Here is a 55,583-nt window from a genome sequence, read left to right as displayed (position 1 = left end):
CGGTGGCCTCGGCGACCTGCTCGACGGTGACGCCGGGGTGCACCGAACGCAGCCGCATCGTGCGGTCCGGGGTGGCGAAGTCGAGGACGCCCAGGTCGCTGATGACCTCGGGGATGCGGTGGTAGCGGCTCGCGGCCGGGCCGGCCGCCGCGGCGCGGTCGTAGCCGACGCCCGACACCATGTCGACCCGCTCGACGAAGACGCGCCGGGAGTGCCGAGGAACCCAGTAACTGGTCGGATTGTTCAGGGTGTTGATCGGCGCGCCGCGCACACCGAGCAGCTGGCGCTTGGGCCGGGCCCAGTCGCCGATGCAGGAGATGTTCTGGTTGCCGTACCGGTCCAGCTGGCTGGCGCCCATCATCACGTGCCGCCGCCCGGTGGCCACCAGCGCCAGGTGCTGGCGGTACGGCAGCCAGCCCTCGACCACCTCGGCCTGGGCGCCGACCGCCGGTACGTCGCCGATGAGCAGTGCCTCGCCGTCCGTCAGCAGCAGGTCGGGGGAGAAGGTGAGCTTCGCCAACCGGGCCCCGGCCATCGGGATCGTGCCCATGGGGCTGGCCAGTACCTCGCCCGCATCCCGCCAGGCCTCGGCGCAGGCCACCACGCAGTACTCGGCCCGCGTCGCCGGCACCGTGCCGGTCCCGCTCATGCTTCCTCCTCGTGGAACGCCGCCACCGCGGCCTGGTACGCGTCCTCGTCCCCGGACAGGAACCGCCCGGTGAAGGCCCGCCAGGCCTCCGGATCGCGGGCGGCCCGGGCGTAGGCGCGTTGGAACGTCTCGTCGCGGTCGTAGTCGGGGGCGCAGGAGGTGAAGTGCGCGCCGTTCGGGGTCTCCACCACGCCGTTCACGAACGCGCGCTTGACCAAAAGTGACTGCGGGCCGTGCTCCTTGAGCAGGTCCGGGGTGTCCACGATCCGCTCGCAGGAGAGGTACGCCCGGTCGGCGGCCTGGCAGAACAGGTCGTCGAAGTACGGGTCCGGGCCCAGGTACTGGCCGTTGCCGTGCGCATCCGCCCGGTTGAGGTGGACCAGCGCGGCGTCCAGCCGCAGGGCCGGTACGGCGACGAGCTCCTCCCCGTCCTCGTAGGGGGACCTGACCGTCCGCAGCTGCGGATTGACGGTCATCACGTCCGAGGCGAGGCCGGCCCGAATCGGCATGAACGGCAGGCGGTGCGAGGCCGCGGTCAGCCCCCACAGGAACATGGCCTCGTCCAGCTCCACCATCTCGAACGCGGCGCGCTGCCGGGCCGCCCCGAAGTTCGGCTCCAGCGGGATGGAGTCCAGGGTGGCGAAGGCGGCGACCAACTTGCGGATCTTCCCGGCGGCGGCGAGCAGCCCGACGTCCGGGCCGCCGTAACTCACCACCGTCAGATCGGTGAGGCCGGACCGCAACAGCGCGCGGACCAGCGCCATCGGCTTGCGGCGCGAGCCCCAGCCGCCGATGCCGAGCGTCATGCCGCTCTCCAGCCGGCCGACCACCTCCTCGGCGGTCATCGTCTTGTCCCGGCTCATGAGTGCTGCTCCTCTCCGTTGACGGTGGCGGCGCCGACGCCTGCGCCGAAGGTGTCGCGGACCCGGTCGGCGACGCCGCTGAGGTTGGCCTCGAAGGTGAAGCCCTGCTCGAAGCGGTAGCTGCGGCGGACGTCCACCGGGTCGATGCCGTTGATGGCGGCCTTGGCGAGGCGGATCAGACAGCCGTCCTTCGCCGCGATCTCGCGGGCCAACTGCAGGGCCGCGTCGGGCAGTTGCTCGCGCGGGACCACCCGCCACACCGAGCCGTGCTGAAGGAGCTCCTGGGCGGTGGCGGTGCGGGAGGTGTAGTACAGCGCCCGCATCAGGTGCTGGGGGACCAGCCGGGCCAGGTGGGTGGCCGCGCCGAGCGCGCCCCGGTCCAGCTCGGGCAGCCCGAAGGTCGCGTCCTCGCTCGCCACGATCGCGTCCGCGTTGCCGACCAGCCCGATCCCGCCGCCCAGGCAGAAGCCCTGCACGGCGGCGACCACCGGCACCTCGCAGTCGTAGACGGCGGCGAACGCGTCGTAGCAGCCGCGGTTGGCGCCGATCAGGGCCTGGTGGCCCTCGGTGCGCTGCATTTCCTTGATGTCGACCCCGGCGTTGAAGCCGCGGCCGGCGGCGGTGAGCACCACACAGCGCACCTTCGGGTCGGTCCCGGCGGCACGTACCGAGGCGGCCAGGTCGTACCAGCCCTGTACCGGAAGGGCGTTGACCGGCGGGAAGTCCACGGTGACGACGGCGATGCCCGCTTCGGGGGCGGAGGTGGAGACACCCATGAGCAGATCAGCTACCTTTCCACCAAACATTTGTTAGGCGGAAGATAGCAGCGGTCCGCGCGCTGCGGGAGGTGTGCCTTGCCAGCGATCACCGATCTGTCCGGACACGTCGCCGTCGTCACCGGGGGGACCCGGGGCGTCGGCGCGGGAATCACCCGCGCCCTGCTCGCCGCCGGCGCCGACGTGGTGACCTGCGCACGACGCCCCCCGGACCAGCCCGTCGAAGCCGCCGGGCGCACCGCCCGTTTCGTTCCGCTCGACGTTCGCGATCCGGACGCGGTCGGCGCGTTCTTCGACCGGGTCCGTGCCGACCACGGACGGCTGGACACCCTGGTCAACAACGCCGGCGGCACCCCCTTCCGGCTGCTCGCCGACTGCGACACCCACCACGCCGCCCGGCTCGTCGAACTCAACCTCGTCGCCCCGCTCACCGCCTCGCTCGCCGCGTACCGGATGATGCGCGATCAGGAGCGCGGCGGGGCGATCCTCATGATCGGCAGCGTCAGCGGCACCCGGCCGTCACCGGGCACGGCGGTCTACGGCGCCGCCAAGGCGGGTCTGGACAACCTGGCCCGCTCCATGGCCGTGGAATGGGCACCCCGCGTGCGCGTCAACACCCTCGTCCTCGGCATGGTCCGCACCGAACTGTCCGCTCTGCACTACGGCGACGAGGACGGCATCGCCTCCGTCGGCCGCACCGTCCCGCTCGGCCGGCTCGCCGAGCCGACGGAGATCGGCGACGCCTGCGTCTTCCTCGCCTCGGACCGGGCCGCGTACATCAGCGGCGCGAGTCTCCACGTCCACGGCGGCGGCGAGCGGCCGGCGTTCCTCGACGCCGCGACCGTGAACCACTGACCTTCACCGAGAGGACTCCACCATGACCGGAATCTGCACCGGACGCGTCGCCGTCGTCACCGGCGCGGGCCGCGGACTCGGCCGCGCACACGCCCTCGCCTTCGCCGCCGAGGGCGCCCAGGTCGTCGTCAACGACCTCGGCGTCGGCCTCGACGGCAGCGGCGGGACCGCCGGCCCCGCCCAACAGGTCGTCGACGAGATCCGGGCACTCGGCGGCGAGGCCGTCGCGCACTGCGGCGACATCGCCACTACCGAGGGCGCCGCCTCGCTCGTCACCACCGCCCTGGACGCCTTCGGCCGCCTCGACACCCTCGTCAACAACGCCGGATTCCTGCGCGACCGCATGCTGGTCAACCTCGACGAGGACGACTGGGACGCGGTCATGCGCGTCCACCTCAAGGGCCACTTCCTGCCGCTCAGGCACGCCGCCGCGCACTGGCGCGCCGAGGCGAAGGCCGGCCGCACGCCCGAGGCCCGAGTGATCAACACCGGCTCCGGGGCCGGTCTGCTCGGCAGCGTCGGCCAGGGCACCTACTCCGCCGCCAAGGCCGGCATCATCGGCCTGACCCTGGTCGCAGCCGCCGAGTTGGGCCGCTACGGCATCCAGGTCAACGCGATCGCGCCGGCCGCCCGCACCCGGATGACCGAGCAGACCTTCGCCGACACCATGGCCGCCCCCGAGGGCGACGACTTCGACGCGATGGCCCCTGAGAACGTCTCACCGCTCGTCGTCTGGCTGGGGTCCGGCACCTGCGTCGGGGTGACCGGCCGGGTCTTCGAGGCGGAGGGCGGGCGGATCACCGTCATGGAGGGCTGGCGGCCAGGCCCCACCGCCGACAAGGGTGCCCGCTGGACCCCCGCCGAGGCGGGCGAGACCGCCCGCAGGCTCCTCGCCGACGCCGAGCCCCCGCAGCCGGTGTACGGAGCGCGCTAGCGGGCGCGGGACCCCGTACGACCGTCAGCCCAACCGGTCGGCCCGCCCGAGCCGCACGACGGGGCCGCTTCCGTACGGGCCCGCCACCGCTGCTACGTTCGAGCCCGTGCATCCCGATGTAGAGAAATTCCGCGAACGCAGCGTACGCACAAGGGACATGGGGTTCGGTCTCGCCGTCATCGCGGCCCTCTTGTGGGTGTGGTGCGGCGTGCTGCTCCTCATGCCCTACGAAGTGCGGCACGGGCCCGAGGGCTACTCCCAGAAGTGCGCGGCCCGTCTGTTCACCGACGAGGGCACCGCCAACGGAGGATGGTTGGAGGATGCCTGCGCGGAGGAGCGGGACTGGCCCGAAGTGATTGCCGTGTTGGGCGTTTCCCTCCCCATCTCCGTGGTGGGAAGCGCGCTCATCACCTATGGCAGCCTCAGCATCCGAATGAGCAAGTACGCGGCCGCCCTGGACGGCTTCCGTGAATCGGCAGTCCGCGAGAAGGAGCAGGAAGAGCAGGAAGAGCAGGAAGAGCGGGAGGAGGAGAAGGAGAAGGGCGGAGAATAGCCCTGCACAAGCGGAAGGGTTTGTACCGGTTGCCTGGGTGATCTTGCCTTGCGTAGTGTCCCCTGGAATATCGGGCAACCGTTCGCGTTGTCCCTCGATTCCGACTCCGCAGGTGGGAAGACAGATGCAGCCGACGTTCGTACTGGTTCACGGAGCCTTCGCGAACTCCTTTTCCTTCGCACCGCTCCAGGCCGAACTGGGCCTCCTCGGGCACCGTTCGGTCGCTGTCGACCTCCCCGGCCACGGTTTCGGAGCAGGCTACCCGCGCGCCTATCAGGCGCCGCAGGACCTCGAAGGCCTCGCCGCCGTGCCCGGCTCGCTCAAGGGGGTCACGCTCGCCGACAACGCCGCGCACCTGATCGGGATCCTGGAACGGGCCAAGGAGAACGGGCCGGTGATCCTGGTCTCGCACAGCCGTGGCGGTATCACGGCCACCGCTGCGGCCAACGCGCGGCCGGACCTGATCGACCGCATCGTTTACGTCGCAGCCTGGTGCCCGGTCGATCTGGACGTCAACGACTACTACGCCGAGCCGGAGATGGCCACCGTCGACGCCGCTTCGCTGGGTCTGGCGATGGCCGGGAACCCGGCCGAACTCGGTCTGCTGCGCGTCAACTTCCGCACCGCGGATCCGGACGCCCTCGCGGCGTTCAAGGCGGCCTTCCTCGCCGACGGCACCGACGACGAGTTCTTCACCTTCCTGAACACCTTCCAGCCCGACGAGAACCTGGACGTCGGCACGTCCGCCGACCGGGCCCAGGCGGCGACCTGGGGCCGCATCCCCAAGGCGTTCGTGCGTCTGGCCGACGACGCGAGTCTGCCGCCCGTCATGCAGGACCGGCTGATCCGCGAGGGCAACGCCCTGACGCCGGACAACCCGTACGAGGTCCGCACCCTCGAAGGCAGCCATCTGAAGTGGCTGATCGACCCGGCACCGGCGGCCCGGGTTCTGGGCGAACTCGCGGAGCTCACGGCCGGATCCGCCTGATTCGGTGCGGCAGTGGCCGTGAGCCGGTCCTAGCAGGAAGAGCGGGCCGGGGAGGAAGGGCGGCCGCCGCGCGGGTGCAACGCACCGCCCTCCTCCACGTCAGCGACCGGGTTCGCCTCGGCGCCCCGGGACCCGCCGCCGGTCCGGCTCCGCTCGTGAGGGACGGGACAGACCTCAGGCGCCGGCCAATTCGGCGTTCGACCGCTCCGTGAGCAGCGCCAACACACGGCCGGCGACCGCCAGGTCCTTGGCCGGAATGCCGGCGTACAGCCGGGCGGAGATCTCTGCGGTCTCGGCGGCGGTGCTCTCGCACAGCTCCCGTCCGGCGTCGGTGAGCCGCAACCGGGAGGCCTCCGCCGGATCCGCTTCCAGCAGCTTCGCAGCCGTCAGCTCGTCGATGACGCCGTGCACGACCGACTCGTCGATCTTCAGTGAGCCGGTGACGTCGCCGACGAGCTCGTCCCGACCGAGGGACCCGCCCGCGGTCACGGCGGCGCGGAGGGTCACGCTCTGGTGGAACGTGGCACCGCGGCGGGCCATGACGCCTTCCACGAGGGCGCGCCCGGCGTAGTGCGCCAGGGCTATGACCCGGCCATTGACAGTGGGGGCGGTGGGGGTCATGACTGCTCCTTGTCGTTCGCGGTGTGCGGATCAAGAGGTGCGTCGAGCAGGGTCGCCAGCTCGCGGGTGAACTGCCGGCTGCGCGGGCCGTCCTGTCCCCCGAGCGGTTCCAGCAACTGGTCCAGCAGGCCCTGGACCACCGTGATCGCGCGGCGTGTGACGTCGCGCCCTTGCTCGGTGAGTGACAGCTGCATGGCGCGCGGGTCGTTCGGGTCCCGGGTGCGGGCGACGAGTCCGGCGGCCTCCAGGGCGCGGGCGAGCTTGGAAACGTACAGCGGTTCCAGCGGCACCCCGAAGCGGCACCGGTCAGCAGCCGCGTCATCAGGCCGTACCGCGTGAGCATCGTCACAACTGCCCTTTCTCAAGGGTGTGTTGCCCACTCCGGGCTAGGCGTTGCTGCATGACAGGGGCTGGAGTTGACGTGATCGCCCGTGGGGCGAGTGTGCACGGTCCGAGAGGGCCGGTGTTCGAGGGCGTGGACCTGGACGTGCCGGCGGGCGGACTGCTGGCCGCACACGGGCCGGCAGGTTGCGGGCGTACGACGCTGCTGCTCGCGCTCGCCGGGCGCATGCGATTGTCCGGCGGCGCCATCCGGGTCGGGGGGCACGTCCTGCCCGCGGACGGCCGGCGGGTGCGGGCCGCGGTGGCCGTCGCCCGGGCGGCACCCGGCGTCGCCCTCGAAGGACGGCTGCGGGTGAAGGAGGTGATGGCGGAACGTCGCCTGACGGGAGCGGAAGTGACCGAACGACGCATCCACGAGGCGTTCGAGGTCGTGGACATCGCCCCACGCGGGACGGATCTGGTCGAGGACCTCGACCCGGTCGAGGCGTTCTTGCTGGCGACCGCGCTGGCGCTCGCCGAGCACCCCGGCGCCCTTGTCGTCGATGACGTCGACCAAGGACTGCCGCCCGATGCGCACGGCAGCGTATGGCAGGCGCTGGACCGGGTCAGGAACAGCGGACCCGGCCCCACCGTACTGGCCGGGTGCCTCCGCACACCGCCGCCCACCCCCGGCCTCGTCGCGCTGTCACTGCCGCGGCGGAGCCGGGACCGCCTCCCGGCCGGGACGGCCGTCGCCCGAGAGGACACCGAGACATGAAAGCCGTCAAGCTGGCACTGCTGGAACTCCGGCGCTTCCGAGGCCCGGTGCGCCGCCTGGTTCCCGTACTGCTCTGCCTGGTGCCGTTGCTGTACGGCGCGATGTACCTCTGGGCGAACTGGGACCCGTACGGCAAGACCGACCGGATGCCGGTGGCCGTCGTCAACCAGGACCACCTGGCGCACGCCAAGCAGGGCCGCCGGGTGGACGCCGGTGATCAACTGGTGAAACAGCTCAAGGCGTCCGGCACCTTCGACTGGCACTTCGTCGGCCGGGACGAGGCGCGCGAAGGGCTGGAACACGGCCGCTACTTCTTCACCATCGACATCCCGCCCGACTTCAGCCGCAAGATCGCCACCGGCGCCGACACCCGTCCCCAACAGGCCGGCATCCGGATCGAACTCAACGACGCCAACAACTACATCGCCGGCATCATGACCGAGGTCGTCCAGACCAAGCTGCAGGACCAGATCAACTCCGCCACCCACGCCGCCTATGTGCGCAGCATCTACGGCGAACTCTCGGACGTACGCGGCAAGTTGACCACCGCCTCCGACAGCGCACACCGGCTGGTGGGAGCCACCCGCGTCGCCCAGCAGGGCACGTCGACGATTGCCTCGGCCACCGCCACCCTTCACGACGGGGCCACCGGAGTCGCCACCGGGGCGCGGCAGATCGCCAGGGCCACAGGACAGATCGACGACCTCGCGGGCCGTCTGGACCAGGCAGCCGCCGACCGGCTTCCCGGGGCCGCCTCCGCCCTGGTGAGCACCGCCCGGCTCACCACCGAAGGCCTGGACGCCGTGCACACCGCCACCACCGCCACCCGCAAGGGCACCTCCCGGGCCGTGAACGACCTCACCGCTCTCGCCGACTCCCACCCCGAACTCCACGACGACCCCGCCTATCGCAGGACCCTGAGCCACGCCCGCAGCCTGGACTCCACCGCCACCGCCCTCGACGGGCGGGCCGCCGCCGCGGAGAACAACGCCCGCCGGGCCCTCCACGAAGCCGAACGCCTCCAAGCCGACGTCGGCTCGCTCCGAGGCGACGTGCTCGCCCTGCACACCCCGCTCCGCCTCGTCGACACCGGTTCCCACAGCGCGGCCGACGGCGCGCACGGCCTCGTCGAAGGGCTCGCCACCCTGGAGAAGGGCTCCGGCGCCCTGCACACCGCCGCCGAACAGGCGCACGGCGGCGCCTCGGACGTCTCCCGCACCGTGGACGACGGACTGCACAAGATCCCCCGCACCAGCCCCGACCAGGTCGCCCACGCCGCCGCGGTGCTGGGCACACCCGTACACATCGACCGGACGAACCTGCACCCGGCCGGGGTCTACGGACGAGGCCTCGCACCGTTCTTCTTCGGCATCGCCCTATGGGTGTTCGGCCTCTTCGCCTACCTCCTGCTGCGCCCCCTCAACACCCGTGCCCTGACCGGCCGGGTCAGCGCCTTCACCACCGCCGTCGCGGGATGGCTGCCGGCCGCCCTGCTCGGCGCCGTGGGCGCCCTGGTGCTCTACGGCGTCGTCGACCTGGCCCTCGGACTGAACCCCGTCCACGCCTTCTGGACGCTCGCGCTCCTGGTCACCGCGGCGGCGGCGTTCGTGGCCGTCGACCACTGTCTGCGCACCGTGTTCGGCGTGCCCGGCGACGTCCTGTCCCTGGTCCTGCTCATCCTGCAGCTCACCGCCTCCGGCGGCCTCTACCCGCTGCCCACCGAGCCGGCCTTCTTCCAGTTCCTGAACCCGCTCCTCCCCATGACCTACCTCGTCGACGGGATGCGCGTCACCGTCTCGGGCGGCCTCACCGGCAATCTCCTGCGGGATTTCGCGGTCCTTCTCGCCTGCACCGCCGGCTTCCTGGCCGTGACCACCTGGGCCGTCCGACGGCAACGGGTGTGGACGGTCGGACGGCTCCACCCCGATGTCTCGCTGTAGGGGAAGGCCGACCGTCGCGCCGGGCTCCTGAGCGGCGGCCTTTCCAGAAGCCGCTGCGGAGCCGGTGCGGCGCCATCGGGTCAGCGACCGTGCGGTGGTGCCGCCGGCCACCTGTCCGCCTACGACATGGCCGTCGGCGTCGCCCTCCCCGTCGACGGCGGCTACGTCGCCCGCCGACACCGCCACCTCGCCCGGTGGAGCCGCTGCCGCCCGCGTGGAAGACGCACCCGCTCGCTGGCACGATGGACCTCCATGACCGACCGGAAATCCGCTGAGACCCAAGCTCTGCACCTGGTGACGGCCCACTTCCCCCATGCTCTGGGTGCCGTACTCGGTGGCTCGGCCGCCCAAGGCCGCGCCACCTCGACCAGTGACCTGGACGTGGCCGTCCTCCTGCCGGACCCGGACAGCAGCCGCCGCGAGGTCATCCGGCATGAGGGCCGGCTGGCCGAGTTGTTCTTGAACAGCGTCGCGGACATGCCCGCGTTCTTCGAGTGGGACCGGGCCCGTCGCCGCGGGACCGTCCTGTTCCTCTACGCCGAAGGCCTGCCGCTGACCGATCCGCACGGCCATATCGCCCGGACCCGTGACCAGGCGCGGGCAATGGTCGCTGCCGGCCCTGCCCCGCTGACCCCGACGGAGTGGCAGCACGGCCGTTACGTACTCACCTGCTACCTGGATGACCTGCTCGATACCTCGCCCGCTGAGCGGTACGAACAGCTGTCCCTGGCCGACCACACCCTCCGCGAGGCAACACATCTGCTCACTGCCCACCACGGGGCGTGGACGGGTATCGGTAAATGGCTTCCGCGCAGACTGCTGACTGCGGACCCGGCTCTCGGCAAGGCCCTGTTGGACGGCCATCAGACGGTTGCCGAACGCGCCGATCCCGGGCCCTTGGCAACGGCGGTGGGGCAGGTGCTCGACCTGCTCGGCGGGCCCCTGCGGGAGGGATACGCACAGCGCTGGCGCCCTTGACCCGCCCGACGCGTCAACGGCCCTGTCTCCATGCGCTGACATGCGGAAACGTGCCCCGCTTCGGGTGGACTTCTCCTTGGGCGCAGGGCCGTCGAGGTGGGGAACGCCCGTCCGCGCAGCCCTGGAGACGTTGTGCCCACCACCTTTCCATTCGAAGACAGACGCTCATGTCAGGAAAGTGATGGTCATGCGGGTGTTCGTGGCTGGCGGGGCCGGGGGCCCGGGGCGGCGGGGGGTGCCGCAACTCCTGGGCCGTGGGCGCCATGGGGTGAGGGGCCACGACCACGAACGCGGCCGAGCTGCGCCGGCCCTCGTGGCGGGAGAGGTTCGAGGGGGAGTCGGTGTGACCGGAAACACGGAACGGGCCGAGCAGTTCGAGGAGTTGCGGCCGCTGCTGTTCTCGATCGCCTATCGGATCCTGGGCAGCGTGACGGAGGCGGAGGACGCCGTGCAGGAGACCTGGCTGCGCTACGAGACCTCCGCCACGTCCCCCACGTCGGCCAAGGCGTTCCTGTCGGCCGTGGTCACCCGCGTCTCGATCAACGTGCTGCGCTCGGCCCGCGTCCGGCGCGAGGAATACGTCGGACCGTGGTTCCCGGAGCCGCTGCTGAGCGACCCGTACGAGGATCCGGAGCGGTCGGCGGAGCTGGCCGACTCGGTGTCGATGGCGGCCCTGTTGCTGCTGGAGCGGCTCAGCCCCCTGGAGCGGGCGGTGTTCGTCCTGCGGGAGGTGTTCGGGTTCGAGTTCTCCGAGATCGGTTCCGCGGTGGGCCGCTCGGAGGCGGCGTGCCGCCAGCTGGTGGTGCGGGCACGCCGTCACATGCACCAGGGACGGCCCCGGTTCGAGGCCGACCGACGCGAGCGTGAGGAACTCGCCAGGCGGTTCTTCGACGCCTTCGCCGAGGGGGACGTCGATGGGCTGCGGGAACTGCTCGCCGCCGACGTTCAGATGGTCGCGGACAGCGGCGGCAAGGCCCCGCAGTGGGCCACCGGCTTCTTCGGCGCCGATCATGTGTCCCGGGTGCTCGCCGCCCTCGTCCTGCCGTTCGCCCGGATCGACGGCGTTGTGGAACCGCATCAGGTGAACGGCCAGCCGGGGGCCATCTTCCGCGACCGGGACGGCAAGGTCATCCACACCTGGACGCTCGACATCCTCGACGGGCAGATCCAGACGATCCGCACGGTCAGCAACCCCGACAAGCTCGGGCATGTGGGACCCGTGGCGGATGCCTGGGCGGTCCTGCGCGAAACACAGCAGGCCCGCCGGGACCCGGGCTGACCGGAGGAGCTGCTGGCACGGCCCCACGCGCAGGCACGGCCCCACGCACAGGCACAGGCAGAGACACAGTGCCAGGCACAGGCACAGGCACGGACGCAGGCGTTCGGCCGGCTGCGTTTCGTACGGGAGCCGTGCCGCGCAGCTTCCCGGACCGCTCACCAGAAGGTTTCGTCACCAGAGAAGGACAGTCGTCATGCGAATCGCAGTCTTCGGAGCCAACGGTCCCACCGGCCGCCTGCTCACCGGCCAGGCACTCGCCGCCGGGCATCACGTCACCGCGGTCACCCGGCAGCCGGACTCGTTTCCCGTGCACCATGAGCGGCTCGAAGTGGTCGGTGCCGATGCGCTCGATCCCGAGGCCGTCGACGCCGCCGTGGCGCAGCGCGATGCGGTGCTCTCCACCCTCGGGGTCCCCGCGGGGAAGGAACCCATCAGCATCTATTCACGCGCAGCGGCCAATATCATCGCCGCGATGACACGGCACCACGTGCGCCGACTCGCCGTGGTCAGCCCAAGTGGGGTCGACCCGCAGCCGTACTCCGACGGCGGGTTCCTGTTCAACCGAGTCCTTCTGCCTTACGTGACCGGAGTGCTGGGCAAGACTCTGTACGACGACATGCGGCGGATGGAAGCGCTGGTCCGGGCCAGCGATCTGGACTGGACGATCGTGCGCCCCAGCGGTCTGTACCACCTGCCGTCGGCCACCGACTACACCGTTGTGGAGGGCCACGCGGACGGCAGGTTCACCGCCCGTGTGGACCTGGTCGCGAGCATGCTGGCCCTGCTGGACGACGACCGCTACCTCCGCACCACCGTCAACGTCATCACCACCGTCGACAATCCCACCTTGCTGAACTGGATCCGCCGCGAAGCGCTCGCCAAGAGCAGCTGAGCCGATTCGACGTGGGCTCGGACGGCGGGTGCACGGCACGACCAGGCGAACGGTGAGCGGCAGCGCGGTCGGCCCGGATCACCGCAGTGGCAGGTCGACGTGCAGCACCCACTGGCTGCCGTCCCGTCCCGCTCGGGCCGTACCTCCGAGGAGCGTGGCACGCTCGCGGATCCCGCGCAGCCCGCTGCCACCGCGCGGGCCGGCCCCCGGTGCCTCCGCGGCCAGCGGATTGCGCACCTCCAGCCGCAGCCGCGTCTCCTCCACGACGATGCGAAGGCCGATCCGTACGGGCCCGGCGTGCCGTAGCACGTTGGTGAGAGCCTCCTGGAGCATCCGGTAGGCCTCCCGGGAGACCGGCCCCGGCAGGTGCTCCAACGGCCCCGTCACCTCGGCGTCGATCTGTGCACCCGAGGACCGCGCGGAATCCAGCAGACGTCCGGCCGCGCCAAGATCCGGGCGGCTGCCGGCCGGCCGCCCCGTCTCCCGCAGCGCGAGCAGGACCCGGTCCAGGTCCGCCAACGCGTCCCGCCCCGTCTCCTCGATGGTCTCCAACGCCCGATCAGTGAACTGCGGGTCAGCCGTTGCCCGGGCGGCACCCGCTTGTACCACGGCCAGCGTGAGCGCGTGCCCGAGGGAGTCGTGCAACTCCTGTGCGATCCCGTTGCGTTCCAGCAACTGCTCGGTTCGCTCCTCCAACTCGGACAGCCGCTCCTTGACCGACGGCCCCAGCAGCCGCCGGGCAGCCTGAGCCATGAGTGCGCCTGCTCCGGCGACCGTGGCGACCAGCACCAACAGGGGGAGGGGCAGCAGCAGGACGTACACCCAGCTCCTGCCGGACACGTGCACGAGCAGGGCAGCGCCGCCGGGATCCCCGGCTGCCGCCCCGGCGAGCGACAGCGAAAGCGCCATCAGCCGATCCGTCACCAGCGCGACAGCGAGCCCGGTCTCCACACGTAGCACCAGCCAGGCACCGGTTCGTGCCCGGTCGCTCCACGAGGCGGACGGAACGGCGGAGACGCCCGGCCGCTCGTCGCTCCGCACCCGTGCGTGCGGGCCGGGAAACAGCATCAGCCGTGCCTGCAGCCCCTCCGCGCGGCGTACCGAGGGCACCATGGCGACGGCCAGGACCAGGGGAACCGGAAGGACCGTGATCAGCGCCCAGTCGCCCGGCGACGGACTGCCCAGCCCCGGGAAGACCATGGCACAGGCCATCGGCACCATCGCTCCCATCAGCAGGTGGAGCCAACGGGTGTACGTCACCGCTTGTGTCAGCGGCAGCAGGAGGCTGAGCATGCGGTCATGCTGGCAGAGCTGGCTCTCCGCCGTGCAAGGGAGGGCTGCAGTTCCTCATCCGTTGCCGGTCCAGCGGGTGAGCAGGCTGACGGCTCGGGCACGGTCGGTGGGGGAGAGGTCGGCGATGGTGACGCCGTGGTTGGCTCCGCCTGCCCACAACATGTGGGAATCACGGTCGCTCGGACGGAAGGGTTCGGCGACGGCCGCGTCCTGGGTGCCGTTGACGAAGAGCATGCGTTGCCCGTGGCGGCGGACCCAGCGGTCGATGTCAGGCATGGCGTCGGGGTCGAAGCGCATCGGGATGTCGCGCGGAACGAAAGTGCGGGGCTCCATGGCGTCCGGGTAGCGCAGCAGGCCGGTCAGATGACGGGTGGGAACGTCGAAGTACCCCAACTGCGCGCCGAGTTGGTAGAAGTAGGGGACGAAGCGCTGCGCGACCGGGTCGCCGTAGAGGGACAGTCCGGCGACGTCGTCAAGCCAGGCGTACAGCTCATCGGTGCCCGCTTCCGGGCCGGGGATGGCGGCGCGGTCCGCGTCCGTGCCGTGCTGCCAGAACATGAACGCCGCCCGCAGAACGGCGATTTCGAGAGCCTTGTCGGCGCTGCCGATGATGCGGAAGGTGGCCTTGTGCGCCCTTGCCCAGGCCTCATAGCGGGCCACCATCTCCGTGCGGCGGAGCAGGATCTGTCGCTGCGCCGTCCTGATGGCGTCACGGCAGGCGGCGTCGCCCACGCTGTCCAGGAAACGGAGGTAGGCACGGTCGTCACGGTCATCGACGTTGTTCGGGGCGGAGTAGGCCACGGTGGCGTCCACGTCGTGGGGGTGGAAGCGGCGGTGGTAGACGCTGGTCATGCCGCCCTTGCTGCTGCCTGTGGAGACCCACGCACCGCGGTACAGCGTACGGAAGAGGCGGACCACGCGGTGATGGTCGGCGGCGGCCTGACGGATGGTCAGGTAGGAGTAGTCGAGCGTCGCCGGGCGTGAGGTGCCGAAGAAGCGGTGCTCGACCTGGAGCTGGTTGCCGCCCAGCAGCACGGTGGGCTCGGCGCGCCGCGGCGTGAGGACTGCTTCGTATCCGGTGGTGAACAGTACGGTGGGCCGCTCGACGGCAGTGTGCAGCAGGGTGAGGCGCTGCTCGAAGCTGCCGGCCGCACGGTTCGTGTGGTCGATCGGCTGACGCAGCCCGAGGACGAAGAAGCGGTACCCCGGCTCTGCGCCCGGCCGTTCCTCGATCACCCTCAGCCCCGGCAGGGCCCGCAGGGCTTCAGCGATTCCGTCCTTCTCCGGACGAGCCGCGCCGGTGGCTGCTGCGGCCGCCGCGGGGGCAGCCGCCGTGCCGACAAGGCCCCCAGTCGTGGCGGCCAGGCCCCCGGCCAACGCTGCCGAACCCAGCAGCCGTCGCCTCGTCCACATACGCATCCTGATCCTTTCGTGCCACGGCCGCACCAGACCCCGAGCCCGATGGCGACACAGCGGCCCCGTGCCGTGAGGAGCTGACCGCTCCAGTACATCCGCCGGGCGCCGCAGAAGGATCCCGTACCCGGGGGAGTGTCTCCCCCGGGCGGGGGAGACGGGTGTCTGTCACGCATCCGCCAGGCACGGTCCGACCCCACCCGGCACGAGGAGGTACGGGGAAATGCGAGGCGGCGGCCGGGAGGTTCGCCTGACGGCCCGAGACGGGAAGGCCGGGGCGGCAAGGCAGGGGCGGGAAGGCAGGGGCGCTGGATGAGCCAGACCGCAGGCACGCCGCTCGCCAACCGGATACGGAACTGAGCGGTGCACCCGGTACGGAACCGAGTCCCGCCCGGTACGGAACCGAGTCCCGCCCGGTACGGAACCGAGTCTCTCGCCGTCGATGGGGACCACCGGCCAAGGTCCGGGGCCGGCGCAGCTGGCGGTGAGGGCGTGCGTCCACGAGGCCGACCCTCGACGTGCCGGGTGAAAAAACCCTTCTGCTGCCGTCGGCGCGCACGGCGGTAGCTCGTCCTGTTCCGCTAACGGACTTCCGTGCCTTCACTCCCACTGTCAGTGCGGCATGGAACGCTTGTTCGTCGAAGCGATGGATCGATCTCAACTCGACGATGGGAGAGGCCTTTCATGGGCATGGTCATCTCGTTCACGCGCATGACACCGGAGGAGCTGGACAGGGCCGAGAAGGACATTGAGTGGGCGAGGGAGTTCCTCTGGGAGATCGACGAGCTCAGGCCGGACAACCCCGGCGCCTACCTGGACAAGGCCTGGGCCGGCCTGGAGTTCCTGCTCGGCGAGGCCGATGAGCCGCTTGAGTTCCTGATGGACGGCTACCCGATAGACGACGAAGGCACGCTGTTCGGCTGGAGCGCCGAGAGCGTCCAGGAGACGGCGAAGCGGCTGCGGGCGCTGCCGTGGGAGCGGTTGGCCACCTATTACGACCCGGTTCGGATGACTGAGGAAGAGGTGTACCCCAACATCTGGGATCCCGAGGATGAAGACGGCCCCGAGTATCTGGAAGGGGCTTACGAGACGTTGGTGAGCTTCTTCGAGGCCACGGCCCGCCTGGAGTCCCCGGCGCTGATGAGTTTCAGCTTCTAAGGAGCTGATCCCTGCCTTCGGCCCCGCGACGCGGTCCCGGACCGAGGTGTCAGTGCTCTGCCCTAGGGTGGCAGCGAGCTTGCATATGTCATACGGGGGGAGCCGCGCGATGGGCGCCAGTGGTTGGGACTACGTCACTCCGTACAAAGGCACCGTTGAGAAGTCCCTGGAGGCTCTGCACGCGCAGGTCTTCCAGGAACTCTACGGCGACGACGAGACGTACCGGGACCTCGAAGAGCTATGGAAAGACGAGGAGTTCATGGGGGAGGAGGGGACCCACTCGATCCTGGACATCGATCGCGTCGTCCACACAACCGCCGTGCCGTCGAGCCACAACATCGCGGACTACGGGACGCTGCGCCCGCTGTCACCCAAGCGCATCATGCACCACTTCGGCACCGATCGCCCCACGCCGAGCCAGTTCGAGGAAGTGCTCGCCCGCGCCCATGCGGACATCGGATTTCCGCCCGATCGCGCGGAGACGCTGTTGGACGAGTGTCGTATGCGGTGGACCGGCGTGTACGTCGTCCTGTACACCGGCGAGGTGCCCACCCACCTGGGAATATTCGGGTTCTCGGGCGACTGAGCCGCATTACGGGGAGCGCGCGGCAAGCGCATACGGCTGTTTCCATGACGGCCGTTTCTAAAAGGAGACGGCCGTTTCAATAAGGAGACGGCCGTTTCTATAAGGAGGGGGAGTCGGCAATGCATTCGTTCGACCGGGGACTGGTCCTGGGGAGCGGAGGTCCCGTCGGCACGGCCTGGATGGCTGGGCTGGCCCACGGGTTGCGGCGGGAAGGGGTGGATCTGGGCGAGGCCGACCTGGTCGTCGGCACGTCGGCCGGCGCGATCGTCGCCGCGCTGCTTGCCACAGGGCAGGACCTCGGGCGGCTCGCGACCACTTCGGCTCGCCCAGCCGGTCACCGGCCGGTGGCCGACCCGGAGCGGATGGGCGCGGTGTTCGCCGTGCTCGGTGACCATGGTCTGGAACCAGGTGACGCCAGGCGCCGAGTCGGCCGGATCGCGCTCGACAGCGCTGACCATAAGGCCGAGGAGGCGTTGATCGCGGGGCGGGGTGCCCTGATCGGTGCGCATGCGTGGCCGGACCGGCGGTTGCTGATCACCGCGGTGGACGCCGCTAACGGTGAGCCCGTGGTGTGGGGCCGCGACAGCGGCGTGCCGCTGGTGCACGCCGTGGCGGCGAGCAGCGCCTTCCCCGGCGTGGAGCCGCCGGTCACCATCAACGGCCGGCAGTACATGGACGGCGCTTTGCGGTCGGGCACCAACGCCGATCTCGCGGTCGGAGCCAGCACGTTGGTCGTGGTGGAGCCGATGGCGCACCTGCTTCCCCGTGCCTCGCTCGACCAGGAGTTGGCGGTCGTCGGAGCGCACACCGTGATGACCGTCGGTCCCGATCCGGCCTCGGTACGTGCATTCGGCCCGGACCTGAATGACCGGGCAGCCTGGGAACCGGCCTATCAGGCGGGCCTTCGCCAGGCCGATGACCTCGGTCGGCGGCTCCGGCCCGGTTGGAGACTTCGCCTGGCACCGCAGTGAGTGGCCGACCGGTGCCGTGCCGCAGGCCTTGAGGTCCGCCACGACGAAACGGGCCCCGCGGTCTGCGCGGCGTCCTGCACGCGGTGAAGCCCTGACGTACAGACGACGGGCAACCACCGGGCTGAGCGCGCCCGCTTCGCCGGGGCCGCCGCGGCGGCCCTCGGCCTCGGCCGGCCGGAACCCGGCGCGCGCCTTGTCGGCGGGCACTCGGCCTGGTCGTGGCCGTCGGCTCGGCTCCGTACGAGTGCGGTCGGCGGCCTGTGCGGAGATGCCCGTGGGGCCGGCCCGGTGTCCTTGACTGGAGCACTCCCCATGGGCGCCGATACCGGGCCTTCGGCCTGGCTCTCGGACTGCTCCCGCCACTCGCAGCCGCCTGCCTGCCTCATGTCATGGCGCGGTCACCGGGGCGCGCGCTCTGGGAGACGGACGGCGGCGCGCTCTCTGGGAGACGGACGGCGGAGGGCCTGGCAGCGCCGGGCGCGCCACCGGCTGACCTGACCTGGCCGGTCCGATCTGCCCGAGGGGCCCGACCTGCCCGACCGACCAGACGTGCCCGACCGGCCCGAGGGGCCGTCCTCGCCGGCTTCGCGCATGTCTCGCCGGCCGGAACTTTGGTCCGCCAGGTGTTCCCGGGCCCGCTCGGGGCACCCGGCCGAGTGCCGTGGGTTCTGTCCCGTGAGCCATGAAGCGGCTGCTGAGAGGCGCAGCGTTCGCGCGCGTGCGAGTCTGAATGCGCTGGATGCCGGCATCCTCCCGGAAGGAGCATGTCATGAGTGCCCTCACTGGGTTTCTTGCAGTGAGGCAGGGAGCGGATTGCCATGAGCACGTCCGGCCGTTCGGCCGCCGCCGGGGTGCGGACTGTCCACTCCCAGCTGTGTCGAGCCTGTCGCCCCGCCGACCCGCCGGCTCGTCGATCGCCAGACCCGCCGATCAGCAGACCCGCCGATCCGCCGGTCCGCCGGTCCGGCGTCGGACGCGGCCCGCGGTCGCGGCCGCGGCCGCGGCTTGAGGTCAACGCAAACGCCCGTTAAGGACAAGCAGCCAACAGAAGGATCTCGATACAGGAAGAAGGACGGACGTGTCCGGCAGCGAAAGCGAGAACCCAGTAATTTCCTCCCCGGCTCCCACGCCGACTCGGCCCAGGACGAACCGGGACTGGTGGCCGAATCAGCTGGACCTTCAGGTTCTCCACCAGCATTCGCCCCAGTCGAATCCGATGGGCGAGGACTTCAATTACGCGGAAGAGTTCGCGACCCTCGACCTCGACGCGCTGAAGCAGGACGTCTTCGAGGTGATGACGACGTCGCAGGACTGGTGGCCTGCCGACTACGGTCACTACGGGCCGCTCTTCATCCGGATGAGCTGGCATGCCGCGGGGACGTACCGCATCGCCGATGGTCGGGGCGGTGGCGGCGCCGGCGCTCAGCGCTTCGCCCCCCTCAACAGTTGGCCGGACAACGCGAGCCTCGACAAGGCGCGCCGTTTGCTCTGGCCGGTGAAGCAGAAATACGGCCGGAAGATCTCGTGGGCGGACCTTCTGGTATTTGCCGGTAACTGTGCCATGGAATCGATGGGCTTCAAGACGTTCGGTTTCGGCTTCGGGCGAGAGGACATCTGGGAACCCGAGGAGATCTTCTGGGGGCCCGAGGACACCTGGCTCGGAGACGAGCGCTACAGCGGCGACCGGGAACTCACGGGTCCCTTCGGTGCCGTGCAGATGGGACTGATCTACGTCAATCCGGAGGGGCCCAACGGCAACCCGGATCCGATGGCTGCCGCCAGGGACATCCGCGAGACGTTCGGGCGTATGGCGATGAATGACGAGGAGACGGTTGCGCTCATCGTCGGCGGCCACACGTTCGGCAAATGTCATGGCGCGGTCGATCCCTCGTACATCGGGCCGGAACCCGAGGCTGCTCCCCTTGAGCAGCAGGGCCTCGGCTGGCGGAACACGTCCGGCAGCGGCACCGGCCCCGACGCGCTGACCAGCGGGCTTGAAGGGGCATGGACCGCGGAGCCGACGAAGTGGGACAACGGTTATCTGGACAACCTGTTCCGGTACGACTGGGAGCTGACGACGAGCCCTGCCGGCGCGAAGCAGTGGACCCCCACGGATCCGTCGGCCAAGGACACCGTGCCTGATGCGCACGATCCGTCGAAGCGGCACGCTCCCATGATGCTGACGACGGACCTCGCGCTGAAGCTGGATCCGGTCTACGGGCCGATCGCGAAGAGCTTCCACGAGAACCCGGACAAGCTCGCGGTGGCGTTCGCCAAGGCGTGGTACAAGCTGCTGCACCGCGACATGGGGCCCGTGTCGCGTTACCTCGGCCCGTGGGTTCCGGAGCCGCAGCTGTGGCAGGACCCCGTTCCCGAGGTCGATCACGTGCTGATCGACGACCAGGACATCGTCGCCCTCAAGCGCAGGATCCTCGACTCGGGGCTGTCCCTCTCCCAGCTGGTCACCACCGCCTGGGCGTCGGCGGCGAGCTTCCGCGGCACCGACAAGCGTGGCGGGGCCAACGGAGCACGGATTCGACTCGCGCCGCAAAAGGACTGGGAGGTCAACGACCTGCCGGAGGTGGCCGAGGTATTGCGGACCCTGGAGCAGATGCAGCACGATTTCAACCGCTCTCAGAAAACGAAGGTGTCGCTGGCTGACCTGATCATCCTGGGCGGGTGCGCGGCCGTCGAGCAAGCCGCGAAGAACGCCGGGCACGACATCACCGTCCCGTTCGCACCGGGACGTACGGACGCCTCGCAGGAGCAGACCGACGTCGAGTCGTTCGCCGTGCTGGAACCCAGGGCGGACGGGTTCCGTAACTACCTCCAGGCAGGGGAGAAGCTGTCGCCCGAGACTCTCCTCCTGGACCGCGCCAGCCTGTTGACACTGACCGCTCCCGAGATGACGGTCCTGGTCGGCGGCATGCGGGCCCTGAACACCGGCTTCAAGCGGTCTCCGCACGGCGTCTTCACCCACCGGCCGGAGGCCTTGACCAACGACTTCTTCGTCAACCTCCTCGACATGGGAACGGAGTGGAAGGCGTCAACCTCCGCCGAGGACGTGTTCGAGGGGCGGGATCGCGCCACGGGCGAGGTCAAGTGGACCGCCACCGCCGTCGACCTCGTTTTCGGTTCGAACTCCCAGCTCCGGGCCATCTCGGAGGTCTACGCGTCCCAGGACGCGGGAGAGAAGTTCGTGCGCGATTTCGTGGCCGCCTGGGACAAGGTGATGAACCTCGATAGGTTCGATCTCGCCTGAGCCCAGGGGAGTCCCGGTCGGCCGCTGATCGGCCGGCCGGGACATCCTCGGCACCCGGGGCGGTGATGACGGTTGGTCCCCGGACGCCGCCACCACGCTGCCCTGTTGGACCCGCAGGAACGTCGAGGTGGCATTCTGTCCCGCGTGGCCGAACCGATCGATCCCTCGCTCGCCGATGCCGAACTGACCGCTTTCATCATGGCAGTTCGGCAGGACCCCGGGCGTCCCGCCCGTGCCGTGGGGGCGGCGGAGTTGCGGCGTGCGCAACGACTGCGCGCCGAAGCCCGGCCGCCGGGCCCCGATGTTGCCCACGTCGAGGATCTGGCGGTCGGCTCGGCTGCCGTGGGGGCCCGCCTCTACCGGCCTTCGGCGGCGTTCCGGCCGCTGGTGGTGTTCCTCCACGGCGGGATGTGGACGATCGGCGATCTGGAGTCGCACGATCGGGCCTGCCGTCGATTGGCGCTCGGCACCGGCGCGGCCGTGCTGAGCCTCGACTTCCGCCGTGCCCCGGAGCACCCGTGGCCGGCTGCCGTCGACGACTGCGTGGATGCCCTCCGGTGGGCAGCGGCCGGCGGAGGCTCAGGTGCCGGGATCGGAGGCCCGACCGTCGTCATGGGGGACAGTTCCGGCGGGAACCTCGCCGCGCTGGCCTGCCTGCGCCTGCGCGACAACGGCGGACCACTGCCCGCCGCCCAGATCCTGGTGTACCCCAACACCGATCTGACGCTCTCCGGTCCCAGCGCGCGGTCGAAGGCCACGGGTTGGGGCCTGACGGCCGACGATGTCGCGTGGGGGGCCGAGCAATGGGTCCCGGACCCGTCCCGGCGCGCCGACCCCGGGGTCAGCCCGCTGTACGCCCCCGACCTCGGCGGGCTCCCGCCCGCCGTTGTCGTCACCGCGGAGCACGACCCGCTCCGGGATGAGGGCGACGCCTATGCCGCCCGGCTCGCCGACGCGGGCGTTCCGGTCAGACACCGCTGCGAGGCCGGGATGGTCCATGGATTCCTCACCCTCGACACCCTTTCTCCCGCCGCCGCGGCGGCGGGAGAAAGGGTCTTCGCGGACGTCGCCGACCTGCTTGACCAGATCTTCTGACGCCTCGTCAAGCACCGGCGACCTCGGCATGATCAGCTAGGAAACACCGCGCTCGAAACGGTTCCCGATCCGGACCATGGGGGAGTTGACGCGGGGACGCGTGCCCTGTCCAGGGGGAACTGTCAGGTACCTGTCACCCATACGTGTAGAACTTGGTGTGGTCCAGTACGTCCGCCGGTGTCACGTCGTTCCACGGCTTCATCGTGTCGTGGAGGTCGACGACGTCGGGGGTGTCGCCGGTCGGCAGATAGCCCGAGGTGGGATGCAGCTTCTGCCAGTCGGCCCAGAGCTTGTCGATGAAGCAGTGGTGCAGCCAGAAGACCGGGTCGTTGGGGGAGGCGCCGGTGGTCATCTGCCCGCCGACCCAGACGTGCACCCGGTTGTGCAGGTTGGGGCCGCGCCAGCCCTCGACGCTGTTGCGGAAGCCGTCGGAGGCGCTGTTCCACGGCGGCGCGTCGTAGACGTTCATGGCGAGTACCCGGTCGACCTCGGCCCGTGTCGGCAGTTCGCGGACGCCGGCGCCCAGGGAGCGGCGCAGGAACGTCCGGCCGTCCACCCTGACGTTCATCGGCCACCTGCCGCCACCGAAGGCGAACGGACCGGAGGTCACCCGTCCGTCGCCGCTGCGCCCGTCACCCCCGAGGAAGTCGTCGGCCCACAGGGAACTGCGGGGGCTGCGGTCGACGGTCCAGTCCCAGTAGGGCAGGGTGACCGAAGGGGTGATGCTCTGGAGGGCCTGCTCGAACTGCAGCAGGAACCTGCGGTGCCAGGGGAGGAAGGACGGCGACCGGTGACCGGTCCGCTCCCCGTCGTCGGTGTCGCCGATGATGAACGCGTTGTGGGTGCTGATGAATTCGTCGTAACGGCCGGTGCGCTTGAGCTCCAGCACCGCGTCGACGAAGTTCCGCTTCTCGGTTGCGGTGAGGTTCGCCTGGTTCTTCCGAACTGCCATGTCGAGGACTCCTCGGTGGGGGGCGGGCAGGGTCGGGGTCTCAGCCGGTGATGACGGGGACCAGGTCGGCGCCCTGGAGCGCCCGGACGGCGGCGCGCGCCAGGGCGTGCGGGGTGTTGAACTTCTCGTAGTGGTTCACCAGGCTGATCCAGGTGCCGTCGGCGTTCTGCATCACATGGAGGTCGTCGTTGTCGATGCGGACGACGAAGTCCATGCCGTCGTGCGGGCCGGCGAGCCGTTGCGCCCGCCTCTTGGGGCCTGCCTGGCCGCCGTGCGAGTCGCCCCCGTCTGCCGGCCAGCCCTCTATGTGGCGGCCCTCGTAGATCTCGTCGAACGGCTCGGGCATGTCGTGGCCGCCGTCGTGATGCCCGCCGGCCGCGAGGTGTCCGTGGCCGGCGGCGGATCGCGCGACGGCGGGGTGGGCGAAGGCGACGGGTGCGGCCAGCACCGCTCCTGCGAGCGATGCGGCACTGCCGTGCAGCACCTGGCGTCGGGTGGGACGCGACATTTTCCACTCCTTCGGTGGGGCGTCGGCTCACCTCCGGTGGGCGCGGCCGCCGCGGAGGGCGGGAGCCGGCGTGCCGACGGTCGGTACGCGCCGCCCCATGCTGGCAGGGTCGAACGGATCATCAAGTCGGCCCGCGGGATCGGGCCACGAATTGCCCAACTCCCGTACCGCAGTACAGGATTCAACGGCGCCGATCGTCCTTGTGCGGCGGTCGGCAGGCTCCCTGGAAGCGGATATTCCGCGGTCTCGGCCGATGTCCACCGCAGATCCTTTTCTCCGCGCCGCACAGCGTGATGCCGCGGACGGTCCCTGAACTCCGGCGCAAACGACGGGGCTCGGGCGCCCGGCGTTCGCGGCCGGTTCGCGTTCCGCGATCCGCTGCGGAAGCGCCGTCGGCCCTCGCCCTCGCCCGGTGGGACCCACCGGGTGCAGCTGTTTGCTACGCGATCTCCACGCGTTCCTCGTGCATCCTGTGATGTCGCCGGACCTCCGGCCGCCCGAGAGGCGGAGAGGCACCCGGAGCCGTCATCGTCTCCCGTAGGTGCCAGGTGCCAGGTGCCAGGTGCCAGGTGCCAGGTGCCAGGCGCCAGGCCTCGGCCGTGGGGCCGCTGACCAGTCCTTTTGTCTCGACCGGCGGTATGCGGCGATCTAGGTTACTTTATATTTAAAGGTCTTTAAAAGAATCTTGCCTGTCCCGCTCGTCAGCGGGCGGGAAGGCGCGCAAGGAGGTACGTACCATGCGCGCGCAGCACATCAAGCGCTCGCTGGCGACTGCTGCCGCCGGCGCCCTGCTGGCCGCCGGCGCCCTCGGAACGGCGGGTGCCGCGGAGGCCGCTCCGTCCGCGGCCCCCGCGACCGTGGCGACCCAGCACGCCAAGTGCGTCTGGCACAGCGGTCACTGGACCAAGCACTGGCAGAAGGGGCACTGGGAGTACCGGTGGCACAACGGCCACTGGAGCAAGCACTGGAAGCCCGGCCACTGGGTGAAGGTCTGGCACCAGGGCCACTACGTCTGTAAGCGGTGAGCCGGCCCGGCTCGGGCCGTACCGGATCCTGCCGCCCGCCGCGGCCCTCGCGAGCGGGCGGCGGACGGGTAGCCCTTGTCGCGGCAGTACGGAACGGTCGAGCGCTCCGGGCCAAGCGGTCGGGAGCCGCTCGCCGATCCGGTATGATCATGGTGCAACTTCCGCCGTGGGCGGGAGTCGCGCGTCTGTGGTCCAAGGAAAGACGTCCACCAACCGGTGGGAGATGCAGGTGCAAGGCCTGCCGGGCGCTCCAAGGAGGCCTCTGTCCCGTACGGGACAGAGGCCTTTTTCCATGTCGGCAGCCGCACACGAAGGCGGTGGCGCCCGGTAGTGCCCAGTGTCACCTGGGCTGCACGCAGTGGCTGGAACAGGTGACCAGTGGTCCCGCCGTGGGGCCGATGGGCCCTGCTCGTCGTCGTGCCGGAAGACGGACACTGGCAAGGGGATGAGAACTCGTCGGTGCAGGCGGTGAGGGCAGTGTGGTACTGGAATGGCGGCGGCTGGATCTGGATGGCATTCATGCCTCTGGTCTGGATCGTGTTGATCGGCCTGGTGGTCTGGGCGGTCATCCACCTGGTCCACCGGTCCACCGGCGCGGGTACCGGCATCGGCACCGGCACCGGAACTGGCACCGGAACCGGCCCGCGGGAGGGGCATCGGTGGGAATCGCCCCAGGAGATCTTGGACCGCCGTTTCGCCTCGGGTGAGATCGACGCGGATGCCTACTCGGAGGCGAAGAAGCGGCTCGCCGAACATCAGCCCGGGCCGAAGTGAGGGTGCTGCCCGGGAGTCCGGCCTGTCTTCCCACGGTGTGCAGCCCGGCAGGTCTCCGCCATACGTAACGGCCGCCGGCCGTACCGGGAATCCCGGGTACGACCGGCGGCCCTGGCGCGAGCTTCCTCACCCGCGCTTCCTCACCTGCTGTCTTACCTGAAGCGGCGGAGCCGGAGGCTGTTGGTGACGACGAAGACCGAGGAGAAGGCCATCGCGGCTCCGGCGATCATCGGGTTGAGCATGCCGGCCGCCGCGAGGGGCAGGGCGGCGATGTTGTAGCCGAAGGCCCAGAAGAGGTTGCCCTTGATGGTGGCCAGGGTGCGGCGGGAGAGCCGGATGGCGTCGGCGGCCACGAGGAGGTCGCCGCGGACGAGGGTGAGGTCGCCGGCCTCGATGGCGGCGTCGGTGCCGGTGCCCATCGCCAGGCCCAGGTCTGCGCTGGCCAGGGCGGCCGCATCGTTGACGCCGTCGCCGACCATGGCCACCGTACGGCCCTCGGCCTGGAGGCGCTTGACGACGTCCACCTTGTCCTGCGGGAGGACCTCGGCGATCACCTCGTCGATGCCCACCGCACGGGCGACGGACTCGGCGACGGCCTTGTTGTCACCGGTCAGCAGGACCGGGGTCAGTCCGAGGCGGCGCAGTTCGGCGACGGCCTGGGCACTGGTGTCCTTGACGGCATCGGCGACGGTGAGGATGCCGCGGGCTGCTCCGTCCCAGGCGACGGCCACGGCGGTGCGGCCCTCGGCCTCGGCGGCCGCCTTGGCCGCAGCGAGTTCGGCGGGCAGCTCGATCGCCCACTCGCGCAGCAGCTTCTCCCGGCCGACGAGCACCGCGTGCCCGTCGACGACGCCTTGCACGCCGAGGCCGGCGACGTTCTCGAAGCCTTCCGGTACGGGCAGGGTGCCGGTGCGGTCGGTGGCTCCGTCGGCGATGGCACGGGCGATGGGGTGCTCGGAGGCGTGCTCCAGTGCGCCGGCCAGGCGCAGCAGTTCCTGGTCGGTGACGCCGGGGGCGGTGATGACGTCGTGGAGGGCCATACGGCCGGTGGTGACGGTGCCGGTCTTGTCCAGGACGACGGTGTCGACGCGGCGGGTGGACTCCAGGACTTCGGGGCCCTTGATCAGGATGCCGAGCTGGGCGCCGCGGCCGGTGCCGACCATGAGGGCGGTGGGAGTGGCCAGGCCCAAGGCGCAGGGGCAGGCGATGATCAGTACGGCCACGGCGGCGGTGAAGGCGGCGGTGGCGTCGCCGGTCACGAACAGCCACGTCAGCAGGGTGCCGAGGGCGATGAGCAGGACGACGGGGACGAAGATCCCGGAGATGCGGTCGGCCAGCCGCTGGACCGCGGCCTTGCCGTTCTGGGCATCTTCCACCAGTCGTGCCATACGGGCCAGTTGGGTGTCCGCGCCGATGCGGGTGGCCTCGATGACCAGTCGGCCGGACGTGTTGACGGTGGCACCCGTGACGGCGTCGCCCACGGTGACGTCCACGGGCACGGATTCGCCGGTCAGCATGGAGGCGTCGACGGCCGAGCTGCCCTCGACGACCGTGCCGTCGGTGGCGATCTTCTCCCCGGGGCGTACGACGAACCGGTCGCCGACCGCCAACTCCGCGACGGGAATGCGTACTTCGCGCGCGTCGCGCAGGACGGACACGTCCTTGGCGCCCAGTTCGAGCAGCGCACGCAGAGCGGCGCCGGCCTTGCGCTTGGACTTCGCCTCCAGGTAGCGGCCGGCGAGGATGAAGGCGGTCACCCCGGCGGCGGCCTCCAGGTAGATCGAGGACGAGCCGTCTGCGCGGGAGATGGCGAGGTCGAAGCCGTGCCGCATGCCCGGCATCCCGGCGTGGCCGAAGAACAGCGCCCACAAGGACCAGCCGAGCGCGGCGAGCGTACCGATCGACACCAGCGTGTCCATCGTGGCGGCCCCGTGCCGGGCATTGGTCCAAGCCGCCGTGTGGAAGGGCAGCGCACCCCACACCACGACCGGGGCGGCGAGCGTCAGGGACAGCCACTGCCAGTTGTCGAACTGCAGCGCCGGCACCATCGCCATCAGGACCACCGGAACCGAGAGTGCGAGCGAGACCAGCAGCCGCTGCCGCAGCGCACCGACCTCCGCACCGCCGTTCTCCGGAGCCCCGGCCGGGGTGGCCGCTTCCTGCTCCTCGCGGAACTCCGGCTTCGGCGGTTCCTGGGCGGTGTAGCCGGTCTTCTCGACGGTGGCGATGAGGTCGGCGACTTCCACGCCCTGCCCGTACGAGACCTTCGCCTTCTCGGTGGCGAAGTTGACCGTCGCGGTGACGCCGTCCATACGGTTGAGCTTCTTCTCGATGCGCGCCGCGCACGAGGCGCAGGTCATGCCGCCGATGGAGAGCTCGACCTCGGCATCCGCTGCGGAGGCGGTCGTAGGGGTGGGCACCGGGGTCTGCTCGGGAGCGATGCTGGTCATTGCTGTGTGTCTCCTGGAGGAGGGCCGGGCCGTACTGCGTCCATATCAGTGGAGCGGCACGGCCCGGCGGGGAATACCGGGGAGGGGTACCTCAGGCGCGGCCGGTGAGCTGGTAGCCCGCCTCGTCCACGGCGGCGCGCACGGCCTCGTCGTCCAGCGGTCCGGTGGAGGTCACGGTAACCAGGCCGGTGGCGGCCACGGCCTTGACGTCGGTCACACCGGCTATGGCGGAGACCTCCTGCGAGATCGCCCCCTCGCAGTGGCCGCAGGTCATGCCGGTCACCTGGTAGACGGTCGTCGTGTCCCCCTGAGCCCTTCCGGTGGCGGCGGTGCCGCAGGAGCCGTTGGGGGTGCAGCAGGAACCGGAGTCGGTCTGGGAGGTCATGGCTGTGCCCTTCGGGATGCTGGTGCGATGTCTTGCGGAGGGGGCCGAGAGGATGCCCGGCCCTTCCTTCCGAGAGGAACCATATACCCCTGGGGGGTATATGAGAAGTGCGGGGACGGGGGACTCGGGGAGGGGAGTGGCCGGATGCCTCCGGAACGGAGGACGGTTGCGTCACTGCCCCGCCGCGGCGGGGCACGCCTCCGGCGGGGCAGCGACGGGTGACTACTTGCGGTAGCCGAGGACCGTCATCATCCCGGACTCCGCGTGGTAGACGTTGTGGCAGTGGATCATCCACAGCCCGGGGTTGTCGGCGTCGAAGTCGACGTCGAGGGTCTGACCGGGCAGCACGATCGCGGTGTCCTTGCGGGGGCCGCCGCCCGGTAGGGCGAAGGTGTGTCCGTGCAGGTGCATGGGGTGCCACATCGTCGTGCTGTTGGTGAAGGACAGCCGTACGCGTTCGCCCGCGCGGACCGGGTACCGCCGTGCCGGGTCGTACGTCTTGCCGTTGATGGCCCAGTCGTACTTCGCCATGGAGCCGGTGAGCTTGAGTTTGATGGTGCGGTCGGGCTTGCCGGACTTCAGGCGGACCGAGCCGTCGGCCTTCAACTGCCGTGCCTGCAGCAGCTTTCCGGCCAGCTCCTTGGGCCGGGTGGATGGTGTGGGTGCCGCGCCGCCACCGGTCCGCAGGAGCGCCATCGCCGACTGCTTCTTGCCCTCGGCCAGGGCGGTCAGGGGGAAGGCGCCGTCCTTGGCGGTCACCAGGACGTCGTAGCGCTCGCCCATGCCCAGCAGAAGGGCATCCGTCTCCGCGTGCTCGACGGGGAAGCCGTCGGTGTGGGTGACGGTCATCCGGTGGCCGCCGAGGGCCACCCGGAAGGCCGTGTCGCCGCCGGCGTTGATGAGGCGGATGCGGATGCGGTCACCGGGCTTGGCGCGGAAGGTCTGAGGATCGTCCGCTGTGCGGCCGTTGACCAGGTAGTACGGGTAGTCGACGTCACCGGCGTCACCGCCGAGCAGGCCGCTGGTGGCGCCCATCATCATCCGGGAGGGACCGGAGGCCCCGGAGGGCTTGGGCGAGGGGGCCTTCTTGGTGGTCATCGACATGGGGGACATGCCGTGAGCGCCGTGGTCCACGCCTCCGGAACCACCCATGTCCATGCCGCCCATGTCCATGCCGCCATGGTCCATGCCGTCGTGACCCATCCCGCCCATGCCCTTGCCGAGCTCGGCGAGCACCGCATCGGGCGTGCTGCCGTCCACGCCGTCGACCCAGTCGTCGAGGACGACGACCCACTCCCTGTCGTACTTCAGCGGCTCCTTGGGGTCGTCGACGATCAGCGGGGCGTACAGCCCGCGGTCCTGCTGGACGCCGGAGTGCGGATGGAACCAGTACGTGCCGGGGTGGACGGCGGCGAAGCGGTACTCGAAGGAGGCACCGGCCTTGATCGGTCGCCGGCTCAGGCCGGGCGTGCCGTCCATGTCGTTGCGCAGGGCCAGTCCGTGCCAGTGGATGGAGGTGGGCTGCGGCAGGTGGTTGGCGAGGGTGAGGGCGAGGGTGTCGCCCGCGGTGACGCGGACCTCCTTGCCGGGCAGCTCGTCGCCGTAGGCCCACGAGCTCACCGTCCGACCGCCCAGGTCAAGACGGGTCGGGGTGGCCGTGAGCTGCATCTTCCGGACGGGACCGGGACGCCGCTTCGCTTCGGCGGCGGCGACCTCCTTGCCGTCGGGCGAGACGTAGCCCGCGGGCCCGGTCGAGGGTTTGGCGTCGTGGCCCGAGTGGTCCGTGCCGGAGCCCGAGCAGGCGGCGAGCAGTCCGCCGCCGGCGACGGCGATTCCGGTGCCGAGCACGGCGCGGCGGGTGGGTGTGCGCATGAGGGGTGCACCTCGTCTTCGGTGGTGATGCGTATGGGAGTTGGCGCGATCCGCCGCTCCTGGTGGAGCGGCCGGGCGTGCTCCTATACGCGCAGCACCGACAACTGGGCGAGCAGAGTTCCGCGGCGGGGCGGTGGAATCGGCTGCAGGCAGTACGGCAGCCGCGTCAGCGCGGCGGCCGGCACGTCCGTCGGCCGGTGTACGAAGGCACCGCCGAGCAGCAGCACGAGAAATCCCGTACCGAGGACGGCCAGGCAGACGGACATCGGATCCGTGCCGCTCGGCGGGGCCGAGTGATGCGCGCCGCCGGGCGGGGACGAGTGATGCGCGCCGCGGTCCCACCGGTCTGGTCGCTGCCCGTCGGTCGCGGGCTGCGCGGCGTGGTGGTGCGCGGGCGCGCCCGCAGCAGCCATGACGGTGCTGCTGGGTGTGCGGGACGCGCGGTGTTCGGCGAGGTGGCCGAGGCTGTGCATGGCGACGATGCCGAAGAGCAGCCCGGCGAGGAGCAGCAGCCGGCCGCACCAGGCGAGGGATCTCCGCTGCCCGGACAACTGCACACCTCCCGCGCTTCCCGACGCTCTCGATCGACCGCTTCGGATAATACGGGAGGGGGGTATCGACTCGCCGACGGGGGTGGCGGGTGCAGATCGGTCAGCGCCGCCGACGGCCGCGTACCGAGAAGCCTGCGTGTCTTTCCCGCAGCTGTCCGCCCACGGGCGGCCCGTCAGCCCCTACGGGACTCTCAACCCCCGTCTTCCCGCTGCGCTTCCACCCCGCTGGGGTGCCCCTCCCGATCGTGCCGAGTGGTCGGCATGGGATCAGTGCGGGCGGTCAGGGCGGCCAGGTAGTCGTCCAGCAGCTCGATCTGCCGCTCTGGCGGGAACGTCGCCGGGTCGAACAGGGACTGGACCACCAGGCCGAGAGTGAAGGACTGGGCGCCGGCCGCGAGGTGCGCGGGGTCGCCGGGGGGCAGTTCGCCGAGTTCCTGGGCTGCGGCCACCCGCTCCCTCAGCCTGTCGCGGCCTTGGGCGTACTTGCGGGCGTAGTCCGTACTCAGGGCGGGGTCGGAGAGCGCGGCGTCCCAGGAGGAGACCCAGATCCGGTTGCTGTCGGTGGCCTCGGGGGTCAGCGGCAGGATGTCCAGCAGCGCGTCCCTGAGGGCGGCCAGACCTTTGCCCGCTCGGCGGCGAGGGCGGGAGAGGGTGCGCTGTTCGAGCAGGTCAAGGGCGTATTCCACCAAGGCGTGCTTGGTGGGGAAGTAGTGCGTGAGCAGACCGGTGGTCGCTCCCAGTTCGGTGGCGACGGCGCGCAGTGTCAGGCCGGCGAAGCCGCGTGTGGCCATGACCTGCCAGACCGCTTCGGAGACGTCGCGTCGGCGGGCCTCGTGATCTCCCTTGGTGCGTGGCATGGTGCCACGGTACATTGCCGTAACGTTTGTTATGTGAATGGGGAGGCCCTCATGTTCTGGCTGCCGTTGCGCGACGGTGCTCGCCTTGGTCCGCTGGAGGTCTGGCATGCCGAGGAGTTCGCCGGCCATCTGGCTCGGGCTCGTGAACACATTCGGCCCTGGGTCGGGCCCGCGTTCGTCACCGACGATGTGGACGGGGCGCGGGCCACGCTGCAGCGGTACGCCGAACGCCAGGCCGGCGACGGCGCCCGCCTGTACGGCATCTGGCGGGACGGCGTGTTGGCCGGCGGTGTGATGTTCACCGATTTCCACGCCGCTGCCGGTTCGTGCGAGATCGGTTGCTGGCTGGAGCCGTCCGCTGAGGGCCACGGCCTGATCACGCAGGCGTGTGGGGCGTTGTTGGACTGGGCGTTCACCTCCCGGGGGCTGCACCGGGCCGAGTGGCATTGCCGGGCCGACAACGACCGCAGCTCCGCGGTGGCCAAGAGGCTCGGCATGACGCTGGAGGGCGTACGACGCGAGGCATGGTCGTACGAGGGCGTGCGCTACGACAAGCAAGTCTGGGCGGTCCTTGCTCCGGAATGGCGGGCCCTGGGGCAGTGACCGGCGAGGGCGCTGTCGGACAGCGACGCCGTCACGCGGCGGGAACAGGGCCAGGCGGGCACGGCCTCCCCACAGGTCCTCGATGCGCTGGCCAGCGTGCTCCGGCTCGATCCGGCCGGGACGGCCCACATGTCGGGGTAGACGGTTGCCCGGGTCCATCGCGCGGGTTGGTCACTCATGCGTCGCATGGTGCTCCGCGGCCGCTCAAGTCCGCTGCTGGGTTTTTCCTTGTGAGGTGATGCCGTCTGGTGATCCTGCGGAGGCGTCGAGCAGTGACCCGGAGGCGTACTCTTCCGTCACTCAAGCTTCGCGAGGATCGATCGCGTCAGGTCGAGCGTGCGCCGGAGTTGGTAGCTCCTGCTTCCGGACCCACCGTCATACATGACGAACAGCTCGTCGTCGCCGTGAAGGACATGGACGGTGCTGTGGTTGGGGAGCGAATAGGCACCTGACTTACTGCGCACGGCGGAGATCCAGCCACACATCTGATCGCCGAACTCGGCTGTTTCGGACGGCTTTATCAGGTCCTCCGCTTTCATCTCCTGCCGCGACTTCAGCTTGTGACACAGGTCGGTATAGCTTTCGTCGCTGTCCTCGCTCCGCGAGAGTTCGATGTTCATTCTGAAGTCACCAGAAGGCGACTTGGATTTGCAAGAGGCCAGGTCGGTCCCGATCTTGTCGGACAGCGTCTTCGGGTCCGGGACGTACTTGGCCAGCGTCTCCTTGCCGAGAACAGCGCAAAGGTCGTCCGGTACCTCTGCTGGCCCGCCCTTCGGCCACACGAGTACGATTCCCGCCACTACGATCACGACCCCGACCGCGAGCGGGACCCACTTGCGTGGATCGCGGAGGAGGGGTGTCCCGGTCCGGGACAGATCGCCGGCTCCTGCTGGCGTTGCCATACGTGAGTCTCCCGTTATCGAATTTTGGCGAGTACCAGCCGCGTCAGCTCCAAGGCGCGCGGCAGCAAGTCCTTCGGCTCTCCCCTACGAAGCTTGTAGCTGACGTCGAGCAGGTCACCACCCTGGGCGACGTAGAAGATCGCCTCGTGTTCGTCCTGACTGATGTCGACGACCCCACACATGTGCTTGCCGAACTCGGCTTTTTCGGAAGGCCCTATGACGTGGGCACCGTCGAAGGTCCATTTGTCCCGCCGGCACGAGTGGGCGAGGAGATCATCAGCACGGCCCAACCCTCGGGTAAGGGACACGTTGAGGAAGGCGTCACCGGACGGCGAACGGGCAGAGCAATGGGTGTAGCCGACCGGCGCGTCCGCGCTGTGGCGCAGCTCGGGACTCGGAGCGTACGTGGCGAGCGTCTCCTTGCCGATGAACGAGCAGAAGTCGGCCGGCGCCTTCGGCGCAGCCGCCGGCCGACCCTTCGGCCACACCAGGACGGCTCCGGTCACGATGACGGCCAAGCCGATCACGAAAGCGATCCAGTTGCGCCGATCTCGCAGGATGGGCGCCCGGGCAGGGGACGAAGAACCGGCCTTTGATGGTGTTGTCACGCGTGAGCTCCTCCTCGGCGGCGCGCCGTGTCAGCCGTTCAACTCGAACCACGGTCATGGCCGTCAGCCCGTCCCTGAACCGTCGCGCATGGGGGGCTCAGTCCTGCCGGGACGCCGACGGTCGACGATCCGCCAGCCGACGAGGAGGGCCAGGACGCCGACGACGATCAACTCGATACCCAGGTGCCGGTTGGATCCGGCGAGGTCCGAGAGCAGCGCCCAAGGGCTCGACGAATCCGGCGGGTCCGGCTTGATGGGTGCGGCTTCGGCGCCCGGCTTCGGCTGGGACAGGCTGGCACCTTTCAGGTACGCCCGGCCGGCCGCCAAGTGGCGCCATGTCGCTTGGAATTCCGCCTTGCTCACATTGCGCCGGACGACCCTGGCGAAGTCGACGCCGCCGGACGCGATGCGATACAGGTCCTGCTTCGTGCACGTGCGACAGGACGCCATCTTGTCGTAATACGTCGCGTAACGCTCGAAGACGGCATGCGGAGACCACTGCCGTTTTGACGTCCACCGGGAGACATCACCGCTGTCGATGACGTACTCGAACCCGGTCTCCCGAACCGAAGTGCGTTCGCGGATCCACTCGGCGGCGATCCGGCTGAGGTAGATCCGCCGCAAGGCGGCAAACTCCGGGCCTTCGTTCACCTCTCGAACGATCCGGGGCAGGACGGAAGCATTGTAGGCGGCGGAGATACTGGCCTCGGCCTCCTCGGATATGCGGGGGCATCCGCGATGGCTCCGGTTCCCGGTGTTCCCTATGCTGAGCGGTTCAGCCTCCACCTTCAACGGCGCATCGAGGATGTAGAGTTCGTCCCCTTGCGTATAGACCTTTGCCTCTCCTGGGGTGATCCACAGGCGCTGATCGCGACATTGAACGTGGTAGCGCCGGCGCCGCTCCCAGTACTCGTGTGCAGCCGTGGTGTCCCCATACAGAAGCTTTGCGTCGATCGTCTTCAACCGCAGATCGGCCTCAAGGAGAATCCTTCCGGCATCGGTACGGCCAAGCTGCTTGTCGACGATCCTCGCGGGCTCATTGGGATTCAGGTTGACCCAGAGTTTCGATGGTGCGAGAGCCAGCCAGACGTAGAACGAGTCGGACGTCTCCCGCAGACTTTGCAGCCCGGCGGGCGAATAATTCCCGGCACCCCGTTGTGCGGTGAATCCGTAGGTGAACCCGAGCCGATCTCCTGGAGAGGCCGAGAGGTACCGCAACTCGACGGTCCTGAAGTCGATACCGCCCGGGGCGCCGATCGCGGCTCCGGCCACCATCTGCCGCGGCGATCTGGAGGTGCTTTTCCCCTTCGGGCCGCTCGTGCGGCTCGATGCTCCGGTCGAGGGCGGATCGAACAGTCCGTCTCCGTTCCGGTCCCGCCACTCGTTCTGCTGGTGAATCAGCTTCTTGACGTGTCCGGTCGCCTTCCGCTGCTCCTCCTTGGTCCCGTACGGCACCAGGTATTTCATGCCCTTGGAGTATCGAGCGCATCGCGGTCCACCGGCGTAGTCGCAGGGCTCCCGCTCGGACGCACCGCCGATCAGCCGCTCAGGGGTGATGTCCACCCCGTTCTTCGTCTGCAGCTCCTTCTCGATCTCGGCGAGTGAGGCGTGGGCCTTGAGCCGCTTGAAGGTGTACTCGATTTCTCCCAAGCGCCGGAGGATGAGTTCCTCGGAATGGCCGACCGCTTCACCGCGGTACCGGGCGCTCCTGGCCACCACCTGCAGCGTCACGTCGTCAGGTCGTAACCCAAGCGCTGTGAGCTGATGGAAGAGTCCGGGGTCTTCCTGCTTGATCTCGGCTGCCGTGCGTACCTTGCGGAAGATGACGTCATCCCACGTACCGCGGCGGCGGTCGAACCGGGAGTAGAGCTCCTTGTCGAAGATCCTCAGTTCCTTGGCCGTGTAGTCAGTGACCTTGAGCCACCCGACGGCATAGTTCACGGCCGCACGTTTCGTGGAGTCGTACCCGTCGAAGATCCGCGCCTCGTACAGGTACGTGTACATGGGATCGCCGTACGGAGGATCCGCCTCCCGGCCGAACGCGGCCGGGGTGGCGTTCGGCCTTGCACCTGTGGCTGCCGGAAGCGGGCCGGCGAGGCCCACCAGTCCGAGGAGCAGCACCAGAAGACCGACCACACGTCTGCGCCGGTGGCTCATTCTTCCGGTGCTTGCCGCACCTCGTTCCTCCATGCCCGTCATGACACCCCCGTATGACGACTGGCAAGCCTCGGACGGTGCCCCTGCTTGCCTGGCAGAGAAAGCCGCTCATGGAGAACCTGCGGAAGGATCTCAGGATCTCAGGCCCCCTATAATCGTCCATAGTGGAACGTCCACTGTGGAACGTCAAGGGGTCTTGATGAGTGACGTGAATCCGACGGCCGCCGCGTTGCTCGGCCTCCTTCACGCCGGCGAGGCGACCGGCTACCAACTCTGGGATGCGGCACGCACGTTCATCGGTGACTTCTGGACGGTGACGCGCAGTCAGGCATATCGGGAGCTGGCCAGGCTGGAGGAGCGCGGCATGGTGCAGGCCCAGCCCGTCCGGGCGCGATCGGCCCGCCCGTACCGCCTCACCGATCCCGGACGCGCGGCCTTCGCCGAATGGCTCGTCGTACCCCCGGGCCCGGAGAACATCCGCTATCCCCTGCTACTGACGCTGGCCTTCGGCAAGTTCCTGGACGACGACCGGCTGCTGGAGTACGTCGACGCCCACCGCTCGGCCCATGCGGAACGACTGCGCCGGTACGAGGAGTTCGACGCCGACCTCGTGTTCGACAAGTACCAGCGCGCTACGCTGCGATTCGGCATCCACTACGAGAGAGCGGTGCTCGCGTGGATGGACGAACTCCCCGGCATCCTCCGCGCCTCCGGCGACGACTGAACGGCCCGGATCGACCGGGGGCCGTCCTTCGATCCAACGGTTCCTCCACAGCCACGGCACCCGGCAACGATCCACACCGCCGGGAGGGATCGGGCGGAGGCCAGGCTCGCCGAGGGCGGCGAGCCGGTCAGGCCCCTGTGTGGGGCAGGTGCGTGGGTGGCACTGTCGTCCCGCGATGCTTGAGGTTGACGGCCACTGCCTTGGTCACTGCCGCAGGGTTCAAGAAACGCAGCGGACCGATCAGGCGGGATGCAAATCGGTGCATGTGCCGCGCGACCGCATCATCGCGTGCTGCCGCCGAGTACATCAGCCGCTCCAAGGGATGGAACGGACGGGCCTTGGCGAAGTCGGCGGCCAGGTACTGGTGACCGCGCAGCCGGCGCCGGTGTCTGCGTGCGTACACCGCGAGCGCCCGATGGAGGTCGCCCCGACCGGTTGCGGCCGAGGCGACCGCCTCTGCCAACCACTGCGCGGTCTGCAGGGCCCACCCGCATCCCACTCCCCACAGGGGATCGCCGGTCAGGGCGGCGTCGCCGATGAGCGCGACGCCGGGTGCGGTCGGCTTGCGGCTGTGCAGCGGGTAGTTGACAGTGCCGGTGATCTTCGTGATGCGCTCGGCGGAGTCGATGGGCGGGGCCTCGGGTAGGGCGCGGACGAATGCGAAGAAGCTGCCCTCCAGGTCTTCCCGGAAGGCCGGCAGCCGCTTCTTGTCCGGGAGAACGGCGACGACCGTCACCCCGTCGTCGTTCGGAAACGCGTAGGCCATGTCGGGCTCAAGGAACCAGGCGTGACTGATCCCGCCGTGCAGCGGAAGATCGCGGAACTGGGCGAGATAGCCGAACCGCGCGTTCCCGTACAGCCGAGCAGGGACGCCGGCGAACTTTGCCACCGCCGAGTCCTTGCCATCGGCGCCGACCACCAAGCGGGCCCGGATCTCGCGTTCGCCCTGTGGTGTCGACGCGCGCACCCCCACGGTTCGCCCGGCTTCCCGGATCAGCCCGGTCACGTGGTGGCCGAGGAGCAGATCGACGCCGGGGGTCTTCGCCGCATGGGACCTGATCAACGGGTCGAGGGTGCTGCGCCGGACGTTGTACGCGTACGGAAGCTCGGGACCCGCCGGCGCGGCCCTCGGCTCGATCCACCCCCAACGGGTGTACCAGCGGGCCTTGTTGCGTACGGCTCCCGCTTCCTCCAGGGCCGGGATGAGGCCGAGTTCCGCCAGCACCGGGTAGGCGTTGGCCGTGAGGGAATGGGTGCACAGCACTTTGTACGCTTCGGGATCCGAGCGGCGTTCCAGCAGTGCGACGCGAACTCCGCGTCGAGCCAGCAAGATCGCCGCGGCGCTGCCGGCGAGGCTGGCTCCGCTGATGGCGACGTCGTAGTCGTATCCGGCGCTCTCAGGCGTGGTCATGCGCTGATCGCCCCCTTCGGGGTGTGGTGCCGTTCGTGGGAGTGATGCAGTGCCACTGCTGTCAGGAACATGATCAATTGTCAAGAGGTGCGTGAAGAAACCCCTGCGCCTGGTGGTCGCGGGCTGCCCGCTCGACCAAACGGACCTTCAGCAGTGGCGCGGCATCGCCGTCAGCTACGACAGGACCGCTGAGTCCTGCCGAGCGGCTGGCACCTGGCATCGCTCCTGATGGGGGAGTGCCACTGTGACGACAACTCCTAACCCTCCAGCGAGAGGGCGTTCTTGGCGCGCGCGACCGACGCCTCGGAGGCGGGTCCGCCCGGATTCTCCGTGGCCAGGGCCTGGTTGAGGCTGACGAAGTGGCGCATCCGCTGCTCGTAGTGGGAGTACGCGGCGCGATGATCGTCCCGGGCCTGAGCGAGGCAGTCAGCCAGCACGTAGGCGCCTACGAGAGCGAGGCTGGTTCCCTGCCCCGACAGCGGGGAGGGGCAGTAGCCGGCGTCCCCGATGAGGGCCACTCTGCCCCGCGACCAGTGGTCCATCCGGATCTGGGCCATGGCATCGCAGTAGAAGTCCGGCGCGTCGCGGGCAGCCTTGGCCAGGCGCATCCCTTCCCATCTCAGGGAGCCGAGCTTGTCCGCGACGAGGTGCCGCAGCGCATCGTTCCCGCGGAGGCCAGGCTCCAGCGGCCCAGACCGGAAGCCGAAGGCGATCCTGAGCTCGGTGTTGTCGCGGACGGGCATGATGCCGAAGCCGGCGTCGCCGTCGCGTAGCCACATCTGCCAGTTGTCCAGTGTGAGGAAGTTGTCCGCGCTGAAGACGCAGAGGTAGCTGCCCAGGTGATGGGCGAAGCGGTCCTCGGGGCCGAAAGCCAGGCGCCGCACGGCTGAGTGCAGCCCGTCCGCCCCGATGACGAGGTCGAAGGTGCGGGACGCACCATGGGCGAAGCCGACGCGCACGCCGGCGTCGCCCTCGTCGAGCACGGTGATGCTGTTGCCGAAGAGGTACGCGACGTCGGTGCGGGTGTGTTCGTACACCAACCCCACCAGATCCTCGCGCAGCAGCTCGATGTCGTCGCTGTCGAGTCGGCCGCTGCTGAAGGTCTGTTCGGTGGACCGGTCGATCTCGTGGCCGTCAGGATCGAGGATCGACATGCCGCGCATCCGGGTGCGCAGGTGTCGTGCCTGTTCCAGCAGGCCCATCCGCTCGATGACGTCGAGCGCGACACCGCGGATGTCCACGGCCTGGCCGCCGGGGCGCGGACCCGCGGCGCGTTCGACGACGGTGGGCTCGAAGCCGTGACGGTGCAGCCAGTAGGCGAGCACGGGTCCGGCGATTCCGCCGCCGGAGATGAGAACGGTCTGCATGGGAAAGCTCCTTCGATACGCCGTACGCGACCTGAACGTACGGCGTACGCGCCCGGCCCTTCAACTGACCAACTCCCGCCCTGTACTAGGGCAGTCGGCCAGTCTTCAGGATCGTGGCTGCTACCCTCTGCCCTAGTACAGGACAGGAAGGCGACACGACGTGACGAAGCCCACAAGCGCATCCGGTCAGCCGCCCTACCTGCGCATCGTCGCCGCGATCCGCCAACGCATCACCGACGGCGAACTCGGCCCCGGGGACCGGGTCCCCTCGACCCGTCAGATCGCCAGGGAATGGGGGGTCGCGCTCGCCACCGCCACCAAGGCCCTGACCACCCTGCGCCTTGAGGGACACGTCGAGGCCCGGCCCCGCGCCGGCACCGTCGTCGCCGGAACGGTCACCCCCACGCCGCCCCGCGGACACACGCCGCCCGCCTCGCTTTCCGAGCGGGAGCTGTCCCTCGACCGGATCGTCCGCACGGCCATCGACATCGCCGATACCGAAGGGCTGTCAGCACTCTCCATGCGCGGTGTCGCGGCCCGGCTCGGCGTCGCCGCCATGTCGCCCTACCGGTACGTCCCCAGCAAGGACGACCTCGTCCTGCTCATGGCCGATGCCGCATTCGGCGACGAGACCTACCCCGCCGAGGCGCCCGAAGGGTGGCGCCCCCGCCTCGAACTGGGCGCCCGGACACTCTGGCGGCTGTACCGCAGGCACCCGTGGCTGGCCCAACTCGGCTCGCTCACCCGCCCGTTGCTCGTACCCAACCTGATGGTGCACGCCGAATGGGCGCTCAGTGCCCTCGACGGCCACGGTTTGGATCCCACCGCCTTGGTCGACATCCACGTACTGCTCTACAGCCATGTCCAGGGCCTGGCGGTGCACCTGGAACGGGAAGCACACGCCGAGGCCTCCACCGGCCAGTCGGAAGACGAATGGATGGACAGCCGGACCCCCGCCCTGCAGGAACTGGTGAGATCCGGCCGCTTCCCCACCTTCGCCAAGGTGATCGAAGCCTTCGACGACGGCTATGACCTGCACCTCGACGCGCTCTTCGCATCCGGCCTCACAGCACTCCTCGACGGCCTGACCCCCCTCATCGAAGGCTGGACGAGAAGAGAGGTAGCCCGCATGGGGGAAGCGGATCCACCGTGCGGATGACGTCCGCCGTCGCGGTTCGGACCAGGGTCGGACCATGTCGATCACGTGTTCCTCGGAGCAAGCAGTGCCTCCCGTCCGGCGCCGGGCAGTCCGTCTCCACCTGGGCAAGTGGCCCGGATACGTCGCTGCGGTGTGGGGCGTTCTCTTCGTGGTACCCAGTTTCGTCTGGGCGACGGGCAGTACCTTCGGCGCGCAGTCCACGGTGTCGCCGTCGTTGGTGAAGCTCGTTCGCGACGGAGTGCCGTGGTTCCTGACCGTCCTGGTGGTAACCGGCTTGCTGAAGCTCTTCGGGGCACTGGTCGGCATCGGCCTGACCCGACCGCGGGGCGCGCGGATCAGCCGGCTCATGGTGTTCTGTGGCGGTGGCGCTGCGGTGCTGCTCACTTGGCATGGTGGCCTGTTCGTCCTCCACGGTGTGCTGGTCGAGGCGGGGGCCGTCTCCGTTGCGCAGGATCTGGCCGGGCTGACTGGTTGGTACCTCTACCTGTGGGGGCCGTGGTTCATCGTCGGCGGTCTGGCCTTCGCCGGGGCCACCGCGCGGTATGTCCGCCCACGCGCCGATCGGCGCAAGCTGCGGCTCTACGGAGCGGTGGGCGCGCTCGGCGCCCTGGTCCTGTCTGTGGTCTCGACGGCTACCGGCATCGGTTGAGGGCCGGGCCGGGACCACTCGCGCTGTGCCCGTTGCGGACTCGACTGGCGCAGCTCCTGTGTCGCGGAAATATGCACGGTGACATATTCGGAACCATGCAACCACTCCCCGTAATCAGGAGCGCCGGATGACCACCACCCGCGTCCGCCCCACGGCTGCCCCCGCCATGGAGCAGCTGCCCACGCCCACGCTGCGTACGTCGCGGGAGATCCAGGGCAACGTCCTGGCCGCGTTCAACAAGGACTACACGGCCTTCCGCTACATGCGGTTCCCGGAGGACAAGGCAAAGGGGCGCGGATGGCTGTCCGTGATCCTCAACAGCGTGGCGGTAACCGCCGACGTGGAGGACTTCAACGAGGAGTTCTCGCTGGCCCGCCGGGCATACGGCCACGACCCTGACAAGCAGGCGACCTGGGTCGGGGTTTCCCTCACCTTCCCGGGGCTGCTCAGCGTCGCCGCGGACGACGAGCAGGTGCTCAGGGAAGACCTCAAGAACTTCCCGCAGCTGCTCCATGGTGCGGCCGCGAGTGCGCCGAAACTCGGCGACACCGGAGCGAGCGATCCGAAGAACTGGCTGTTCGGCTCGCCCGGCACCATGGTGCATGCGGTGCTCCTGGTGGCCTCGGACAGCAAGGAGGCGCTTGAAGCGAAGCTGCAGAACATCGAGGCCGCGGACGAGGCGCACGACATGACGCTGGTCCATCAGGACGACGGCCAGACCCTGCCCGGCGAACTGAAGGGTCATGAGCACTTCGGCTACAAGGACGGCATCTCCCAGCCCGGCGTCAAGGACTTCCACCGAGAGGAACCCACGAAGCCCGGCTACCGCGAGAACCGCCCCGGGTCCAAGCTCATCGAACCGGGTGAGTTCGTCTTCGGCTACACGACCGAGCCGAACAGCACGAAGCGCACCGGCCCCGCCTGGATGAAGAACGGTTCGCTCCAGGTCGTGCGCCGCATGAGCCAGGACGTCCAGGGCTGGCGCGACGCGGTGGACCAGCAGGCCGAGAACTTCGTACCGGAGATCGACGGGACCCGATTGGGAGCGTGCCTGGTCGGCAGGCACCTGGACGGCACCCCCCTGGCGACCCCCACCGATCGCCTGAAGGGCCTCGGCAGCGACGCCAACGACTTCGACTACGCGAACGACCCGGACGGCGGCGTAACCCCCTGCGCCGCCCACATCCGCCGCACCAATCCCCGCAAGGCCAACCCCGACATCCCCGTGGACAGCAACCGCATCATGCGCCGGGGCATCCCCTACGGTCCCCTCCTGGAGGACGACCCCACGGCGGACCGCGGGCTGATGTTCGTCTGTTACGGCACGTCGTTTGAGGAGCAGTTCGAATTCGTCCAGGCGAGCTGGTCCAACAACTCGACGTTCACCCCTGGCACCACGGGGGCGCCCAACTGCATCGACAAGGTCACCGGGCCCGACGGCGGCGGCGAGATCGCGCTCGACCCTCCGCGCGGCCCGAAGGCCACGATCACGATGGCGCAGGTCGTCACCACCAAGGGCTCCGTGTACGCCTTCACTCCCTCCATCACCACGCTGCGCCACCTTGCTGCGGGCGATCCACTGCCCAGAGGGTGAGAGCGGGAACCTGAGCACCGACGCCTTGCCGGTGGGGTCCGCCGGCCCCACCGGCAAGGCGCGACGAGAACCCGCGGAGGTCGTCCGTTCACGCGGTCGCCGACGGCCGCGCAGGCGGAACGGTCACTTTCCATAGGCGCGCAGGAAGACCTCCACGGCAGTGTCCGCGACGGTGTCCGGCTCGGCGTCGGGGCGGTACTCCACCGCGCCGGTGAGCAGGGAGAGGAAGTGCTCGGCGGCGAGCTCCGGGTCGCACTGCTTCTTGGACCCTCCCCGTCCCCTGAACTCCCCTTCCTGGCCTGCAAGTTGGCCCACCCGTCGGCAGCCAGTCAAGTGGTCTTGGGTGTTCGAGAGGTGTGGGTCTCGGCGAAGGCCAGGAGAAGTGCGGCGGTTCGTAGCGGTTCCTCCAGAAGGGGCGTGTGCCCGGCATCGGGCAGCCACGCGACCTTCGCACCTGGTACGACGCCGTAGTCGGCCGCGGACGAGGGGCGCCATCTACGGTCTTGGTCGCCGAAGATCACCTGCAGCGGCTTGCCGAGGGCCGTCAGCCGCTCCGGAAGTGCCTGCTGGCTCAGATAGGCGATGGACGCCTGCATTGCCGCGGTGACCGCATGGTAGGTCATACCCCGCAGTTCGTCGACGAGTTGTTGGGGGACCTCGTAGCCCGCGCGGAACCCGGTGCTCGCGAACTGGCGTATCTGCTCGTCGCTCGGTGGCCACTGCGCGGGGTCGATCGCGGTGGGCCCGGGTGCGAGGAAAGCGTCCATGCTGGGGCCGGTATTGATCAGCACGAGCGCGGTCACCAGGTCCGGCCGTTGCTCGGCGAGAGCGGTGGCCGCATAGCCGCCACTGGAATGGCCGACGACCACGACATGCGTCACGCACAGCCGGTCCAGTGCCGTGCCGAGTGCGCGTGCCTGCGCGGAGGTTTCGTAGCCGCGGCCGACCGGTTCGGCCGAGCGGCCGTGCCCCGGCAGGTCGATCCGGATGACGTGATGGGACCTGGCCAGCAGCGGAACCAGCGCATCCCACGAACGGCTCGAAGTGGCGGATCCGTGGATGAGGAGCAGCGCGGGGGCGTCGCGAGGGCCGTCCTGGTAGACGCAGATGTCGCCGTGCTCCAGGCGGAGGATCGAATCCTCGGTGGCGCCGGCATCGCCGTTCACCTGCGGGTGTCCGTCGGAAGGAGTCATGGGCCCACTGTCGCCTCCGGTGCGCGCCTACGGATTGGAGAAATGTTCCCTCCTCGGCTCGCGTAGCATTCGACGATGGGGACCACTTCAGGTGAACGTGACGATCCTGCGGTGTGGGACGTCGTACGTCCGCAGCGGCCCAGCCGGGTGGCTGGTGTCGACATGACTGGCTTCCGGGTCCCGGGCCCGCTTGTCGGCGGCCTGCGGGTGGTTCCGCACCCGGCCGTGACGCTGGTCCTGGAGTGCGGGGCGAGCGCGGCCACCGTGGACGACGGCACTGGGCGGCGACATCGGGGAAGTCTCGTCGCCGGGCCCGGGTTCGGCTCCGGAGGAGGGGTCCGGGCGTGGGGTGAAGACATCGAGTGCGTGCAGGTGCGTCTGTCTCCCGTGGTCGCAGGCGCGCTCTTGGGCACCTGTCCGGCCGACCTGGGTGGAGCCATGGTGTCCCTCGACGACCTGTGGGGCCGAGAGGCGTCGCGGATTCGCGAACAACTGGGCGGGATTCCCTCGTGGGAGGGCCGCTTCGCGTTCACGGACGCGCTGCTCGCCCGCCGATGCGAGGCGCGGTCGCCGGTGGACCCGGCGGTGGCCTGGGCCTGGAACCGGATCGTCGTCAGCAGGGGGCTCGTCCGGGTCAACGACCTGGCGACCGAACTCACATGGAGCCGCAAGCGTCTGTGGTCCCGGTTCCACTCGCACCTCGGCATTCCCCCGAAACGCGCAGCGAAGCTGGTCCGCTTCGACCATGCGGTGCACCGCATGGTCGCGGGTGACGGCGCAGCCCGAGTTGCGGCGGACGGTGGCTACTGCGACCAGTCGCATCTGCACCGGGACATCATGGAGTTCACCGGGGCAACGCCGGCAACCGTCGTGTACGAGCCGTTTCTGACGGTGGACGACCGCGCATGGCCCACCGTGGAAACACCCCGCCCATACCTACGTTTCCAGGGATCTCCGCTCGGTCGCCGATACTGACGCCGCCTCACGCCCACCTTGCACGGCCTGCAGCTGGCTGCAGGCGGCCTTGGCCGGACCGGTCGGCCGCGGCCCTCGGCCCGGCGGCGCATTCAGATGGGCAACTCGTGAGGAATGCCCGTCCCACGCAGCTCGGTCGGCAGATGACGCATGTCGTTGGACATGAGGACGGTAGCCGGCCGACTGGGCGCGTATCGGATGACCGTGAGTGCTGCGTTGCAGTGGTTGAGGCCGAGCCAACGCCACTTCGGTGCGTGCATGGCGTCCCGGACGAGCCAGGCGACCAGGAAGTTGTGGGTGACGACCAGTTCGTGCCGGTCCTCTTCGCCGTCCGCCGGCCCGGTGAACAGATCCAGCGCCTGGCGGGCCAGCGCAGGCCCGTGTTCGCGCTCCTCGGCGGTGGCCCCGGCGAGAAAGCGGAGAAAGAAGTCCGCTGATTCCGCCGGAAGTTCGTCCCTCCCTGGCAGGTAGGGCACGTAGTCACCGGCGACTTCCGAGACGTGCAGAGGAACGTCCTTCAGTTGGTCGCCGATCAGGCGTGCGGTCTGTGCTGCCCGGGGCAGCGGACCGTGGTGAACGGCTGGGAAGGGGACGCCCCGGAGGCGCTGGCCGAGCAGTGTGGCCTGCCGACGGCCGCCCGCTGTCAGCCCGCTCTCGTCCGGGGACGCCTCGCCGTGCCGGACGAGGTAGAGGTAACGGGTGGCCGTGCCGGTCATCTCGAACTCCTCTGCGCCCATGAGCGGTCTTGCTCATCAATGGACACTTCACCCTCCGGTGCCGGTTCCCGCCGTCCGTCAAAGAGACCCGCTTGAGCCGGTCTGCGGCTCTCCCAGCGTGGTGAGGATGTCGCGGACAGTGCGGTCGAAGAGCGGCCCCGGGTCGGTCAGAGCGAAGTCGAGGTGGCCGAAGACCTCCACGGCCACGGCTCCGTACAGGCGGGCCCAGCAGGAGACGAAGACGTAGATGACCTCCAGGGGCACGGGTTCGCCGGAGAGGTGCTCGCGTACCTCCTCCAGCTGGACGGTCCAGGCCGGGTCCAGGTCAGCGGGCGGCCGGAGGTTTCCGCGGCGCCACAGCTGGACCATCAGCTCCAACAGGATGCCGCCGAAGCGCCAGCCGGCGTCGTGTGCGGCGGCTCCGGGTGCGGTGTCGGCGTCCGTGAGCGGTTTGGCGAAGAGCAGTCCGAACTCCTGGGGATGGGCCAGTGCCCAGCGGCGCAGTTCGCGGCACACCTCGCCCAGTTGCCGCCCTGGTGCGGAGGCGGGGTGGCGGTCGCGGGCCGCTGCCAGGGTTGTGGCCAGCTCGTCGTAGAGGGACGAGGTCAGCGCCTGGATCAGGTCCCGGTGAGCGGCGTAGTAGCGGTAGAGGCCGGGCGCCGTCATGCCCATCTCGCGGGCGATGGCCCGCAAGGTGACGGCGGCCGGTCCTTCCTCGACCAGCAGCCGCCGGCCGGTTTGCAGGATCTCGGCCAGCGCCTCTTCGCGGACGCGGTGACGGCGCTTGGCCGTGGAGGTTCCCGGAGTGCTCGGCACAGCGGTCCGACCGCCTTCCGCTTGACAAAGTTAACGCCTATCACTTTACCTTCTCTCGAAAGTTAACGGTGTTAGCAATCTCTTCGGGGGCTCCATGCAGCACGGCATGCAGGACGGCATGAAGTACGACACGCAGGACGGAATGAGATACGGAATCGTCCTCACCTACACAGTCACGTCCAGGTGGCTGGCGCTGTCGCGCGAGGAGCGCAACGCGATGCGTACGGCGCATCTGGAGCCGGTCTTCGCCGCCTACGCGGATCGTGTGACGGCCCGATTCTTCGACGCCGAAGCGTTCACCGGACGGGTCTCGGACTTCGCCGTACTGGAGACCGATGACCTGGGCGCGTACTACTTCCTCATCGAGGCCCTGCGCGACACTCCCGTCATCAGCGAGGGCTACCTCACCTTCACCGACATCTTCCTGGGCGTCGAGGACGGCTTCCAGGCGTACGAGCAGGCCCTGTCGCACGGGGGCGAACCCCGGTGATCGCGCACGAGGGAAACGAGTGGCCCGAGGGATACGAGCGGCGCTGGCCGATGCGGCTGCTGCGGGGCACGGCGGTTCTGGTGCTCCTGGATACGCTCGTACAGGCGGCCCTGGCCGGTCTGTTCGTGACGGGGAATCTCGACTGGCTGGCCTGGCACGCGGCCAACGCCGGTGTGCTGAGCGCGCTCACCGTCGTCCAGACTGTGCTTGCCGTGGTGGTGTGGCGTCGGCTGTCCGGGCCCGGCTGGCCTGCCGCTGCCAGCGCGGCGCTGGTCGGCCTGGTGAGTGCGCAGCAGGGGCTGGGTGAGGCACGAGCGTTGGCCGGGCACATCCCGCTGGGTATGGCGGTCTTCGGCTGCGCGACGGCGCTGACGTACTGGGCGTTCACCGGCCGTGGCCAGCCCGCGGTGCGGACGGGCCGGCACGTGGGGGTGGCCGAGTGAGAGCCCGTGGTGTGAGCCGGCGCGGATTCCTGGGGCTGGCGGCCGGTGCCGGTGCGGCGGTGACGGTGGGCGCGGCCGGCTGGTCCCGTCTCGCCGGGGCATCGACCGGGCAGATCCTGGCCAGCAGGGGGCCGTTGCCCGCACCGTTCGGTGTTCCGCTGCCGGTGCCGCCGGTGGCCCGCCCGGTGCGCCGTGAGCGGGGTGCGGACGTCTATGACGTCGAGCAGCGCGAGGGCCGCATCGAGATCCTGCCCGGCCGGAAGACCACGGTGTGGGGGTACGACGGGATCTTCCCCGGCCCGACCTTGGTCGCCCGCTCGGGACGCAGGACCGTGCTTCGGGTGCGCAACAACCTCACCGTTCCCACCGTCACGCATCTGCATGGCGGCGTCACCCCACCGGAGTCCGACGGATACCCCACCGACCTGCTGCTACCCGCCGTCCGTTGCCCAACGGGACAGTCACACGGCACGCACGACGGCATGGCGGCCGGCCACGGTGGCCGGGTGGCCGTCGGCCACCGCAGCTACACGTACCCGCTGCCGCAGCGGGCCGCGAACCTCTGGTACCACGACCACCGCATGGACTTCAGCGCCCCACAGGTCTGGCGCGGCCTGGCCGGCTTCTTCCTCATCGGCGACGAGGAAGAGGACCGTCTCCCGCTGCCCGGCGGTGACCGCGACATCCCGCTGATGCTGTGCGACCGCTCCTTCGAGGAGGACGGCTCCTTCCGCTATCCCGCCCACAACCACGACGCCTTCCCCGACGGGGTGCTGGGCGACGTCCAACTCGTCAACGGCGCGCCCTGGCCCGTCCTGGAGGTGTCCGCCACCCGCTATCGCTTCCGCCTGCTCAACGCCTCCAACGCCCGCCGCTACCGGCTCCGACTGGAGGCCGAAGGAGGCAGGCCCGGCCGCTTCGTCCAGATCGGCAGCGACGGCGGGCTACTGGCCGCACCCAGACCGCACAGCGCGCTCGACATGGCTCCGGGCGAACGGTTCGATGTGGTCGTGGACTTCGCCGACCACCCGGTTGGCAGCCGGATCACGCTGCGCAACACGGCGGGCGAAGGCACCATGCGTGACGTCATGCGTTTCCACGTCGTGCGCAAGGAGAGGGACGACAGCTGCCTACCGGCCCGCCTGTCCGCCACCTTCGAGCAGCTCACGCCGAGCTCGACGATGCCGGTGCGGGTCTTCGACTTCCGCCGGACGAACGCCGGTGACGACGACCGGCAGATGTGGACCATCAACGGCCGACCGTTCAGCACGGACCCGGTCTTGGCGTCCCCGCGGCTGGGGAGCGTGGAGCGGTGGCGGTTCAGCAGCGACTTCCACCACCCCGTCCATCTGCACCTGGCCCAGTTCCAGGTCCTCGCCCGGGGCGGCAGGCCCCCGGCCGCCGGGGACGCGGGCTGGAAGGACACGGTGGACGTCCGCCCCTACGAGGTGGTGGAAGTCCTCGTGCGGTTCACCGGGTACAGGGGGCGCTACCTGCTGCACTGCCACAACCTCGAACACGAGGACATGGCCATGATGGCCAACTTCCAGGTCGTGTGAGCGTGTTCAGGGAGCCGCTGACGGGCGCATCGGCCTGGGCGGGAGGTGCCCGCGGGTACAAGGATTTCGCCGCTGCAGCCGCGGCCTCGTCGTTACCGGAAGCCCCCCGGACCGTTCTTCCGTTCCTCCCGTTCATGACGCCTGGCGCCCACTCGGCCCGCCTTGCCGGTCGCTTTCCCGGCCCGCTTCTGCCCACCGGGCGCCTTCTTGGCTTTCCAGCGCCCGGCTCCGCCCCGTGGGGGCGCGGTCTCCTCCGCGGGGCGCCCGGTGCGCTGCGGTTCCGTAGCCGTGGCGGTCTGTGGGCCCGTGGTAGGGCGGGGCGCGTGAGTGGTGAGCGGACGTGCGGGCGTCGCTGATTCCGTGCTACGGGGCGGAGAACCTGCCGTGTCGCCGGAGCCGGGGAGGAGGGCGTAGCCCGCGGCGGTCGAGGCCGCGCACAGGGCGGCCGCCACCAAGACGGTGAGGGCGGCGGTAGGGCGCACCCGGCCGGACCAGCGGCGCGGGCCCAACTCCCGGGTGGCTGGCCCGCTTTGCTCGACGGGCGTCTGCCGGGCACCGGACGGCGAACCTCCGGTCCGGACTGTCACACCGAGACGCTCGGCGACCTCCACCGCGTCCGGACGCTCGGCGGGATCCTTGGCGAGCATCTGCATCACCAGGTCCTGCATCGCCGACGGTACGTCCGCGCCACGCTGCCTGGGCGGTACGGGCTCGGCGCCGACGTGCTGGTACGCCACGACGCCGGGGACGTCGTCGGTGGCGAACGGAGGTCGTCCGCAGAGCATCTCGTACAGCACACAGCCCAGCGCGTACACATCTGTCCCAGGGCCTGCCGGATGGCCGTTGACGCGCTCCGGCGCCAGATACGCCAGGGTGCCCAGCACCTGTCCGGTGGTGGTGAGGGCACAGGCGGCAGGCCCGGTGGCGCGGGCGATCCCGAAGTCGGCCACTTTCACACCGTCCTCGGCGAGCAGCAGATTTCCGGGCTTGATGTCCCGGTGCACCACCCCGGCGCGGTGCGCGGCGGCCAGTCCGGCCGCGGCCTGCCCGGCGATCCGGCATGCCTCGTCGGCCCGCAACGGGCCGCCGCTTGCGGCCAGTTCGGCGCGCAGGCTGTGGCCGTGCACCAGCTCCATGACGAGGTAGCAGCGGTCCTGGTGCTCGCCGAAGTCGTAGATGGTCAGGACGTGCGGGTGGTTCAGGCCGGCCGCGGTCCGCGCCTCCTGGCGGAAACGTTCCACCGCATCGGGTACCGCCTTGCGGTCCAGCAGTAGTTTGACCGCGACCTCACGGCCCAGCGCGGTGTCCTCGGCCCGCCACACCTCGCCCATCCCACCGCGGCCCAGCACCTCCAGCAGCCGATACCGGTCTGCGGTCAGCACGTACGCACACCCCCTCTGTGAGACACGACACCGGAAACGGTGGCTCAGGGTATCCGCCGGCGGAACACGCACCGTCATCGCTCACGAGGGGAAGGCCGGCGCGGGCGGGCCGGGGGAAAGTAGCGCCGCCCGCGCCGGGTGGCGGATCCGCCGGCACGGGGGGAACCGTCGGATCTGCCTGCGCCGATGACCAATCGGCTACTCCTTACTGCGTCACCGGTTGATCAATTGTCACACCCGCACGACCAGCCGCCCGGAAGAGCGTGCATATCCGGGCGTATGTGACGTAACGCGGGACCGCGTAACGCGGCGGCGCCCCGTGGCGCAGAACTGCATACGGGCGCACTGATCGCCCCGTAAGCGATCACGGTCAGGGTGTCTCCTGTGGGGGGTGGCCACCCTGACCGTGATCGCTCTTCCCCGCCCCCCCCGAACCAGCGTGCGTCGGATTGCGACGCCAACGAGCCACCGGCTCGAATCCCTCCTCGTAGGCGATCAGCGCAGCGGCGGCCGTGGCGGAGGGCTGTAGCGGCGCCGCCGCAAAGCGGGCAGGCCTGATCATTCGCGCCAGCCGGGGCCAGCCCAACGAAGTCCCCAACTCGTGCGGGCGGCCCCGGAGTCACCCGGGGCCGCCCTGGCGTGCCTTCCGCCCGGTCAGCGGATCAGATGCACGGTGAGCTGAGTTTCCGTGTCACTGACGTTGTTGGCGTGGATGGTGCCGTGCGCTGTGCGGTAGCGCCCCGTACCTCCGGTGATCGCGAGGTCGATGTTGCCTGGGCCGGCAGACGTGACGGTGAACCGGCCCTGGACGGTGAGCTGTCCCAGCGGAAGGGCCAGGTCGGCCGCGCACTGCAGGTCGAACTCATCGGCAGGGGCGGTGCGGGTCAGCGTGCAGATCTGGCTGTAGGTGCCGACGGTGAGGCCGCCACGCAGGAGATTCCCGGTGATGACGAATTCATCCCCCTGGCTGGGCCCGGACGACCCGTCCACATCGATGAAATTCCCCTGCGTTTGCTGCGCGGTCAACTGGAACACTTCCTCTCTCGGAGGATAGTGGTCGCTGCTGGTACCGGTCGCGGCCGATGCCGGGTGCGGGAGGAAAAGAAGGGCCGCGAATCCGGTGGCCGCACTGAGGGCGATGCGCTTGAAGCTGAAGTGACGCACGATTTTCTCCTGTCGGACTGGAAGGAAAATGCATGTGGCTAGGTACCAGAAGGTGCTCTCGTGCCCGGACCGGCATTGCATGGTCGGCACGGCTGCGCGGCTCGGGGCCCGCTGTGGGGCAACGGCAACCGAGCGCCGGCCGACCGGGATCTCGCCGTTCCGGTCCGGCTGCGGCGTCCGCCGGCACGGCGGGCGCGGATGGGTCAGATGGCGGGTGGGTCAGATGGCGGGTCCGGGAACGTAGGTGAACGCTCCGGCGGGAGTGCCGCCGGGGGTGGTGAGGGTGACGTCGAAGGTGCCCTCGGTGGCGCTGGGCGGGGACGTGGCGGTCACGGTGGTGTCGGAGATGACCGAGAAAGGCGCCGGAACGCCGTGGAAGGCGACCTGTTCGGTGCGGCTCAGACCGGTGCCGGTGATCGTCACCCCGGTGCCGCCGGTGGTCGGTCCCGCGTTGGGGCTGACGCTCGTGACGGTGGACTGGTCGACGTAGGTGTAAGCCAGGCCGTCGGCCCTCCCGCCGCTGGTGATCACGGTGACGGCGACGCTGCCCGGGGCCGGAGCACGGGCGGCTCTGACGGTGAGCCGGGTGTCGGAGACGCGTTGGATGACGGCTCGGGTGGTGCCGAAGTACACGTCGATCGCTCCGGCGAGGTTGCGGCCGGTGAGGACGATCTCCTGGTCGCTGCCCGAGACGGGGCCGGTGTCGGGGCTGATGGCGGTGAGTGTGGGCACCGGCATGTAGGAGAAGGATCCGAGGGTGCCGGTGCCGCCGGGGGTGGTGACCGTCACGGGGACGGCACCGGAGCCGGCGGGGGTGGTGACGGTCACCGAGGTCGCCGTATTGGCGGTGATGACGCCCTGAGCGGTTCCGAAGTGCACGGCGGTGGCGTTGGCCAGGTGGTGACCGGTCAGGGTCACGGTGGTGCCGCCTGCCGTGGGCCCCTGGTCGGGGATCACGGTCGTCGCCATGACTCCGACGGTGCCGGCATTGGCGTTGCCCACGTAGGCGCGTGTCCCGTCGGGGAGGACGGCGAGGCCGGTGGGGCCGTCTCCCGCGCCGATGTTCTCGACGACGGTGTGGGTGGCGGTGTCGATCACACTCACCGTGTCCGGTTCGGCATTCCCCACGTACAGATGGGAGCCGTCGGGACTCAACGCCGGGAAACGCGGCTGGCCGCTGACGCCGATGGTGTCGGTGACGGTGTTCGTGGCGGTGTCGATCACACTCACCGAGGAGCTGCCGGCGTTCGTGACGTAGAGGCGGGTCCCGTCGGAGCTGACCGTCAGCAGGATGGGGACGTCGCCGGCGATGATCGTGGCGACCACGGTGTTCGTGGCCGTGTCGATCGCGCTGACGGAACCCGAGAAGCTCGCCACGTAGGCGCGGCTCCCGTCCGGGGTGATCGCCACACCGGTCGCCCCCGCCCCGACCGTGATGGTGCCGGTCACGGTATTGGTGGCGGTGTCGATGACACTGACCGTGTCGGTGGTCTGCCGCGTGACATAGACGCGGGTCCCGTCCGGGGTGATCGCCGCCATCGTTGCCCCGGCCCCTACCGGGATGTCCGTGACGAGGGTGTTTGAGGGGAGGTGGAACACGCTGACCAGACCGTCGTCGAAGACGGTCACATAGGCCCGGGTGCCGTCGGGACCGATCGCCATGTCGGTGGGACCCGCCCCCGTGGCGATGGTGTCGGTGACGGTGTTCGTGGCGGTGTCGATCACACTCACGGTGTTCGAGCCCCGGTTGGCCACATAGGCCCGGGTCCCGTCCGGAGTGAGGGTAATTCCCTGGGGGGTGTTGCCGACGGATATGACAGCACCTGCAACAAACGCGGCATTCAATGCCGAGTCGGGCACCCCGGCAGGCTCCGGAGTTCGTGAGGCTAAGGCGAACATGACACTCCCCGAAACGGGCGGGACGATCTTTATCCCGCACATGGAAATGTCTGCTCCGCCGCATGGGCAAACAGCGAGCAGTCAACCGGCCATGAACCCTGCCGGCGAATTACACACGCAAGCGGAGAATACCCTCCCCGGGAAAGCATTTAAAGGTCGCGGGGTATTTCCGATAATCACTTTAAGGAGTGGTCAGGGGCAAACCGGCCCCGGTCCATCGGCGGACGCGACTGCCGGCCGGCGCCCCACGCCCTGCCCCAGCCCAACTGACCTGACGTACCGCCATGTTGAGGTCTTCGGGGACCCGGGCATGACAAGGTCGCTGTCACCGGAGTCGCCCTGCCGGACTGCGGGCGCGTGGACGACGCCAGCCCGTACGCCCTTCCCGCCCAGGTCCCCGTGCGTTCGCCGACAGCGGCCTGGACCGCTCGGCGATCGACGGCTTCGCCTCGGCAGGCCGCCAGTGCGTTGCCCTGGCCCTGGGGGCGGGGCCGCCTTGGCCCTGGGGGCGGGGCCGCCTTGGCCCTGGGGGCGGGGGCCGCCCTGGCCCTGGGGGCGGGGCCGCCCTGGCCGCCGTCCTGCGGGCGCGGGCCGCGCCGGGCTGGTCGCCCTCGCACCCATCGAGGTCGCCCCATGTCTGGCCACGGCGCGCCTCCGGGATGCCGGACGGGGAGGAGGCGCCTCAGCGGAACCGTCGGGCCGACTCCTCCGCGTGGGCCATGCGCCGCAGGCTCAGCAGTACCGGTTCGTACAGCACCGTAAGCGCAACGGCCGCCTCGATCTGCTCGGACGGGGTCGGCTGCTCCTCGACCATGTCCAGGTCGGTGACTGCCAGTTGTGCTGCCAGCCGCCCGTACGGCAGCAATTGCTCGACGCCGCACGGGTAGCCGAGCCGGACCAGCGCGGCGACCGAGTCGATGAGCCGTCGGTGGGCGGGGTTGAGCATGTCCAGGCCGGGGTCGCAGGACCAGCCCAGCCGCTCCAGTAGCGCCTCCACCGAGCGGCGGGCGGTCGCCATCGCCGGGTCGTCCTCGGCCGGCTTCTCAACGCCGGGCAGCGCCCGGGTCGCCGCGCCCAGTCGCAGGTGGTGGTCCAGCGACTCGTCCTCCGCGGCAGCGATGACCTCGCGCGCGGAGGCCACCGAAACCCCGCCGATCTGGATCAGCGCCCGCACCAGGCGTAGCCGCCGCAGGTGGTCCTCCCCGTACTCGGCCTGTGTGGCGGAGATCCGGCGCCCGGGCTGGAGCAGCCCTTCGCGCAGGTAGTACTTGATCGTGGCGGTGGACACACCGCTGCGCTCGCTCAGCTCCGCCAGCCGCATCCTCTTGCACCTTCCCTTGGGCAGTGACGCTATCCAACCATGGATAGTGTCCCCATCCCCCATCCAATAGGGGGATGGGGAATCTCATGGATGTAGCACCGATATCCGGGCGGGTCACGGCCGCCGCGGAGGGCGACGTGGTCGTCTTGAGGCAGCGAGCGCAATGGGTGCAACCGCAGGTCAGCGCCCCCGCCCTCGTGGTTTTCAGTACCATCGGCGGCAGTTCGGGCGCGGGCAGTCGACTGGCCTCACCTCTTCAACTGTCGCCAGTTCTAGTGGACTTACAGCCTGCTGGTGTCCATGTGTGGTCGACGGCGGAGCATCGGCTCCAGGTTCTTCTGGCCTCGGGCTGAGGTGGACCGAGGCCGCACCTCGTCCTGGCCGGTTCGTCGGTGCTCCGAGACCCGCACGACGGCTAACAGCTTGGGAATGCTCTCTTGGGACTGTTCGTGCCGGAATGCTTTATTGGGACTGCTCGTTTTGCCGGGTGAAGGCGGCGATCAGGTCGTGGGCCGTGGTGGTGTCGGGATCGGTCCCGTGGGCCTCGGCGCCTTCAAAGAGGGCAGCCTCAGTGCTGCGGGGGAACATGTCCTGCTCGTATGCGGTGAGTGCGGTCTCGATGTCGTCGGGGTGGGTGGCGAGGGCTTTGCCGAGTTCGGCGGCGTCGAGCATGGCCAGGTTGGCGCCTTCGTCGTTGGGGGCGGAGAGGTGGGCGGCGTCGCCGAGCAGGGTCACGCCCGGCACCCGGTCCCACCGGTGCCCGGTCGGCAGAGCGTGGAGGGGGCGCAGGACGGGTGCGGTGTCGCTGTCGGTGATCAGCGCGGTGAGCTGCGGTGCCCAGCCGTTGAATTCCTGGGCGATCCGCGCGGTGG

Annotated in this window: 53 protein-coding genes and 3 pseudogenes (1 of these 56 running past the window's edge); 27 read left to right on the top strand and 29 right to left on the bottom strand. The window is 69.8% G+C overall.

Annotation, left to right across the window (positions count from 1 at the left end):
- The 3 genes in view from AB0G35_RS11485 to AB0G35_RS11475 are tightly spaced (each overlapping or abutting the next) and all read right to left on the bottom strand, a layout consistent with a single transcriptional unit that may run on beyond the window.
- Nucleotides 1-649 carry the 5' portion of a CoA-transferase gene (locus tag AB0G35_RS11485; RefSeq protein WP_360947247.1) on the bottom strand. 125 nt of this gene lie to the left of the window's left edge, so the window shows 649 of its 774 coding nt (coding positions 1-649); it begins with the start codon at nt 647-649; its stop codon lies off the left edge, out of view.
- Nucleotides 646-1,512: a CoA-transferase gene (locus tag AB0G35_RS11480; protein WP_360947245.1), complete on the bottom strand. Its 867-nt coding sequence runs from the start codon at nt 1,510-1,512 to the stop codon at nt 646-648. The genes AB0G35_RS11485 and AB0G35_RS11480 overlap by 4 nt, the downstream gene beginning before the upstream one ends.
- Complete coding sequence (locus AB0G35_RS11475; RefSeq protein ID WP_360947243.1) at nt 1,509-2,288, bottom strand: enoyl-CoA hydratase family protein; 780 nt, start codon at nt 2,286-2,288, stop codon at nt 1,509-1,511. Before AB0G35_RS11475 ends, AB0G35_RS11480 begins: the two co-directional genes overlap by 4 nt.
- 78 nt (nt 2,289-2,366) lie before the next feature.
- On the opposite strand from AB0G35_RS11475, the gene AB0G35_RS11470 reads away from it, so the two are divergent.
- From AB0G35_RS11470 to AB0G35_RS11455, 4 genes are all read left to right on the top strand, one after another.
- Nucleotides 2,367-3,143 carry an SDR family oxidoreductase gene (locus tag AB0G35_RS11470; RefSeq protein ID WP_360947241.1) on the top strand — a complete coding sequence of 259 codons (777 nt, stop codon included), beginning with the start codon at nt 2,367-2,369 and terminating at the stop codon, nt 3,141-3,143.
- A 22-nt stretch (nt 3,144-3,165) separates the two neighbouring features.
- Nucleotides 3,166-4,077, top strand: a complete 912-nt coding sequence (locus tag AB0G35_RS11465) for an SDR family oxidoreductase (protein WP_360947239.1) — start codon at nt 3,166-3,168, stop codon at nt 4,075-4,077.
- A 106-nt stretch (nt 4,078-4,183) separates the two neighbouring features.
- Nucleotides 4,184-4,630 (top strand): hypothetical protein, encoded by a 447-nt coding sequence (locus AB0G35_RS11460; protein ID WP_360947237.1) that lies wholly within the window; start codon nt 4,184-4,186, stop codon nt 4,628-4,630.
- Nucleotides 4,631-4,754: 124 nt separating this feature from the next.
- On the top strand, nt 4,755-5,618 hold the full coding sequence (locus tag AB0G35_RS11455; RefSeq protein ID WP_360947235.1) for an alpha/beta hydrolase: 864 nt from the start codon (nt 4,755-4,757) through the stop codon (nt 5,616-5,618).
- 174 nt (nt 5,619-5,792) lie between these two features.
- On the opposite strand, the gene AB0G35_RS11450 is transcribed toward AB0G35_RS11455, so the two are convergent.
- Together AB0G35_RS11450 and AB0G35_RS11445 are read right to left on the bottom strand one after the other, a co-directional pair.
- Nucleotides 5,793-6,239, bottom strand: coding sequence for a MarR family transcriptional regulator (locus AB0G35_RS11450; RefSeq protein WP_360947233.1), 447 nt, complete (start codon nt 6,237-6,239; stop codon nt 5,793-5,795).
- A pseudogene (locus AB0G35_RS11445) lies at nt 6,236-6,523 on the bottom strand (MarR family transcriptional regulator); the annotation flags it as partial. The gene AB0G35_RS11450 and the pseudogene AB0G35_RS11445, both read right to left, overlap by 4 nt.
- A gap of 158 nt (nt 6,524-6,681) precedes the next feature.
- Here AB0G35_RS11445 and AB0G35_RS11440 point away from each other — a divergent pair.
- The 5 genes from AB0G35_RS11440 (at nt 6,682) to AB0G35_RS11420 (ending at nt 12,427) form a co-directional block, all read left to right on the top strand.
- Nucleotides 6,682-7,338 carry an ATP-binding cassette domain-containing protein gene (locus tag AB0G35_RS11440; protein ID WP_360947231.1) on the top strand — a complete coding sequence of 219 codons (657 nt, stop codon included), beginning with the start codon at nt 6,682-6,684 and terminating at the stop codon, nt 7,336-7,338.
- Complete coding sequence (locus AB0G35_RS11435) at nt 7,335-9,278, top strand: YhgE/Pip family protein (RefSeq protein ID WP_360947229.1); 1,944 nt, start codon at nt 7,335-7,337, stop codon at nt 9,276-9,278. The genes AB0G35_RS11440 and AB0G35_RS11435 overlap by 4 nt, the downstream gene beginning before the upstream one ends.
- A gap of 252 nt (nt 9,279-9,530) precedes the next feature.
- Nucleotides 9,531-10,256, top strand: coding sequence for a nucleotidyltransferase domain-containing protein (locus AB0G35_RS11430; protein ID WP_360947227.1), 726 nt, complete (start codon nt 9,531-9,533; stop codon nt 10,254-10,256).
- Between the two features lie 343 nt (nt 10,257-10,599).
- A complete protein-coding gene (locus AB0G35_RS11425; protein WP_360947225.1) occupies nt 10,600-11,535 on the top strand; it encodes an RNA polymerase sigma-70 factor in 936 nt (311 codons plus the stop codon).
- 193 nt (nt 11,536-11,728) lie between these two features.
- Nucleotides 11,729-12,427, top strand: a complete 699-nt coding sequence (locus AB0G35_RS11420) for an NAD(P)H-binding protein (RefSeq protein WP_360947223.1) — start codon at nt 11,729-11,731, stop codon at nt 12,425-12,427.
- Nucleotides 12,428-12,505: 78 nt separating this feature from the next.
- On the opposite strand, the gene AB0G35_RS11415 is transcribed toward AB0G35_RS11420, so the two are convergent.
- Entirely contained in the window at nt 12,506-13,720 is a 1,215-nt protein-coding gene (locus AB0G35_RS11415) for a histidine kinase (protein ID WP_360947221.1), read from the bottom strand.
- A 54-nt stretch (nt 13,721-13,774) separates the two neighbouring features.
- A complete protein-coding gene (locus AB0G35_RS11410) occupies nt 13,775-15,133 on the bottom strand; it encodes a S28 family serine protease (RefSeq protein WP_360947219.1) in 1,359 nt (452 codons plus the stop codon).
- Nucleotides 15,134-15,817: 684 nt separating this feature from the next.
- Between AB0G35_RS11410 and AB0G35_RS11405 the strand changes: the two genes are divergently transcribed.
- From AB0G35_RS11405 to AB0G35_RS11385, 5 genes are all read left to right on the top strand, one after another.
- A complete protein-coding gene (locus AB0G35_RS11405; protein ID WP_360947217.1) occupies nt 15,818-16,291 on the top strand; it encodes a YfbM family protein in 474 nt (157 codons plus the stop codon).
- 109 nt (nt 16,292-16,400) lie between these two features.
- Entirely contained in the window at nt 16,401-16,877 is a 477-nt protein-coding gene (locus AB0G35_RS11400; protein ID WP_360947215.1) for a hypothetical protein, read from the top strand.
- Between the two features lie 119 nt (nt 16,878-16,996).
- Nucleotides 16,997-17,848 (top strand): patatin-like phospholipase family protein, encoded by an 852-nt coding sequence (locus AB0G35_RS11395; RefSeq protein ID WP_360947213.1) that lies wholly within the window; start codon nt 16,997-16,999, stop codon nt 17,846-17,848.
- A gap of 1,078 nt (nt 17,849-18,926) precedes the next feature.
- The gene (gene katG / locus AB0G35_RS11390; protein ID WP_360947211.1) at nt 18,927-21,110 is read left to right on the top strand and encodes a catalase/peroxidase HPI; all 2,184 of its coding nucleotides are present in this window, start codon (nt 18,927-18,929) and stop codon (nt 21,108-21,110) included.
- Nucleotides 21,111-21,254: 144 nt separating this feature from the next.
- Entirely contained in the window at nt 21,255-22,205 is a 951-nt protein-coding gene (locus tag AB0G35_RS11385; RefSeq protein ID WP_360947209.1) for an alpha/beta hydrolase, read from the top strand.
- 133 nt (nt 22,206-22,338) lie between these two features.
- Here AB0G35_RS11385 and AB0G35_RS11380 read toward each other — a convergent pair whose 3' ends face one another.
- Nucleotides 22,339-23,157 carry a tyrosinase family protein gene (locus AB0G35_RS11380; RefSeq protein WP_360947207.1) on the bottom strand — a complete coding sequence of 273 codons (819 nt, stop codon included), beginning with the start codon at nt 23,155-23,157 and terminating at the stop codon, nt 22,339-22,341.
- 40 nt (nt 23,158-23,197) lie between these two features.
- The gene (locus tag AB0G35_RS11375) at nt 23,198-23,665 is read right to left on the bottom strand and encodes a tyrosinase family oxidase copper chaperone (RefSeq protein ID WP_360947205.1); all 468 of its coding nucleotides are present in this window, start codon (nt 23,663-23,665) and stop codon (nt 23,198-23,200) included.
- 737 nt (nt 23,666-24,402) lie between these two features.
- On the opposite strand from AB0G35_RS11375, the gene AB0G35_RS11370 reads away from it, so the two are divergent.
- Together AB0G35_RS11370 and AB0G35_RS11365 are read left to right on the top strand one after the other, a co-directional pair.
- Nucleotides 24,403-24,690, top strand: coding sequence for a hypothetical protein (locus AB0G35_RS11370; protein WP_360947203.1), 288 nt, complete (start codon nt 24,403-24,405; stop codon nt 24,688-24,690).
- 417 nt (nt 24,691-25,107) lie between these two features.
- The gene (locus tag AB0G35_RS11365; protein WP_360947201.1) at nt 25,108-25,464 is read left to right on the top strand and encodes an SHOCT domain-containing protein; all 357 of its coding nucleotides are present in this window, start codon (nt 25,108-25,110) and stop codon (nt 25,462-25,464) included.
- A 152-nt stretch (nt 25,465-25,616) separates the two neighbouring features.
- Here AB0G35_RS11365 and AB0G35_RS11360 read toward each other — a convergent pair whose 3' ends face one another.
- The 5 genes from AB0G35_RS11360 to AB0G35_RS11340 all read right to left on the bottom strand — a co-directional run bounded on the left by AB0G35_RS11360 (nt 25,617) and on the right by AB0G35_RS11340 (nt 31,579).
- Entirely contained in the window at nt 25,617-27,914 is a 2,298-nt protein-coding gene (locus AB0G35_RS11360) for a heavy metal translocating P-type ATPase (protein WP_360947199.1), read from the bottom strand.
- A 91-nt stretch (nt 27,915-28,005) separates the two neighbouring features.
- On the bottom strand, nt 28,006-28,299 hold the full coding sequence (locus tag AB0G35_RS11355; RefSeq protein ID WP_360947197.1) for a heavy-metal-associated domain-containing protein: 294 nt from the start codon (nt 28,297-28,299) through the stop codon (nt 28,006-28,008).
- A gap of 222 nt (nt 28,300-28,521) precedes the next feature.
- Entirely contained in the window at nt 28,522-30,171 is a 1,650-nt protein-coding gene (locus AB0G35_RS11350) for a multicopper oxidase family protein (RefSeq protein WP_360947195.1), read from the bottom strand.
- Between the two features lie 83 nt (nt 30,172-30,254).
- A complete protein-coding gene (locus AB0G35_RS11345) occupies nt 30,255-30,728 on the bottom strand; it encodes a hypothetical protein (RefSeq protein WP_360947193.1) in 474 nt (157 codons plus the stop codon).
- 185 nt (nt 30,729-30,913) lie between these two features.
- Entirely contained in the window at nt 30,914-31,579 is a 666-nt protein-coding gene (locus tag AB0G35_RS11340; RefSeq protein WP_360947191.1) for a TetR/AcrR family transcriptional regulator, read from the bottom strand.
- 51 nt (nt 31,580-31,630) lie between these two features.
- On the opposite strand from AB0G35_RS11340, the gene AB0G35_RS11335 reads away from it, so the two are divergent.
- Together AB0G35_RS11335 and AB0G35_RS11330 are read left to right on the top strand one after the other, a co-directional pair.
- Nucleotides 31,631-32,182, top strand: a complete 552-nt coding sequence (locus AB0G35_RS11335; protein ID WP_360947189.1) for a GNAT family protein — start codon at nt 31,631-31,633, stop codon at nt 32,180-32,182.
- Nucleotides 32,183-32,215: 33 nt separating this feature from the next.
- Nucleotides 32,216-32,314, top strand: a pseudogene (locus AB0G35_RS11330) (transcriptional regulator); the annotation flags it as partial.
- Between the two features lie 164 nt (nt 32,315-32,478).
- On the opposite strand, the gene AB0G35_RS11325 reads toward AB0G35_RS11330, so the two are convergent.
- From AB0G35_RS11325 to AB0G35_RS11315, 3 genes are all read right to left on the bottom strand, one after another.
- Nucleotides 32,479-33,084 carry a hypothetical protein gene (locus tag AB0G35_RS11325; RefSeq protein ID WP_360947187.1) on the bottom strand — a complete coding sequence of 202 codons (606 nt, stop codon included), beginning with the start codon at nt 33,082-33,084 and terminating at the stop codon, nt 32,479-32,481.
- 14 nt (nt 33,085-33,098) lie between these two features.
- A complete protein-coding gene (locus tag AB0G35_RS11320; protein ID WP_360947185.1) occupies nt 33,099-33,692 on the bottom strand; it encodes a hypothetical protein in 594 nt (197 codons plus the stop codon).
- A 63-nt stretch (nt 33,693-33,755) separates the two neighbouring features.
- Nucleotides 33,756-35,891, bottom strand: coding sequence for a hypothetical protein (locus AB0G35_RS11315; protein ID WP_360947183.1), 2,136 nt, complete (start codon nt 35,889-35,891; stop codon nt 33,756-33,758).
- 157 nt (nt 35,892-36,048) lie between these two features.
- Between AB0G35_RS11315 and AB0G35_RS11310 the strand changes: the two genes are divergently transcribed.
- Nucleotides 36,049-36,573, top strand: a complete 525-nt coding sequence (locus AB0G35_RS11310; RefSeq protein WP_360947181.1) for a helix-turn-helix transcriptional regulator — start codon at nt 36,049-36,051, stop codon at nt 36,571-36,573.
- 127 nt (nt 36,574-36,700) lie between these two features.
- On the opposite strand, the gene AB0G35_RS11305 is transcribed toward AB0G35_RS11310, so the two are convergent.
- Both AB0G35_RS11305 and AB0G35_RS11300 read right to left on the bottom strand, forming a co-directional pair.
- Entirely contained in the window at nt 36,701-37,984 is a 1,284-nt protein-coding gene (locus AB0G35_RS11305) for an NAD(P)/FAD-dependent oxidoreductase (RefSeq protein ID WP_360947179.1), read from the bottom strand.
- A gap of 257 nt (nt 37,985-38,241) precedes the next feature.
- Nucleotides 38,242-39,351, bottom strand: a complete 1,110-nt coding sequence (locus AB0G35_RS11300; protein ID WP_360947177.1) for an FAD-dependent monooxygenase — start codon at nt 39,349-39,351, stop codon at nt 38,242-38,244.
- 160 nt (nt 39,352-39,511) lie between these two features.
- On the opposite strand from AB0G35_RS11300, the gene AB0G35_RS11295 reads away from it, so the two are divergent.
- The 3 genes from AB0G35_RS11295 to AB0G35_RS11285 all read left to right on the top strand — a co-directional run bounded on the left by AB0G35_RS11295 (nt 39,512) and on the right by AB0G35_RS11285 (nt 42,753).
- On the top strand, nt 39,512-40,510 hold the full coding sequence (locus AB0G35_RS11295; protein WP_360947175.1) for a TetR/AcrR family transcriptional regulator C-terminal domain-containing protein: 999 nt from the start codon (nt 39,512-39,514) through the stop codon (nt 40,508-40,510).
- Between the two features lie 34 nt (nt 40,511-40,544).
- Nucleotides 40,545-41,159 (top strand): DUF3995 domain-containing protein, encoded by a 615-nt coding sequence (locus AB0G35_RS11290; RefSeq protein WP_360947173.1) that lies wholly within the window; start codon nt 40,545-40,547, stop codon nt 41,157-41,159.
- A 127-nt stretch (nt 41,160-41,286) separates the two neighbouring features.
- On the top strand, nt 41,287-42,753 hold the full coding sequence (locus AB0G35_RS11285; RefSeq protein WP_360947171.1) for a Dyp-type peroxidase: 1,467 nt from the start codon (nt 41,287-41,289) through the stop codon (nt 42,751-42,753).
- A 123-nt stretch (nt 42,754-42,876) separates the two neighbouring features.
- On the opposite strand, the gene AB0G35_RS11280 is transcribed toward AB0G35_RS11285, so the two are convergent.
- The 3 genes from AB0G35_RS11280 to AB0G35_RS11270 form a co-directional block, all read right to left on the bottom strand.
- Nucleotides 42,877-43,068 (bottom strand): TetR/AcrR family transcriptional regulator C-terminal domain-containing protein, encoded by a 192-nt coding sequence (locus tag AB0G35_RS11280; protein WP_360947169.1) that lies wholly within the window; start codon nt 43,066-43,068, stop codon nt 42,877-42,879.
- A gap of 14 nt (nt 43,069-43,082) precedes the next feature.
- On the bottom strand, nt 43,083-43,946 hold the full coding sequence (locus AB0G35_RS11275; protein ID WP_360947167.1) for an alpha/beta hydrolase: 864 nt from the start codon (nt 43,944-43,946) through the stop codon (nt 43,083-43,085).
- Nucleotides 43,947-44,033: 87 nt separating this feature from the next.
- Nucleotides 44,034-44,237: a hypothetical protein gene (locus AB0G35_RS11270; RefSeq protein ID WP_360947578.1), complete on the bottom strand. Its 204-nt coding sequence runs from the start codon at nt 44,235-44,237 to the stop codon at nt 44,034-44,036.
- On the opposite strand from AB0G35_RS11270, the gene AB0G35_RS11265 reads away from it, so the two are divergent.
- Nucleotides 44,154-44,921 (top strand): helix-turn-helix domain-containing protein, encoded by a 768-nt coding sequence (locus AB0G35_RS11265; protein ID WP_360947560.1) that lies wholly within the window; start codon nt 44,154-44,156, stop codon nt 44,919-44,921. The genes AB0G35_RS11270 and AB0G35_RS11265 overlap by 84 nt on opposite strands.
- Before the next feature lie 92 nt (nt 44,922-45,013).
- On the opposite strand, the gene AB0G35_RS11260 is transcribed toward AB0G35_RS11265, so the two are convergent.
- Together AB0G35_RS11260 and AB0G35_RS11255 are read right to left on the bottom strand one after the other, a co-directional pair.
- Nucleotides 45,014-45,637, bottom strand: a complete 624-nt coding sequence (locus AB0G35_RS11260; RefSeq protein ID WP_360947165.1) for a histidine phosphatase family protein — start codon at nt 45,635-45,637, stop codon at nt 45,014-45,016.
- 78 nt (nt 45,638-45,715) lie between these two features.
- Nucleotides 45,716-46,453, bottom strand: coding sequence for a TetR/AcrR family transcriptional regulator (locus tag AB0G35_RS11255; RefSeq protein WP_360947163.1), 738 nt, complete (start codon nt 46,451-46,453; stop codon nt 45,716-45,718).
- Between the two features lie 94 nt (nt 46,454-46,547).
- Between AB0G35_RS11255 and AB0G35_RS11250 the strand changes: the two genes are divergently transcribed.
- From AB0G35_RS11250 to AB0G35_RS11240, 3 genes are read left to right on the top strand one after another with little or no spacing between them, the layout of a single operon-like run.
- Nucleotides 46,548-46,943, top strand: coding sequence for a darcynin family protein (locus AB0G35_RS11250; protein ID WP_360947161.1), 396 nt, complete (start codon nt 46,548-46,550; stop codon nt 46,941-46,943).
- On the top strand, nt 46,940-47,386 hold the full coding sequence (locus tag AB0G35_RS11245; protein WP_360947159.1) for a hypothetical protein: 447 nt from the start codon (nt 46,940-46,942) through the stop codon (nt 47,384-47,386). Before AB0G35_RS11250 ends, AB0G35_RS11245 begins: the two co-directional genes overlap by 4 nt.
- 11 nt (nt 47,387-47,397) lie before the next feature.
- Entirely contained in the window at nt 47,398-48,945 is a 1,548-nt protein-coding gene (locus tag AB0G35_RS11240; RefSeq protein ID WP_360947157.1) for a multicopper oxidase family protein, read from the top strand.
- Nucleotides 48,946-49,037: 92 nt separating this feature from the next.
- Here the strand turns inward: AB0G35_RS11240 and AB0G35_RS11235 are convergent, their stop codons facing one another.
- The 3 genes from AB0G35_RS11235 to AB0G35_RS11225 form a co-directional block, all read right to left on the bottom strand.
- Complete coding sequence (locus AB0G35_RS11235) at nt 49,038-50,327, bottom strand: protein kinase (protein ID WP_360947155.1); 1,290 nt, start codon at nt 50,325-50,327, stop codon at nt 49,038-49,040.
- Between the two features lie 654 nt (nt 50,328-50,981).
- Nucleotides 50,982-51,491, bottom strand: coding sequence for a hypothetical protein (locus AB0G35_RS11230; RefSeq protein ID WP_360947153.1), 510 nt, complete (start codon nt 51,489-51,491; stop codon nt 50,982-50,984).
- A 219-nt stretch (nt 51,492-51,710) separates the two neighbouring features.
- Nucleotides 51,711-53,390: an IPT/TIG domain-containing protein gene (locus tag AB0G35_RS11225; protein ID WP_360947151.1), complete on the bottom strand. Its 1,680-nt coding sequence runs from the start codon at nt 53,388-53,390 to the stop codon at nt 51,711-51,713.
- 339 nt (nt 53,391-53,729) lie between these two features.
- Here AB0G35_RS11225 and AB0G35_RS11220 point away from each other — a divergent pair.
- Nucleotides 53,730-53,848 (top strand): annotated as a pseudogene (locus AB0G35_RS11220) (acetyl-CoA acetyltransferase); the annotation flags it as partial.
- Nucleotides 53,849-54,072: 224 nt separating this feature from the next.
- Here the strand turns inward: AB0G35_RS11220 and AB0G35_RS11215 are convergent.
- Both AB0G35_RS11215 and AB0G35_RS11210 read right to left on the bottom strand, forming a co-directional pair.
- A complete protein-coding gene (locus tag AB0G35_RS11215) occupies nt 54,073-54,711 on the bottom strand; it encodes a MerR family transcriptional regulator (protein ID WP_360947149.1) in 639 nt (212 codons plus the stop codon).
- 462 nt (nt 54,712-55,173) lie between these two features.
- Nucleotides 55,174-55,583, bottom strand: a 410-nt coding sequence (locus tag AB0G35_RS11210; RefSeq protein WP_360947147.1) for an FAD-dependent monooxygenase, incomplete at its 5' end; no start/stop codon positions are given.

This window comes from Streptomyces sp. NPDC021749 (assembly GCF_040640655.1).
Classification (GTDB): domain Bacteria; phylum Actinomycetota; class Actinomycetes; order Streptomycetales; family Streptomycetaceae; genus Streptomyces.
Note: the sequence above shows the minus strand (reverse complement) of the source record. Positions and strands in the feature narration are given on the sequence as shown.

What these genes read in the sequence shown, in the direction of transcription:
- AB0G35_RS11480 (WP_360947245.1), bottom strand. Translation starts at nt 1,512, where the DNA reads ATGAGCCGGGACAAGACGATGACCGCCGAGGAGGTGGTCGGCCGGCTG.
- AB0G35_RS11475 (WP_360947243.1), bottom strand. Translation starts at nt 2,288, where the DNA reads ATGGGTGTCTCCACCTCCGCCCCCGAAGCGGGCATCGCCGTCGTCACC.
- AB0G35_RS11465 (WP_360947239.1), top strand. Translation starts at nt 3,166, where the DNA reads ATGACCGGAATCTGCACCGGACGCGTCGCCGTCGTCACCGGCGCGGGC.
- AB0G35_RS11455 (WP_360947235.1), top strand. Translation starts at nt 4,755, where the DNA reads ATGCAGCCGACGTTCGTACTGGTTCACGGAGCCTTCGCGAACTCCTTT.
- AB0G35_RS11450 (WP_360947233.1), bottom strand. Translation starts at nt 6,239, where the DNA reads ATGACCCCCACCGCCCCCACTGTCAATGGCCGGGTCATAGCCCTGGCG.
- AB0G35_RS11435 (WP_360947229.1), top strand. Translation starts at nt 7,335, where the DNA reads ATGAAAGCCGTCAAGCTGGCACTGCTGGAACTCCGGCGCTTCCGAGGC.
- AB0G35_RS11430 (WP_360947227.1), top strand. Translation starts at nt 9,531, where the DNA reads ATGACCGACCGGAAATCCGCTGAGACCCAAGCTCTGCACCTGGTGACG.
- AB0G35_RS11420 (WP_360947223.1), top strand. Translation starts at nt 11,729, where the DNA reads ATGCGAATCGCAGTCTTCGGAGCCAACGGTCCCACCGGCCGCCTGCTC.
- AB0G35_RS11415 (WP_360947221.1), bottom strand. Translation starts at nt 13,720, where the DNA reads ATGCTCAGCCTCCTGCTGCCGCTGACACAAGCGGTGACGTACACCCGT.
- AB0G35_RS11410 (WP_360947219.1), bottom strand. Translation starts at nt 15,133, where the DNA reads ATGTGGACGAGGCGACGGCTGCTGGGTTCGGCAGCGTTGGCCGGGGGC.
- AB0G35_RS11405 (WP_360947217.1), top strand. Translation starts at nt 15,818, where the DNA reads ATGGGCATGGTCATCTCGTTCACGCGCATGACACCGGAGGAGCTGGAC.
- AB0G35_RS11400 (WP_360947215.1), top strand. Translation starts at nt 16,401, where the DNA reads ATGGGCGCCAGTGGTTGGGACTACGTCACTCCGTACAAAGGCACCGTT.
- AB0G35_RS11395 (WP_360947213.1), top strand. Translation starts at nt 16,997, where the DNA reads ATGCATTCGTTCGACCGGGGACTGGTCCTGGGGAGCGGAGGTCCCGTC.
- AB0G35_RS11380 (WP_360947207.1), bottom strand. Translation starts at nt 23,157, where the DNA reads ATGGCAGTTCGGAAGAACCAGGCGAACCTCACCGCAACCGAGAAGCGG.
- AB0G35_RS11375 (WP_360947205.1), bottom strand. Translation starts at nt 23,665, where the DNA reads ATGTCGCGTCCCACCCGACGCCAGGTGCTGCACGGCAGTGCCGCATCG.
- AB0G35_RS11370 (WP_360947203.1), top strand. Translation starts at nt 24,403, where the DNA reads ATGCGCGCGCAGCACATCAAGCGCTCGCTGGCGACTGCTGCCGCCGGC.
- AB0G35_RS11360 (WP_360947199.1), bottom strand. Translation starts at nt 27,914, where the DNA reads ATGACCAGCATCGCTCCCGAGCAGACCCCGGTGCCCACCCCTACGACC.
- AB0G35_RS11355 (WP_360947197.1), bottom strand. Translation starts at nt 28,299, where the DNA reads ATGACCTCCCAGACCGACTCCGGTTCCTGCTGCACCCCCAACGGCTCC.
- AB0G35_RS11350 (WP_360947195.1), bottom strand. Translation starts at nt 30,171, where the DNA reads ATGCGCACACCCACCCGCCGCGCCGTGCTCGGCACCGGAATCGCCGTC.
- AB0G35_RS11340 (WP_360947191.1), bottom strand. Translation starts at nt 31,579, where the DNA reads ATGCCACGCACCAAGGGAGATCACGAGGCCCGCCGACGCGACGTCTCC.
- AB0G35_RS11335 (WP_360947189.1), top strand. Translation starts at nt 31,631, where the DNA reads ATGTTCTGGCTGCCGTTGCGCGACGGTGCTCGCCTTGGTCCGCTGGAG.
- AB0G35_RS11325 (WP_360947187.1), bottom strand. Translation starts at nt 33,084, where the DNA reads ATGGCAACGCCAGCAGGAGCCGGCGATCTGTCCCGGACCGGGACACCC.
- AB0G35_RS11315 (WP_360947183.1), bottom strand. Translation starts at nt 35,891, where the DNA reads ATGACGGGCATGGAGGAACGAGGTGCGGCAAGCACCGGAAGAATGAGC.
- AB0G35_RS11310 (WP_360947181.1), top strand. Translation starts at nt 36,049, where the DNA reads ATGAGTGACGTGAATCCGACGGCCGCCGCGTTGCTCGGCCTCCTTCAC.
- AB0G35_RS11305 (WP_360947179.1), bottom strand. Translation starts at nt 37,984, where the DNA reads ATGACCACGCCTGAGAGCGCCGGATACGACTACGACGTCGCCATCAGC.
- AB0G35_RS11300 (WP_360947177.1), bottom strand. Translation starts at nt 39,351, where the DNA reads ATGCAGACCGTTCTCATCTCCGGCGGCGGAATCGCCGGACCCGTGCTC.
- AB0G35_RS11290 (WP_360947173.1), top strand. Translation starts at nt 40,545, where the DNA reads ATGTCGATCACGTGTTCCTCGGAGCAAGCAGTGCCTCCCGTCCGGCGC.
- AB0G35_RS11285 (WP_360947171.1), top strand. Translation starts at nt 41,287, where the DNA reads ATGACCACCACCCGCGTCCGCCCCACGGCTGCCCCCGCCATGGAGCAG.
- AB0G35_RS11275 (WP_360947167.1), bottom strand. Translation starts at nt 43,946, where the DNA reads ATGACTCCTTCCGACGGACACCCGCAGGTGAACGGCGATGCCGGCGCC.
- AB0G35_RS11270 (WP_360947578.1), bottom strand. Translation starts at nt 44,237, where the DNA reads ATGTCGCCGCCCAGTGCCGTCGTCCACGGTGGCCGCGCTCGCCCCGCA.
- AB0G35_RS11260 (WP_360947165.1), bottom strand. Translation starts at nt 45,637, where the DNA reads ATGACCGGCACGGCCACCCGTTACCTCTACCTCGTCCGGCACGGCGAG.
- AB0G35_RS11250 (WP_360947161.1), top strand. Translation starts at nt 46,548, where the DNA reads ATGCAGCACGGCATGCAGGACGGCATGAAGTACGACACGCAGGACGGA.
- AB0G35_RS11225 (WP_360947151.1), bottom strand. Translation starts at nt 53,390, where the DNA reads ATGTTCGCCTTAGCCTCACGAACTCCGGAGCCTGCCGGGGTGCCCGAC.
- AB0G35_RS11215 (WP_360947149.1), bottom strand. Translation starts at nt 54,711, where the DNA reads ATGCGGCTGGCGGAGCTGAGCGAGCGCAGCGGTGTGTCCACCGCCACG.